Source organism: Hymenobacter defluvii (genome assembly GCF_017589435.1).
GTDB classification, from domain to species: Bacteria; Bacteroidota; Bacteroidia; order Cytophagales; family Hymenobacteraceae; genus Hymenobacter; species Hymenobacter profundi.
This window is the reverse complement of sequence record NZ_JAGETX010000010.1, coordinates 55,599-113,269: the sequence shown is the minus strand read 5'-3', so window position 1 is coordinate 113,269 and position 57,671 is coordinate 55,599. Positions and strand designations below refer to the sequence as shown.

The window sequence follows — 57,671 nt, the reverse complement described above, 5'->3', positions numbered from 1 at the left end:
GTACCAGCGGGGGCTGCTCGTAGAGCTCACGTTCCTTGCCCAGGTGAATCCGCAGGTGCGTAGCCATAGAGGAGGCAAAAACCGATGGACTTAACGACCGTTATCCCTACCCGCCAATGATAGCGTTAACGTGCGTGTAAAGGTATCGAAACCCGGTACCTTTACGAAGCGCATTTACCTTATCGCTACCCTGCCCGTTTTGCCCATGCTATTTGGCTACGTCCGCGTCTCCACGAGCGCCCAATCGGCCGAGAGCCAGAAGAGCCTCATCGCCCGCTATCTGGTCGAGCACCGCTGGACCCTCGACGAGTGGATTGAAGTAGAAATGTCTTCCCGCCGCACCGCCGGGCAGCGCCGCCTGCCCGAGCTGCTGGCCAAGGTTGCTGCCGGCGATACGGTCATCGTCTCCGAGCTCTCCCGGCTGGGCCGCTCGCTGCGCGAAGTGCTGGGCCTGATTGAAGAGTTGATTCACCAGAAGCGGTGCCGGCTGATTCTGGTCAAGCAGGGCCTGGACCTGGACCCGCAGAATCACCGCGACATGACCCATAAAATCCTGCTCACCATTTTCGCCATGCTGGCCGAGCTGGAGCGGGACTTCGTTTCCGAGCGCACGAAGGAAGGCTTGCGGGCGCGGCGCGAGCAGGGCATCGTGCTGGGCAAGCCCAAGGGCGTGGTGCAGCCCTCCATGTACGACGCCGACCGCGAGCGGATTCTGCACCTGCACACGCTGGGCGTACCGCTCACCACCATCGTGGACGTGCACCTGAAGTACGGCAAGTACCTCTCCCTGAAAAACTACCTGGCCAAACTGCAGCGGTAACCGAGCCGAAATGCCGCCCCCTAACCGGACGACTCGGAGGTTTTACCCTATTTGTTTAACACCACCTAAATTACCTATATAATTATAATTTTTTTATATACTATGCGCCGTATGGGGTCTCTTTGGGAGCCAGCAGCCTATAGAAGAAAGCCCGCGGTCTGGTTGAGAAAAACGACTTCTCCAGCCAAACGCTAGCAGCTCAACAGCGCTAGCTTTCTTCTGCTTTTGCGAACCCAACTGATTCACGAAAAAACTGCGGCGATACGGCCGTATTTTTCTTGAAGAAGCGGCTGAAATAGTATTCATCCCCGAAGCCCAGCGCGAAGGCGATAGCCTTGACGGATTGACTGGTTAGGTACAGTTCGCGCTTGGCCTCCATAATGATTCGCTCCGTGATGAGTTGGCTGAGCGTCTTCTGATAATGGGACTTGACTAGGCGCGTTAGGCTTCGGGCGGGAACTCGTAACAGGTCGGCATACTCCCCGGCCGTGTGCAGGTGGCGGTAGTGCGTATTAATGGCATCTTGAAGTTGCTGCAGGAGCCAGGGCTCCCGGCCAGACGGGTTCTGCTCGGTGCCTAACGCGGGCTGTGCCGTACGAATACGGATAGCTTTCAGCAAAAAGAGCTTCAGATATAATACGATGGACTCTTGTTGTGCTACCTCTTGACGCCGTACTTCCTCTTGCATCACAGCTGCCAGGGCGGCAAATTCACGCACCGCCTCTGTTGTAACCGGGAAGAAGGGCGGCTCAAAAATTGTGTTGAACAAGATGCCATTGCTAGCTACCTCCTGCTGATGCCGGTAGATGCAGAAAAAGTCGGCATGAAAATCCAGGACCAGGCCCGCTACAGCGGTGCTGGCTTGGATAGTGTAAGGTTGGTAAGGGCCAAAACAACACAGCGTACTGCCAGCAAACAGGTAGGTGGCAAAGTTGGCGCGTAGCTCGCCGCTGCCCTGCGTAAGCAGAATGAGGGAGTAATAATTATTGCGTTGTAAGTAATTAAACGGGGTGTCGTCGCTAAAGGAGTAGCTTCGAAACGCTAATTCACCCGTGTGCGGATGAGTTAGCAGGAGACAGTCAATCGCCATCGCGTGAGAAGAATAGCAGCTAGCCAACCGGACGAACTGCCCGCCAGCCCCTAAAGCGACCTATGCCCAGGCATAGGTCGCTTTAGGGGCTGGTAATTATTTGGCAGCCAAGATAGCTACTTGTTCAATGACAGGCGGCACGGCCAGCAAGTCGGCCGCATGGGCCATCAACGCAGCGGCAATAGGGCCGTTAAGATGCGCCTGCCGGCCTGCTTCATCCGGAAAGGTATCAAAGATACCGAAGGTGGCCGGCGCCAGCTGAATAGCATACCAGGTTATGGTAGCCGGCTCTTGCTGAGCCAGGGGCAGAGCGCCCGTCAAAAAATCGAGTACTGCCTGCTCTTTACCGGGCTTCGCTTCGAGCCGGACCAGCAATCCTACATTCTTCATGGAAGTGGGGGTTAGGTGAATTGATATAACAAAGGTGCTGCCTCTCTGAAAGGATTAACATGGACGGACGCAACTAGTGGCTGGACAAAAAGACCATGGCCGCTTCAAACCAGTATATGAGCTCGTGTATCATGGTTTAACTGGCCCCGAATGGTGCAGTGGCTGTTGCAGAACTCGGCACGATGCAAAACGTGAAGGGCTGGAGGCTTCGAGCCAGGCTAGAAAAGAACATGAGCAGGCCGTTTAGCTAGGCTCAGTAACTATTCTACGTAGTTGCTGAGCTGCCTTGAGAATTCTGTAACAGCCACTGCACCTCGCTGAGGCCCCCTCTGTTGGTGCTGCACTACGAGTCGCAACGCAGCCTGGCCGCCGGCGGAAGGCTCCAAGTAATCTCAGCTTCCTGCCGTTAGGAAGAACTCATGCACCGCGCCGGCCGCCAGTAGTAGCAGGCGTTGGAGTTCGGTCATGACGAAGGCAGGAGGCAGAAATATATCTTCATCCCCTCTCCTGCTCAGCGGACGCCAGCTGAGCAGGAGAGGTTACAGTAATTTATCCAAGCTCACCGGCAGGTCGCGCACGCGCTTGCCGGTGGCGTGAAACACGGCGTTGGCGACGGCGGCGGCCACGCCGAGGAAGCCAATCTCCCCGATGCCTTTGACACCCAGCGGATTCACGATGTCGTCCTCTTCCTCGACCAGCACCACATCGATGGTGTCAATGTCGGCCATGACGGGAATGTGGTACTCGGCGAGGTTGTGGTTCATATAGCGGCCGAAGCCGTGGTCCATGATGGATTCTTCCATCAGGGCCATGCCAATGCCCCAGACCACCGAGCCCAGCACCTGACTGCGGGCGGTTTTGGGGTTGAGGATGCGGCCGGCGGCCACGGCGTTTACCACGCGCGTTACGTGCACCGTGCCCAGGTCCTCGTCCACTCTTACCTCCACGAACACGGCGTTGTGTGAGTGCATGGAGTAGGGCTGCTGTTTGAGCATATTGGGCCCCGTGGTGGCTTCGGCTTCCACTTTTTCCTCGCCGCTGGCGTCGAGAAGGTCAGCAATGACGACGCGGCGGCTGATGTCCTCATTGAGCCGGATTACCCCGTCCACAAACTGCACGTCCTCAAAAGCGGCGCCTTGCAGCGGCGAATCGGCCAGTTGCTGCGCCAGCTTGAGCAGCTTGTTGCCCAGCGCCTGGCAGGCGGCCTGCACGGCGGTGCCCACGGAGGCGGCCGTCCAGGAGCCGCCCTGCACGGGCGCTTCGGGCAGTTCGGTGTCGCCGAGGCGGAAGGTGACGGCTTCCAGCGGCAAGCCCAGGGTTTGGGCGGCAATCTGAGTCATGATGGTGTAGGTGCCGGTGCCGATGTCGTTGCTGGCGCTGCTCACCATCAGGTGGCCGGCGGCGGTGAGGCTGGCTTTGGCGGCGGCCTTCTGCTGCGTAGCGTCCCAGCAGCCGGTCGCCATGCCGTAGCCAATCAGCCAGTTGCCGTCGCGCATCGAGCGGGGGGTAGGGTTACGCTTTTCCCAGCCAAACCGGGCGGCGCCCTGGTGGTAGCACTCGCGCAGCTTCTTGCTCGAAAACTCCTTTTTCATGTTCTGGTCGCGCTCAGCATAGTTGAGCAACCGGAAATCGAGCGGGTCCACGCCAGCTTTGTAGGCCAGCTCGTCCATCGCCGATTCGAGGGCGAACGAGCCCGTGGCCGCGCCCGGCGCCCGCATGTCGATGGGCGAGTTGGCGTCAATCTTAGTCAACTGGTAGTCCAGCTTCACGTTCTCGCACTGGTAGAGCAGCCCCGACCAGTTCACGACGACTTCGGTGAAGTCTTCGAACTGCGAGGTTTCGGCCAGGGCGGCGTGGTGCACGGCTTCGAGGCCGCCGTTTTCGTTGGCGCCCAACTTGAGGTATTGCAGCGTGTGGGGGCGGTGGCCGAGGCTGAACATCTGCTGCCGCGTCAGCGACACGCGCACCGAGCGCTCCAGCGCCAGCGCCGCCAACACGGCCAGAAACACCTGATATTGGGGCCGCAGCCCGGCGCCGAAGGCACCGCCGGTGAACTTGGAAATCACCCGCGCCTCCTCCTTGCTGAGCCCGAAAATCTTCGTCAGGTACTGCTGCACGTTCATCGCGCCCTGCGTTTTGTCGAAGATGTTCAGCTTCTTGCCCTCACCCAGCCACTCGACGGTGGTGGCGAAGTTCTCCAGCGGGTTGTTGTGCTGGGCCAGGTGGATGTACTCGGCCTCGTGCTGATGGGCGGCGTTCTTATACGCCTCGTTGGGGTTGCCGCGGGGCTTGGGCGGCGGCATGAAGCCGGTTTTGCCGCGGCCGGGCTCGTAGCCGTCGTCGCGCTTTTTCTCAATATCGGTCTCGTGCGCCTCGGCCGCGTACTCAACGCGCAGCAGGGAGGCGGCGTAGCGGGCCAGTTCAAACGTTTCGGCTACAACCAGGGCTACGGGCTGCTGGCTGAACAGGATTTCGGCCGCGTGCAGGGGCCGGAACGGCGAGCCGCCGGGCGCCAAATCGTCTTTGTAGCTGCGGTCGAACCAAGCCAGTGAGGGCACGTTTTCGTGCGAGAACACCTGCAGCACGCCGGGTAGCGCCAGCACCTCGTCGGCGTGAATTTTGGTGATTTTGCCCTTGGCAATCGGGCTGCTCACGACGTAGCCGTAGAGCAGGTCGGGCACGTTGAACTCGGCGGCGTACTTGGCCGCGCCGGTTACTTTGGCCAAGCCCTCTACGCGGCTAACGGGCTTCCCAATATAGTCCGTGCCCAGGCGGATAACGGGCGGAGCGGCAATCGTCTGCTTCATGGTAGTAAGGGGGGGGGAGGGACGGGGCTGGCCCCGCCGTGGTATAAACAAGGCAGGGTGAAGGGTGCCGGTCAACGGCTGCGGCCAGCGCGGGCAGCCGGGCGGGGGCAAGGCCGCCCCTACGGATTGGAATTGAGGAAGGCGTTTTCGTCCAGCTCGTAATTCATCTCGGTCGCCTGCTTGAGGGCCCGCACCACGGCGCGCCGGGCCAACTCAATCTTGAAGTCGTTGGAGCCTTGGCCCACGGCTCCGTTCACAACCTGGTCGGCTGCTTGGCGAAAGGTCTCAACCGTAGCGGGCCGTCCTACCAGCAGCGCTTCGGCTTCTTTGCTACGCCAGGGCTTGTGGGCCACACCGCCCAGCGCCAGCCGCGCCTCCCGGATGGTGTTGCCGTCCAACTCCAGCGCCGCGGCTACCGACACCGCGGCGAAGGCATAGCTCGTGCGGTCGCGCAGCTTGAGATACGTAAAGTGCTTGGCAAACCCTTTTTCGGGCAGGTCCACGGCCGTTATCAACTCGCCGGGTTGCAGCGTGTTGTCCAGTTCCGGCCTCTCGCCGGGCAGGCGGTGAAAATCCTCAAACTTGATGCGGCGCTCGCCGTCCGGGCCACTCACCTGCACCACGGCTTCGAGGGCGGCCAGGGCCACGCACATGTCGGAAGGATGGGTCGCGATACACTGCTCACTGGCCCCCAGAATAGCGTGAATGCGGTTATAGCCGCCGATGGCGGAGCAGCCTGTGCCGGGTTCGCGCTTGTTGCAGGGCGTGGCCAGGTCGTAGAAGTAGTAGCAGCGGGTGCGCTGCATGAGGTTGCCGCCGTCGGTGGCCATGTTGCGCAGTTGCGGCGTGGCCCCGGCCAGGATGGTTTGGCTCAGCAGCGGGTAGTGCTTTTCCACTTCGGGGTGGTAGGCCGTTTCGGCGTTGGTGGCCAGCGCGCCCAGGCGCAGGCCGCCATCGGGCGCCCGCTCAATCTGGCTTAGCGGCAGCTTGTGCAGGCTGGTGAGGTGGGTAGGGCGGGCCACGTTTTCCTTCATCAAGTCGATGAGGTTGGTGCCGCCGCCCAGGTAGGCCGAGTTGTCGTGGCTGGCCTTGTCGCGCAGGGCCTCGTCAATGGCCGTGGCCTGGGTGAGGGTAAAGCTGTTCATATGCTGGGGCAGAAGAAGATTAGGCGGGAATAGTAGTCAGCGTGCCATTATTTACTACCGCCTGACGGTCAATAACCTCCATCACGGCCGATAGGATGTTGGTGTAGGCGCCGCAGCGGCAGAGGTTGCCGCTCATCAGTTCGCGTACTTCGTCCACGGTCTTGGCGCGGCCCTCGTTAATCAACCCCTGGGCCGAGCAAATCTGGCCGGGGGTGCAGTAGCCGCACTGGAAGGCATCGTGGTCAATGAAGGCCTGCTGCAACGGGTTCAGCTCCTCCTCGGTACCCAGCCCCTCGATAGTCTGAATGTCGCTGCCCTGGTACACGGTGGCCAGCGCCAGGCACGAGTTGATGCGCTTGCCGTTCACGAGCACCGTGCAGGCGCCGCACTGGCCGTGGTCGCAGCCTTTCTTGGTGCCAGTCAGGTCCAGGTACTCACGCAGCGCGTCGAGCAGGGAGGTCCAGGGCGCCAGCTGGAGGGTGTGGTCTTCGCCGTTCACGTGCAGCGTCACGGCTTGGGTGGGCACGATGGCCGCGGGCGAGCTATCAAGCGGTTTTTGGAGGACAGGGGTTGTAGGCATCGGGAAAGTAGGGGTAAGAGAGTGAGGGTAGGCAAGGAACGCAACACGAAGAGTGCGTTCGGAAATGTACTTATTGACACGCAGCTTGTTGGCGTGGCGTAAATTCAGAAACCGCTGTTTTAGGTTGCTTATCAACTGCCTTGCTGACGGGGAGGACCCGTGCCGGCCCAGCAAGAATATTTTCCGTTTTCTAATTTCCGAACATCCCCCAAGCTGATTCGCTAGTGGCAAAACGCGGCAGGTGGTCGTCGAAGCGGACAGCGAATCAAGGCGCGGGCTACCGCGTAGTACCAGCGCTACTTGTCCTGGTGAATATTGCCTAGGACTTACGCACTCTGCTAAGCAAGTACTTGAATGACTGGTTTTTGAAGTAACTGTCGCAAGTAGGGTGCCCATTGCTGTTGGTGAGCCTGATACATCGTCTGCCCCAAGCGCCGCGCATGTTGAGCAAGCGAAACCCAAGCCAAGTAACAACAGGTCAGGTGATTGCGCTGCGCGTTAGCTTTCCGGCACTGGCATTTCTCGGCCCCCGTCAACTGCTTGAAGCTCCGATGAAACTCCTCCACCTGCCAGCGCACCTGCACGGCATCGAGGACCATCTCCCGCGTCATATGAGCCGCTAAGTGGTTGGTAACGACCCATTCAATGTCGCCGTTTGTGGCCACCAGCTTGAAGAGTTTTACCGCAAAGGGTACTTCCTGCAACCGCACCTCGACGCCCTTGCTCCAGCCCTGCGCGGGCGGCTCCAGGGTGTCCAGGGCTTGATAGCCGGTTTCCTTCGCTACGCTCACCTGACGGTTGCTTTTCAAGGTCGTAAAAAAGGTCCAGCCCGCGCGGTGAATCTTTTTTAAATTCGTGCTCCCAGCATACCAGCTGTCAAATAAGAGTGTGCGCGCCAGTAGCTTATCTTCTTTTACCACTTGGTCGAACATATCCACAAAGTGGTCATTTTTCGTTTTCCGGTCCTGGTCCGGGGCGTACACGCGATAGTCCAGCGGCAGGAAATCCCCGGCTTGCCCGCTGCTGTGGACCAGATTAACCAGGCCAATGCCCCGCACCATGCCGTGGACATTACCCGAATATTGACGTTTGGTCAATTCGATGAAGCGACTGTAGCGTTTGTCCTGCACGCTGTCGTCGACCAGCAAAAAGGCCTCGGGCGAGTCGTGCAACAGGGGCTGCACTAGCTGCCGTAATTGGCTGACCGGCAGGGTGCTGGTGCGTAAAAAGCGGTTCACCTGGTCGTGGCTGATGTCAGGCAGATGGTCGGCCAGGTTGGTACAGGTGTAGTTTTTAGGCGTACTGAGCAAATACTCGATGTAGTGGGTTTGGGTCAACATAGCAGCAACGTTTTACCTAAAATAACCCCATTTTGCGTAAGTCCTATTGCCTTCTGGTTTCGCCGGCGCTGGTACAACAAGGAGCCGGCGGTGGGCCCATTTCCCGACGCCCATCAACGCCTCAAGAGTACCCTGTAGCCGCCAGTTGCGTAGCCCGCTGTCCGCCCTAGCGGGAATTTCTGTTCCTGCTTTAGCGCGCCCCCTATCAGAAGGCCGGCTTGCAAGCGGCCGGTTTGCGGTGGGCGTGAACGACGACGTTGTGGCGGACGCCGTGAGCAAGGTGGCGTCAGCACGGCGCGTCCACCCGTTTGGGTTGGTTCAAGCTACCACTGAAACGACGGACCGCAACAGGATGAGCCTGCTACGGTCCGTCGTTTCAAAACCGCGCCCGGCTCCGGTTTCCGGGCTTGCCGCTTATTTCTTGTTGCTGCTCGTTTTGCCGGGTTTCAGCACCACCTTCGTCCAGCCCTTGTCACGGGCGTTAAAGTGCTTGTAGGCATCGGGGGCCTCGTCTAGGGAAAGCTCGTGGGAGACGATGGCGGACGGCTTCGCTTTACCGGAAGATATCAGCGCACAAAGCTCCCGGTTGTACGATTTGACGTTGGCTTGGCCCGTGGCGATGCTTTGCCCCTTCATCCAGAAGCTGCCAAAGTCGAAGTCCATGTGGCCTTTTTTCTGCAGTTCCTCTTTGGACTTCGGGTCTTCCTGCACAAAAACGCCCACCACGCCAATGGAGCCGGTCGCTTTCACCGCCTGGACCAGTTCGTTCATCGTGACGTTCGACTGTTCCTGACCGTGTTTGTTGCAGCACTGGTAGCCCACGCATTCGCAGCCCCGGTCGGCCCCCTGCCCGTCCGTCAAGTCCAGCACCTGGTCCACGGCCGAGCCTTTCGACATGTCGATGGGGATGCCCCCCAATTCCTCCGCTAGCCGCAACCGGTCGGGGTGGCTGTCCACCACCATGATTTTGTCGGCACCTCTTATGCGGGCCGACAGCGTGGCCATGAGCCCAACCGGCCCGGCACCGTAAATGACCACCGATTCGCCCGGTTTTACCCCCGCCAGTTCCGTGGCGTGGTAGCCCGTCGGGAAGATGTCGGAAAGCATAGCGTAGTCGTTTTCCTTCTCGCTGGCATCCTCGGGCAATATCAGGCAGTTGAAATCCCCGTATGGCACGCGCAAGTATTCAGCCTGCCCGCCCTCATACGGTCCCATGCCGGCGAAGCCATAGGCCGCCCCGGCAAAACCGGGGTTCATCGTCAGACAAAACGCAGTGAGTTTGCGCTCACAATTTTTACAGTGGCCACAACCAATATTAAACGGCATGCACACCATGTCACCCACTTTGACCTTCATCACTGCCTTACCGACCTCAACAACCCGGCCCATGTTCTCGTGGCCAAAAATCCGGCCGGCTTCGATGTTGGTGCGGCCATCGTACATATGCAGGTCGGAGCCACAAATGTTGGTGGTAGTTATCTGAACCAGCACGTCAGTGGGTTGCTCAATTTCAGGGTCGGGCATTTCGGACACGCGCACGTCCAAGGGGCCGTAATAAACAAGTGCTTTCATGAGATTGAGCTTAAATGGTTGACTTACTCCTCACAGCAACGGCATTATCGGCAGAAGGTTAACTTTTTCTTTTTTGCGGATGAACAACTCCTCCCGTTGGTATGGTTGAGGTTGTCGATTCAGCCAGTAAAGCCCGGGGTGGTCCAGCTAAGCTGGACCACCCCGGGCAGTGGTGTACAGAGATTTATGGAGAGCATCAAACGTGGGGGGCAGTCGGGCAATATCCAAGGTAGGAGGACAAGGGGCGGCTGAACGGCACCTCGCTTTCACCAGGAAGTACGACTTCCCACGTTAAGCCAGGAGGCGGGTGAGCACCACTGCCCCCCACTTCTTGATGCTCTCCAACGCTATGATGAACTGCACGAAGTCTGCGCCGGCCTCTGGAGTGTTCACCTAACACCTTACTTGCTCCATCGCAACACATCTACTATAGAGCGGAGGTACGGAGGAGTACGTACTAACGGATAGTGGGGCTGACATGCCGAGCTATGCTCGGATTTTACCCGTGCAGCCCCGCCCACTAAGACGTGTAACTTGGCCGAACGCAAAGCAGCCGGACCACCTCAAGAGCAATCCGGCTGCAAGGCTTACGGCAGATGGCTAGGCCACTACTGATTTTCTACGGCGTGCATACCCGCTTCGGCCACCGCATGGTCGTTCTCCACAGTGCTGCCCGAAACCCCGATGGCCCCAATCACGCGGCCGTTGGCGTCGAGAATAGGAATGCCACCCGGGAAGGTAATCAGGCCGCCATTGGAGTGCTCAATGTTGTAAAGCGAGCCGCCGGGTTGAGAAGCCTGACCCAGGTCGCCGGTGGGCATATTAAAATAGCGCGCCGTTTTAGCTTTTCGAATGGCAATGTCAATGGAGCCCAGCCAGGCATCATCCATCCGGATGAAGGCCGTGAGGTTGGCGCCAGCATCCACCACGGCAATATTCATTTTCACGCCCAGGTCCAGGGCCTTCTGGTGGGCGGCATGGACGGCTTGTTGGGCTAATTCAAGGGAGATATCCATAAAATTGAATGATGAGAGGCGAAAACGAGAAAGGCTTCTGCCGATAAACAGTATTTCAGTTAGAGTTGTTGCGATTGAGAGCGGTTTTTTTGGGCATGAAACTCTTGATTACAGAACTGCGCACCGTGTGGCAATGGCGGGCAGCGACCGGCCTGGATGCGGTGCGCTTTGACGCGTTGGTGCCGGGGTTCTTTTGCCAAAAGGGCGGATTTACACGCTAAGCCCGGTTATCAAAGAAGGTTATAGTACTGCCTGAGAAAGACTGATGCTACGCTGTAGAGCGGGTGCGTGATGCCTATCAACAAGGAACTCCTTTTTGATAACCTCCGATGCCCGCCAACCCGACCGACCAGCCCACCCGCGTGGCGCTCTATGCCCGCGTCTCCACCCTCGACAAAGGGCAGGCCCCGGAAACGCAGCTGCGGCCGCTGCGCGAGTACGCCCAGCGCCGCGGCTTTGCCGTTGTCGATGAATACGTGGACTAGGCCTCGGGTACCAGCGAGGAATGAACTCAGTACAAACGGATGATGGCGGCGGCCAAGAACCGGTAGCTCGACGCGGTGCTGGTCCGGCGCTACGACCGCTTTGCCCGCTCGACCCAGGCGCTGGTCAACGCGCCGAAGGAATTCCAGAGCCTAGGGGTGGACTTCGTCTCCTACCAGGAAAACATCGACACGACCACGCCCATGGGCGAGTTGGTGTTCCACGTCATGGCCTCGCTGGCCCTGTTTGAGAGCGCGCTCATCAGCCAGCGCGTGCGCGCCGGCATGGCCCGGGCCAAAGCCCAGGGCAAGCATGTGGCCCGTCCGCCACTGGCCCAGTCTTAGCAGGAGGCCATTGCGCAGCTTCTGCACAATGGCTTATCTATGAATCAAGTCATCAAGCAGTTAGACCTGGCCTATGGCACCGTCTACAATTACGCCCAGAAGCTAAAAAGTGCTTAGCGTGTAAATCCGCTCTTTGGGAAGAAGAACCCCTTTTAGCCATGGACTCGGAGGTTTTACCCTATTTGTTTAACAACACCCTGTGCTCTTCGGCCGACGTACCCAGCGCAGAAAAGCTGCCTTGATTGCCTACCACGTACACGCGCTGGCCGCTCACGTTGAACGCGTACCACACCAGAAAGCCTGCCGCCACGACGACCACAGTGCTCAGCACGGCCGAAGCCAGCGCGACGATCTGCATGGTGGAGAAGGCTTTGTTTAAGTCTTTTACAGGAGCTACTGAAGTTTCCATCCGCAAACTGAGTAAGGAGTGAAAGAACAAACGGTGGTAGAGAGCAGCATGAAGCGAGCAGCCTCACTCTACCGCAAAGGCTTCACTAGCAGCGTAATCTTACCTGCCGCGCTTGGGTAGTAGGGATAGCTAAAGACCACCGTGGGCGATGTGCTGGCGTAACAGTAGAAAAAGCCGCTGACGGTGAAGGTGCGATTAGGCGCAATCAGCTGGGGCGCCCCATACCGCCGAACCATAGCAGAGTCAGTGCTGAGTGATTCGACGATGAACGGCGTGAGTGTATCTCTTCTAGCAGCAACGTAGCAAGAGAGCAGGATGGGATCACCGCCCATCTTAGCCACGTTGCGCACTACGGCCGTAAAGGGTACCCGATAGCCAGCCAGCTTTACTGGTTCAGCTGCGCTAGTACGTGGCCATTGGGAGGGGCGGTTGAGCAGCATAGGCTTGGCTGCGCCCTGCTCCAAACTCACTAACTCCACGCGCTTTTGGCTGGCAACGCTGGGTAGATCCAAGGTAGCTACCCACGACTCCAGCACAGGCCGGATGTCAACGCTCACGGCTGGAGGCAGAGAGGGTAGTGTACGTTGCTGTGACAAGGCGGAGAGCGGAAAGCAGCTCATTGCAAAAGCAACTGAAAATGCATGGGGAAACGGGAGCTTTTTCATAGACCTATCGGCAATAGTGAAAAAGTAAAATACGTATTAGCGCGTCCAGATGCCAGAGCTACGTTGCTGATAAGTAGGGTTTAACGCTTCCGCCATCGTGACGCGCGGGAGCGAAGCCGCCGCTGAATTCTCAGCTGCTGGGGTCGTAGCAATGTGCTCAGCATTACTATGGCCTTCTGCTGCTCCGCTATTGCCACCTCCACCGGATCCTGCACTGCGGCCGTTGCCCATTATTCGCCCGAGCGCGCTCGACAGGCCGCCCCCACCAGGGGCTGCAACACCTGCCGCCGCTGTGGCAGCTCCTGCCACCATGCCACCAAATGATGCCAAAAATCCTTGCACGGCCGAGCCACCGATGACAAGACTGGTCAGGTAGGGAACCATGAAGTAGAGCACCACAAACGCTACAGACATAATCAGGAAGCTAGTGTCTTGGTCGGCTTGTTGAGTACCGGGTAACATAGGCCCTACCTGCGTCTGCTGCTGGGCGTAGAAGCTGTAGAGCAGATCTAAAACTGCAAAGGTCAATGACCATAAGTGGACGGAGACGAAGTTTTGCAGCCAGTGTTTTGCTAACTGTGCAAAAGCAGGAATAACAGATAAGGACAATGTGATGGGACCCGAAACGTATAGGAACCCGAGTACGAACTGCCGGATATACAGCATCACATTGCGCACTACTAGTACTGTTGTGGCAGTAAAAAAGCGCGTGAGCAGGCCCACAAAGCTGAATGATTGCCAAGCGTCGTTCAAATTGCTTAGCAACGAGCCAGCTCGATCAATAAATTCGGCCATACTGACTGTCTGCCCAGCCGAATTTTGCGTCAGGGCCCCCGGCGTGAGTATCTGATAAATAGCCTGCCCGGCTGAGTCACCAGCTGTAGGTAGGCGCAACAACCCTACGAAGCCTCCAATAGCATCGCCAATAAGCGTTGCCCACTCACTGTAAAAGCCGATTAACAGGTAAAGCCACAGCCCTTTCAATAGAGGACCAAAGTCCATGGAAAGCGAATTGCTTTGCAGATATCCCCGTCCGATAGTTGCAATCAGCGCAATACCCAGAAAGCTGGGCATGAGCACGCCCTGACAAAGATGCTGTACCGTAATAAGCGACTTTTCGCAAGCCGTGAAAAACTTGGGGTCAACATCAACGAACAGGAGCAGGGTAGGGGAGATCATACCGCCAGCGCCCCCCGTTGCGCCATCTTATCTTCCACAAACTGATCAACCGCCGGCGCCAGACGCTTCTGCACAAAGGTGGTCATGACGGGCTCATTTGTTTCCGGATTCAGTACCACTCGACCTTCTTTATCACGCACAGGCACCGCTATTTCCCGCTTGTAGTGCTCTACCAAACGATTCAAATAGTTGCGCTCGGTTGGCTTTGAAGAAAGAATGGCATCGAGCTGGGGTGATACTTCTAAAGCGTAAATCTGTCCTTTGGAACCCTGCTTGATGAAGAATTCCCGGAAGCCGTCCCCGCTCTGCACGGAGCGGCACAAGTCCATTTCGTGAGCCGTGAAACCAAGCGGCACCTGTATCCGGTCTAGCGAATCCTTGTTGGAGTGCCGCAGGATGATCTTGGTGGAGCTGTTATCAATCAGGGTGTAGCCAATCCTAGAATCTGTAATTTCCTTGATTCCCTGCGTGATGATGGTGATGCTGCCATTCGTTTTGCGAATGGTGCGGTACATACTGACAATGAACTCTTCCAGCACGCCGGCCAGCAGCGCCCACGCCTCATCAAGGGCAATGTATTTGACGTCGTCCGGAAATTGGCGAAATAAATCCAGCGCCAATTCCGTAATCAGCATCCCCACGACCGGATACAGAGTAGGGTCGGTCTTTACCTTCGCCAAGTCGAAGCAGATGAGGTGGTATTGACTTAAGTCCTTGTCGCGACGGGCGTTGAGCACTTTCTCGTAGCGCCCACCCGCCACGAACTCCGACAGGATCAGGAAAAGCTGCGGAAAATCGATGTAACGGGAATCAATACCGTGCTGCACGCGCAGCTGATGATCCGCATCCACGACTCCCGTTGGGGCGGGCTGCGACATGCGGTAATGGTAGCTAGTCAGGTAGTCAAAGAAGCCCTGCATGCCCGGAAATTCTTCATCCACCTGCCCCAGCCGCTCGTGCTGGTTGAGGTGCGTCTTGTAGTACTCCTTCAGAAAGCGGCCGATAATGGCCCGCTCCGACTTGTCCAGCTCGATCTTCTGATTGCCGCTGGTCGTGCCCTTCCACAGCGCCGAGATGAGTGTCAAGTGGAAGTTCAGCTTGTCATCGTTGTAGAGCCATGGCCCATTTTCTCCCTTGTGGGGAATCAGAAAGGGGTTGAACTCAATGGGGTTTTCCGGGTCGTACTCGAAGTAGGTATTCTCGAAATCTGCACCGTTTAGTGACTGCACCACGTTGCGGTAGGATCCCAGGCCCGCTCCCAGCCCAATATCAATGATGATCTGACGGGCTCCCTTTTCAAAACGCTGCACAACCAGATTGCCAAAGAAGTATGACTTTCCGGAGCCAGAAGGCCCAATTATCACAGCGTTCTGGTTATCCAGGTTTGTATTGAAGAGATTGACCTTAAGCAAATTGCGAAACCGGTCACACAGGTACTCTCCCTTCTTATCGGAGCGGTAGGAGGTAATCCAGTGCAGGTAGCACAGGGCGCGGTCGGTGGAAGTGGTCAGCCACCGATCCGGAATCTGGTAGGCGTTGCCGGGCAGTAGGCCAAAGTAAAGGTAGAGCGCCAGGAAGCTTTCTACGACCGATTCTGTCCCGAATACCTGCCGGTAGGAGCTGGTGACTTTCTCCACGTTTTCGCGCAGGGCGCGTGCGTCGCTCTCCCACAGCAGCACGGAGGTGTGCAGGCCCACGATGGACTTGTTCTCGGCGCGCACCTCCGCCGTAAATAACTCAATTTCCTCAGAGCGGAGGATATTATCCTGCGTGGCCAGGCGGGCCAGGGATTTGTTCAGCTTTCGGTCATTATCCAGAGATTTAAGAGCTGTGCGCGTGTCATTTACCAGAAAAGCCTGCGTCAGAATATGGGGGCACTGCAGGTAGTGGGTGAGTGGGTAGATCATGGGCTGCGTTACGTTGTAGCCCTTACCACCCGCTACTGCCGGAAAAGAATCGGTTCCCTGCCCAATCATGGAAACCACACTGATCTGATGCTCTCCGAGGCGCAAGCCAGTAGCCCCGCCGTTAGACAGTTCCCGAGCCGGTTGGGTGGGCTGGTGCTCAAAGTCCAGATTGAAGTACTGCGCGTACACCCGCCGGATTTCCTTCTCGCTTAGTCGGGTGAGCGTTACCCCCTTCAGTACCCGCAGTGATTGCAGCAGCTCCGCTGAGTTGCGCTCGGCCAGTTCCAGTGTGAGCGGGAGGCTGGCAAACGGATTTTTCTGAATGGCTTCGCCACCGCGCGCAATCAGCGCATTCAAGGCATTGGTGCGCGTCGGTGTTTGCTCTGCCGTTGGGGCAAAGCTGACGAACAGGTAAGAATTATGGTAGAGAACCGGCCGCGGCGCAAAGTGCGCATTCATCTTACTCTCGAAGTAAGTAGCTGCTGTATTCTGGTAGCCTGCTACCCGATCGTAGTAGATATCCGTTTTCTGGACAATGGTTTGGGCGGGAAAAATGCGCAGCAGGTTCATTAATGCCTGCTGCGCGCTTTCGTAGTCGTTCTTCTCCCAGCTCTCCATTTCAGCGGGTTCCACCAGAAAACCGATGCCTACCCGCCCGTCTCGGAAAATGACTTTATCCTGCTCAAAGCTAAAGACTGGGTCGGCCTGCCGGAAGGACGTGGTTCTGATCTGTTTCATGTTGCACGGATTCTAAGCCCAGCGCAATTCGTCGGGGTTGCACCAACTGAAAAGCCAGCCACCCCAGCAAGAAGCCGGGCGGTTTGTGCTTTGCCAGATACCGCAGCCCCATCAGAAGGCCCAGGGTGAGCAGAAAAATGATCAGGTAGAGAAGCGTGGGCACATGCACGACCAACGAAGCAACTCCCAGCCCCAGAATAGATCCAATGAAGAGCCCCACGACCAAGCCCAAGTCCTGTAGATTCATTCCCAAAACTTGGGCTGGTCGTTCAATGCTTTTGTAGGATTGCATACCGGTAGGTGCTACTGCGCTTGCCTACTGTGAAACCCCGCCCGTGCCGCCGATAGCCGAAGCCAGGTCGTTCTTGAAAAACTGGAAGCCAAACCACAGCACCACACCGCCCACCAGCCACCCCAGCGACGAAAGCGCATCCGGGGCGCCGTTGGCAAACTTCATCACCACCCGCACCAAGCCAATGCTGATCAGGATGATGAAGACCACCTGCACAATAGTGAAAATAGTCGTTTGCACCTTGTTCAGGGCGGCAGCCGTGCCTCCCTGGGCCAGCGCGGCCTGCTGCGTTGCCAGTAAGGCAAGCAGCAACGCCTGGGCGCGGGCTTCCCAGCGGCTTTTGGGCCGGAAGTAGAGCGTGTGATTGGCCAATTGCAGGCAACTGGTCAGGGTGCGGCCAACCATTGCCTGAGCCGCTGCTTGCAGGGTAACAAGACGTTTACGCATGAGTAGAAGAAATAAAGTGGAAGAATAAACGAGGGGGTATAAACCCCATGAAATCAATCCAGCAGTTCTACTAGGCGGTTTCTACCATCACAGGAGCCGTTTCGTCGGGGCTAGTGCAACTGACCGTCGTTTGAAAATCGATAGTAGCGATACCACGCTTCAGGCGCCGCTTCTCTTTGGCTGACATCACTTCCGTAGCAGCGCCAACAACATTATCCAGCAGTGCTGGCGGAAGGGGTGTAACAGTAGCAGCTACCGCAGTATTGGAATTAGATGCGGCCACCTTGGTAGCTAGGTTTGCATTAGCTACGGGTGCCTTTTCAGCAGGAGCAGTAGGCTTTGCGTCTTTTGTTGTCGGAGCGGGTGCGGCAGCTGGGCTCGCGGTAGGCTGAGTGAGGCGATGAACTGCCGCGTGTTCCGAGATTGGGTAGAAAGTAGTGTTTGGAGTGGTGGGAGAATCAGTTGAGGGTGGGAACGGAGTGGGTAGGTAGTCGGAAAGGGCGTAGGTGAACTGTTTAATAGAGGCGTGATTGGCAGGGATACACATTTCATTTGCCTCTTCTTCTGCTAGCGTACGAGCGGAACTGCTGTAGTATCGCCACCAGATGATGAGCCCAATCAGGAGGGCACTACTGCCAACCGCGCAAATCGGTAAAGCCCAGCTAGTCATAAGAGTATGAGCAAGTATAGAGGATATAATTAGTTCATCCAAAAGTTTAACAAAGTTTTTTAAAAGTTTGTCCAAAGTGTATATTTGATGTAGAGTTCAGCACAAGCTGCGTAGCGGCCAAGGAGTTGACTCGGGATTAATTTGCATGGGCAGGAATGACCTTGAAATTTTGCCACTACTTTCAAGGTACCCACACCTGAATTCTATCCCGATTCTACCTCGCCCCATTCGTCGCTATGCAGCTGTCCTCCTTTCATCGAGCTTTTCCTAGCCCGCACCTACTCGTTCCCTATTCTGAAGGTCTGCGCTTCGTGCAGATTGCGCTACGCTCCTTCCCGCACGGAGGGCTGAAAGAATGGGCCGCTACCCGTAAGCCGGCTATCAACTACTCGATGCTCGTCACGCTCAAGAACAATAAGCTTCGCAAGCCGGCGCCGCTTTTGGTTCAGCGGATTTTGAAGGAGTTCGACTTTCCCGCCGAGTTGATTGGAACAGACAGCGCGGACAATGAGCGACACTACAAATTCGTGTTCCCGAATCAAGAGCTGCTGGACTTGTTCAACGCCCAGCTAGCTCAGCATGACAACTCAACCAACAACCCCGAGGGAGCATGATCCCGACGAACTCACCCGGTTCAAACAGTCGATAGACTTGGTATCCTACGCGCAGCACCGCTACGGCTACCACATCGACAAAGAGCGCAGCAGTTCCGTCGAACTATCGCGGCAGGAGGAGAAGCTCGTCGTTACCCGCAAGGGTGACCACCAAGTGTACCTCAATCCGCACGACGAGCGGGACCAAGGAAGCATCATCGATTTTGTGAAGGCCCGGGGTGGGGGAGGGGCGGGGCTGAACCTAGGCCAGGTACGGCAAGAATTGCGCGACTACTTAGGCCAGCCCCAACCCGAACGACAATCGCCTATTTCCGGTCCACCGCGCTCAATAGCTCTAGCACCGAACGAGAGTGAGGCGGAACGCCGGGCACGGTTGGTACTGGAGGTGCTGGGCGTGCAGCCCCAACTGACCGACCGCAGCTATTTGCATAAGCGTGGCCTCACCGACGAGACGATTGATAATCCGGCCTTTCAGGGTAGGGTCTTCACGGCGCAGCAGAACGGGCATCGTAATGTAGCTTTCCCGTTGTATAACGAACGGGGTATTGCCAGCGTCGAGCAGAAAAACGAAGGGTTCCGGCAATTGCTGGCGGTGCCCAAAGATGGCATTTTTGCCACGAGCCCCACGGAAGGCAAAGGCACCAAGGTAGAGCGCGTCGTCATTAGTGAGTCGGCGTTGGACAGCATGAGCTATCATCAGCTTAAACAGGACACTGACCGTCGCAATACCATCTACGTGGCCACCACGGGTACGCCTACCGAGCGCCAGATGGAGTTGATTCAACGCGTGATTGACAAGCATCAGCCCCACGAAGCAGTGCTGGCCAATGATAAAGATGCGGGCGGCAGGCGCTTCAATATCAACTACCTCAATGAGTTGCAGCCCCCGCGTACGGCCAAGGAACTAGAGGGCCATTCAACCTACGAGGATGCAACCCGCTCCGTGCAGTGGCACGCCACGGCAGTAGGAAAATATCACTCGGCTCTACGGGTATCGTTTCAGCACGAAAAAGCGCACGAGGGCGCCACGCACGTCCGGGAGTTGACGGAACGAGTTGGTCGGATCAACGCTACTCAGGATGGCGAAAACTCCATGAGCATGCAGGTGCAACGCACCGGCAGCAAAGAGACGGTGGTGCGCCTAGTGGTGCCAAATGCCGATACGGGCCAGTTGGAAGTTATTGCGCAGGAGCTATACCGTCAGCGGGAAGCCCAACGTGCCGCTGGCCAGGAGAAAGTAGTAGCCAACTTCCTGCGCGTGGAATATCCGCTCAGCAAAGATTATAATCAAGATATAGAGCTGAAAAACAAAGGGCTGAGTGCTGCCGAAATCAGCCGACAAGGGCAGTTTGAGGCCGAGCAGAAGCAGGCGCAGCAAGCCCAAAAACAGCAGGCAGAAGCACTTCAGCAACAGCAGCGACAAGAAGCACAACGCCGGGAAGCTGAGCGCCAACAAGCCGAGAACAGCCCCGAAGTACTTAAGGCTCGCCAGCAGCAGGAGCGTACTACCGTGCGCGTATTGGTAGGGTCACCGGTAGCGACCAGCAACGAACCACCGGTAGCGGTGCGCGCTACACCTACCCTGGAGGAGGTCCACCAGCAATTCAAAACAGCCGCCACTGTTGTGGCCAGGGAATTAGAGGAGGGCGGTCAGGGGGTAGTAGCCGCTCGGCTACGGGAAGTCGTGCGGGTAATTGATCAAGAACCCCACCTCACCGGCGCTTCGCGAGTAGTAGTAGGTCACGCACTGGATAGTACGGAAAAAGTGCGTGGGCTGGCTGACAGTCCGCAAACGGAGGCACTACGAGCGGCTGTACGCATTCTGGAAAACCCAGGGCTTCAAGGCGAAAAAACCATGACGAGCACCGCTACGGCTGCCTCCGTACATGTTTCTGAACAGCCAGCGGCCGATGTAGCAGCTGTCCGGCAAAGAAGGCAAGAAGACAAAGCTTTTGATGCTGCGGTGCAGTCAATCGTTGCGGGCAACAGCCAGCAAAAAGCGATGTTGCTGATCGATGAAGAACGGCCGGCTGAAGGCAAAACCACGCAGGCGCAGCAGATTGCCAAGCTTCTGCAACAAACAGGAGCCTTCGTAGGGGAGTTGCAGGCTACGCTTGCCAGCGGCCGCATCCGAACAGAAGTAGCCGTAACCTACGATCTGCGTCAAGAACAGGCACCGGTTATCAGTCAAACCCTAGATGCCCTGGAAAAAACAGCCCGTGTAATCGTTACGGAGCGGGAGCAGGATAAAACCTTACGCCGGGATCCGCAGCTCTACACGGCTCTGCGTGAGGCGGGGGTGGTCTTGCTCAAAGAATTTGAGGCTGCTCAGCCAGCGCCAGCCCGACGGGTAGCGCCAGAGCAAGAGAGTAGTAACGCTGGAAAATCACCTAGTAGAAGCGTTGAGGTAGAAGCCAGCAAAAGCTCTACAAATGACGCACACACTGTCGAAAAGGTAGCGACCATCCACGTGCAAGAATTAACTCCCACACCAACTAATCGGGCTGAACGACTACAAGCGGTTTTGGAGAAGGCGGGCATTGTGCAAACAGGGGAGATAACCAGCATAACCGATGCACAGGGTATTCGTCACAGTTCCTTTCTGGTGCACTACCGCACCGACCAGCCTACTATCGCCCAAGTACATCAGACACTTACAAACGCCGCGCACAACTACCCGGGCATTCGCGTCGAAGAACGGGAACAGGATACAGTAGACCGGCAGCGCGCAGCTGCTCAGGCACCATTACAACCTGTTCCTGTTACGCGAAAGAAGGAAGAGAGTATAGTACCCGAGTTGAGTCGAGTACCAATGATTGTAATTGAGGCACCACAATTCGCAAAGGAGTCTGCCTCTTTACCAACACGTGAGGCTACTTCAACTACAACAGGTCAGGCAGTAGGACGTGAAATTGCGGGCTATGTAGTCGTGCAGGAGCCAGCTATGCACCCCTTAGCGCCCAGCAACACCGTGTATGCGGCAGCCATTCAGGAAACATTAGCAGGACGTGGAGCGCTGGCGTCGCTACCACCTGGTGAGCGGCCGTACGCAACCAATGAGGGTGTACAAGAAAACCGGGTGCACTTCTCCTTCCGTCAAGACCAACCCGAAGCGGCCGCACTTAGTAAGACGCTGGATCAGTTAGCTCGTCAGCCCGGAATTCGTGTAGTTGACTACGAGGTAGACCAGGCAGCCCGGCGGCAGCAGCTCTATGAGGCGCAGGCGGTACCGGTTGCGCTGCTGACAATACCGGAGCGTATGCAGCCATTGGGCCAGCGCCAAGCATTGGTAGAAGTGAGAGGTGATCAGTCGCTAGAAACTGCCCTGCAAATCCAATTGTCCTTGTCCCAAAAGGGTGCACAGGTGAGTGACATAGCCACGGTCGCCCAGCCGTTCACGCAGGAGCCTCTGCGCCACTTAGAAGTAGTGTACCGAGTAGATCATCCTCACGTAGTAGCTATTAGTCAAACCTTAGATGAGCTATCTACTCGCGGCGATACGACTCAAGTGCATGAGTTCAATGGGGTTATTCACAGCCGTCAGCATGCTACACAGGTAGTGCAGCAAGCACACTTTGAACAGCTAACCGACAAGCAGCTCACACCTGATAAGTACCACGACAGTACCGCACGGGAAGAAAGAACACTACCTGCTACTAAACAAACTAACAGTGAAGACGTTACGCAATCAGCGGAAAAGATTGCACTAGTGCGCGTAGCGGAGCCTTTAGAACGGGCAGAATCTGAAACCTCGAAGGTGACACGTATCCAGCAGGATTTGCAGCAGGCAGGTGCAACTGTAGGCGAAATAAGAAGTAGTGAGAAAGGAAGCCAACGCTACAGCGAAATTCCTATCCTGTATAATACTGGACAGCCACAAATTGAGCGGGTTAGTCAGACATTAGATAAAGTCGGACAGCAGATGGGAGTCACAGTAGAAGAATCGCCGTCAGATCGCGCTGAACGGCGGCAAGCTGCCCAATTCGCTACAGTACCTAGTAGAGTTAAGGAAGCTGAAATTGAACGCTGATTATGTTCAACTTTGTGCACTTACTCATAAACAATTAATAATCAACAGATTGAATGAAAAGAGCTACATGTATTATGTAGCATGTTTCGTCTTCGAGCGCTTATAAAAGCTATTAGTTGGAATAGTCTTGCTCTTGAGAGAGGATAGGACAATTCGCTAACTAATAGCTTTTATAAGTCTAAAGGTACCTTGCTTACTCCTTTTGAGTCTTATCAATGCCTTTAGCGGCTTTTTAGTACATGATTGAGTCGTGGCAACAGTTGAATACCGTAACCAAGCGGATGCCTTTAATCAGGAATTAGATGATTTTCTAACATTCTATTGTATAGTTATCAGCACTGTATCAATGTGGTAATGTGTACCTGCACAACTAACTGTTAGTTTTGACGAATCCTACTGAAAAGACTTATAAAACCTATTAATTAGACTAAATAGCTTGCATGCTATAACCTCAAATATGAGTGATACAAGCACTTCGCAGTAGAAAAAAGCAAAAAAATCTTTAAAAAGTGCAATCACGTTTTTTACTACTTTGTGCCTCCTTTTTTGTTGTTTTTTCTCGTCTTATCCTCAACCACACACCTTTTATAAGCTTTTGTACCCCACTTTCAACAAGCTTGTGAGTATTTATGATTTTACTAGTATTTGCAGAGGCCATAAAATACATATTATCAGTTATTTACAAGCAAAATATAATAGGTTTTATAAGTGAAATAATAGAGTTTATAAGCTTAGTAATAGGTTTCATAAGCTTAGTAATAGATTTCATAAGTCTAAAGAATAGCTTTCATAAGTTAACTAATAGGTAAGATATGCACATCTATTAATTACATCATTTAATTGATTTTCATGAGTCATAAGTATCAAGTCAGTAAGGATGCCATCACATCATTCCATTTCAAACTAATAGAATTTATAAGTCTTGACAAAAGATGCGGATGGCTAACTAATAGGTTTCATAAGTCGAACTAATAGTTTTTATAAGTGAGAGGCGACTTATAAAAACTATTACTAATAGATCAATATTATGTGTCTATTATTTCCCGGTTAAAAGTGTATGTTTGCTTACTCTATGCTCTAGAATTATTACCTATGGCTGCGTCTGAGACTCTATCGCCAATTGAAATTCGTCAGCACAATGCGCTAACGACCGCACGCTACGAAATGAGCGCCTGCGAGATGGATATTGTCTTTTCCCTGCTCTCCAAGCTCACGAAACACGACCAGGCCGGCACGATCTACGAGATTCGCGTACAGGAACTAATGGAGCTCACCGGCCGCACCTGGAACTACAAGCAACTACTCGAATCCACCGAGAACCTCAATAGCAGGGTCTACCATATTGACACTGGCAAGACCCTGTTGCAAGTCAGCCTACTTGCTTCTGCCCTGTACCGCAAGGGGGAAGGTACCATTGAACTAGAGATTTCCGAGCGCATGCGCCCGTATTTGATTGACCTGAAAAGCAACTTCACTAGCTACCGCTTGCAGGCTGCTTTTAATCTTTCCAGCAAGTATGCGAAGCGCATCTACCAGCTTGCCTCCCAGTGGAAGGACATCGGCGAGACGAAAACATACTCTTTAGATGAGTTCAAGGCCATGCTCAAGCTCAAGGACCCGACCGGCAAGGAGCCCGAGCAGTATGCGCAGATTTCTGCCTTACAGAAATACGTGCTGGACATCGCCACCACCCAGATCAATGAACACACGGATCTGAGTATTAAGTATGAACTGCTGAAAAAAGGCCGTTCCTATCAGAGCATCAAGTTTTACGTGAGTCAGGTAAGACCTCAGCAGTTGCCCATTCCCTTTGAGTTGGCTGCCGAGGACGCAAAAGCTCAAGCCGCCCGCAAGCACCTGGAAAATCTGGGCATTGAGGAGCCGGGCCTCGTGCAGCAGATACTACAATCCATTACGCACACTGAGGCCTTGTTTTCTTTTATCTTTAAGCTCAAGACCGACAAGATCAAAGCTACGAAGAACCCTGGCGGCTTGTTCCTTAAGATGCAAGGGCTTCGATAGTTAGCTTGATAATACGCTGCGCTTTTTTCGAGGCCGACCTACTAGATGGCCAACGATTGGGTTTAGCTCAGCCTGAAGGATGAAACTACACTCTCCCGATAGGCAGTGTTGTAGCTGCGCTGCGCCTGCCTGTTTCAAGGACACAACGTAGCAGGCGCCAGTGCGTATCTGCTGAGATTACTCACGTAGAACGATTCCGATGGGGCGACCCCTACTCCAAGCTGTGCAAACCGGTGACCTCGCGCCGGACGGTGTGTTACCCAGTGGCTCACCGTTATCCTCGTTGCGCGGTCAGCCCGTCATCTTGGCGTTTGCCCCCGACGAGTGGAACCCGATGCTGGCCCACCAGAGCACTATTTTTGCGCGTTTGGCGCAGGAATTCGGCGGCGGAGCGGCCTTTGTCGACACGGCAACAGACGACTGGCATTCGCTGGACTGCCGCAGCACGCTGGCTGCGCACTTTGGCGTGACCGGGCAGCGCGCCCTGTTTCTGCTGGATGAGCAGGGCGTGGTACGCTGGAAAACGGTGGTGCCCCCCGGCCAAGACCTGCAGTCAGGTCAGGTACTGGCCGCCCTGGAAGCGTTGTACACATCACCTGCAACAGCCGAGAATGAGAAGCCAGAGGGAGGAAGGCTCTCGCGACGCACCTTTGTGACGGCTACGCTGGCCGCCACCGCTTTGCTGCTACTACCCAGCTGCGGCAACAGTTCAACCGATAAGCCCACCGCGGCAACGGCCGCCGCGGGAGCGAGCGGCGACCAAGTTTCCGTGGTGCTCACCATTAACGGCCAGTCCCACCACCTGCAGCTCGACCCACGCGTGGCCCTACTCGATGCGCTGCGCGAAAACCTGCACCTGACGGGCACCAAAAAAGGCTGCGACCATGGCCAGTGCGGGGCCTGCACCGTACACCTCGACGGGCAAAGCGCCCTCTCGTGCCTGACGTTGGCCGTCATGAGCCAGGGTAAGCGCATCACGACCATCGAGGGCTTAGCCCGGGGGGAGGAGCTGCACCCGGTGCAAGCAGCGTTTCTGGCACATGACGCCTTTCAGTGCGGCTACTGCACGCCGGGGCAGATTATGGCGGCCGCGGCCCTGCTGCAAGACCCCCACACCCCCACGGGCTCGGCCGTGGAGCTTCGCGAAGCCATGAGCGGCAACCTGTGCCGTTGCGCGGCCTACCCCAACATCATCGCCGCCATCCAGGCCGTCCAGCGGGCGTAACGCCGACCTAGCCTATGCATCCTTTTCAGTATCAGCGCGCCGAAAGCACCAACCAAGCCGTGGCCGCCGTGGCCCAGAATCCGGGCGCGACCTTCATTGCCGGCGGCACCTCGCACGTCGATTTGCTAAAGGAAGGCGTGCACCGGCCTACGCTGCTGGTCGATGTGTCGGCCCTGCCGCTCCAGCAGATTACCCCGTTGGCAGGCGGGCTGCGTATCGGCGCGGGCGTTTCCAACACGGCGGCGGCCTACCATCCCGCTATCCAGCAGCAGTATACGGCCGTGAGTGAAGCGCTGCTGGCGGGTGCCTCGGTGCAGATTCGCAACGTGGCCTCCATGGCGGGCAACCCGTTGCAGCGTACCCGCTGCCCGTATTTTCGCGACCCGACCCAGGCCTGCAACAAGCGTGAACCCGGCAGCGGCTGCGCGGCCATGGACGGCTACAACCACGTGCATGCTCTGTTCGGGGCTTCTGCTGCCTGCATCGCTACCCATCCCAGCGATGTCGCCGTCGCCCTGGCCGCGCTGGATGCCCAGGTGCAAACCAGTGGCCCCAATGGCCCGCGTACCATTGCCTTTCCCGAGCTGCACCGCCTGCCGGGCACTATCCCCCACCTCGACACGGTGCTGACGCACGGGGAGCTGATTACCAGCCTTGACCTGCCGGCTTTTGCCGGCAGGTCGCACTACCTGAAAGTGCGGGAGCGTGCCTCCTACGCCTACGCGCTGGTCTCGTGCGCCGTCGCGCTGGAACTAGACGGCCCTACCATTCGCCGGGTGCGCGTGGCGCTGGGTGGGGTGGCGCACAAACCCTGGCGCCTGCCCCAGCTCGAAGCAATGCTCGCGGGACAAGTACCCACGGAAAAACTGTTCCGCACGGCCGCCGACGCGGCCTTTGCCGACGCCAAGCCGCTGGCGCATAACGCCTACAAGATTCCGATGGGCCGCAACCTACTGGTGCGGGCCTTACTGGAAACCAGCGGCCTGCGCCCCCTGGCCGGACCGGCCGGCACGGCCTTCGCGGCCAGCGTGGGCGGCATGGCCGGCCAGGTGGCCGGACCTCGCTAGCTCCTCCTTTTGATCATTACAACCCCATCCCGATGCAAGCCACTGGACAACCCCTTCCCCGCGTAGACGGACGCCTGAAAGTCACCGGTGCGGCGCGCTACACGGCCGAGTGGGAGGTGCCGGGCCTGGTATACGGCGCCGTAGTAGATAGCGCCCGGGCGCACGGCACGGTGCGCACGCTGGATATAGACGCGGCCCGCAAAGCCCCCGGCGTGCTGGCCGTGCTGACCCACGACAATGCCCCCCGCCTGCACCCCATCCCCGAGAAGGTCGGGGGCACCTTGTTTCGGGGCGAAGGGGGTATCACGGAGACCCGTCAGCCGTTGCAGAACGCCACCGTGGAATACGCCGGCCAGCCGCTGGCCGTGGTGGTGGCCGATACCCACGAGCGGGCCCGGTATGCGGCCACGCTCGTGCGCGTCACCTACGACGAGCAGCCGCCCGAACTGAAGATGGCTGCCGCCAGCCGCACCACCCGGCCCGAAACCTTTTTGGGTAACGACGAGGAGAAGCTGCAGGTCACCGTTGGGGACCCCGATGCCGCGTTGGCGGCCGCGCCGGTGAAGCTGCGGCACGTCTACGAATCGGCCATTACCCACCACAACCCCATCGAGCAGCTGGCCACGATTGCCCGCTGGGAGAAGCGCAACGGCACCGACTTTCTTACCCTCTACGACACCACCCGCGGCCTGGAAGTATTGCAGGAGGTGATGGCGACGTCGCTGGGCCTACCTCAGGAAAGCGTGCACATCATCTGCCCCTTCATTGGGGGCGCGTTTGGGTCTAAGGGCTGGCTGTATGCGCCGCCGCTGCTCACGGCCATGGCGGCGCGGCTGGTGGGCCGGCCAGTGAAAATAGAGTGGCGCCGGCAGGACATGTTTGCCGTGGCCGGGCAGCGCGCCGCTACCCAGCAGACTGTATCGTTGGGGGCGACGCGGGACGGCAAGATTACGGCCCTGCGCCACGACACGCTCACGCACTCATCGCAGTCCAGCGGCTACATTGAGCCCTGCGCCCGGGTGTCGCGGATGATGTACGCCGTGCCCAACATGGGCTTTACCCACCAACTTGCTCACTTGCATTTGCCCTCTCCCTGCCCCATGCGTGGGCCAGGCGAAACCGTGGGCGGCTGGGCGCTGGAGTGCGCCCTGGACGAGTTGGCCGCCGAGCTGCAGCTGGACCCCATAGAGCTGCGCCTGCGCAACTACGCGGAGCAGAACCCCGAAACCGGCAAGCCCTGGTCGAGCAAGCACCTGCGCGAATGCTACGCGCAGGGCCGGCAGCTCATCGGCTGGGATGCGCGTACCCCGCAGCCGCGCTCCATGCGCGACGGCAGCCAGCTGCTGGGCTACGGTATGGCCACGACCATGTACCCGGCGGGCCGGAAAGAGGCCCAGGCCCGCGCCACTATTTTCGCCAACGGGCGGGCGCTAGTGCAGAGCGCCACCCACGAACTGGGCAACGGTGCCTACACCATCTTCCGGCAAATCAGTGCCGATGCCTTGGCCCTACCCGTCGAGCAGGTGCGCTTTGCATTAGGCGATTCCTCGCTGCCCTCGGCCCCCACGACGGGAGGCTCCACCACTACGGCGACGGTCGGCCCGGCCGCGCAGGCGGCTGCCCGGGCGGTGCTGGAGGCACTCACACGCATCGCTGTGCGCGATGCGCAGTCGCCGCTGTTTGGTGCGGCGGCCGAGGCCATTGAAGCCCGGCAAGGGCGCCTGGTGCTGCGGGCAGATCCCCGCAAAGGCGAAGCGTACGGCGAAATCCTGCGTCGGGCTAAGCTACCTTCTGTCGTTGCGACGGACGGGGCGAAGCCGGGCGACGAGCGGGAGAAGTACTCGTTCTACTCCTTTGGGGCCGTATTTGCCCAGGTGCGGGTCGACGAGGCCAGCGGTTCCATTCGGGTGGCCCGGCTGTGTGGGGTGTACGATGTAGGCCGGCTAATGAACCCGCAGACGGCGCGTTCACAAATTCTGGGGGGCATGTCCATGGGGGTAGGGGCGGCCCTGCTGGAAGCCACCCACTACGACTCCCGGAACGGGCGAGCCGTGGTGCGCAACCTAGCCGACTACCACGTACCCAGCATGGCCGACACACCCGACATTCAGGTCGAATGGCTCCACATCCCTGACCCCCATATCAGCGAACTGGGGGCACGCGGCATTGGGGAAATTGGTTGCGTCGGCACCGCCGCGGCCATCACCAACGCGGTCTATCACGCCACGGGCCGACGCTACCGCTCCCTACCGCTTACCCCCAATAAAGTATTGAAAACGTAACCCCAGGTATTACGGCTTCCTGGCTTCTGGCGTAGCACCCCATCACCAGCGAATCAAGTGTTAGCTATATCCCTACGCTAAGCGCTTGGTAGTGTGGCTACCCTCCCGCCCGTGGGCACGCCTAGGAGGAGAAGGTAACGGTAAATGGTGGCGCGGCCTACGCCCAGCAACTGCCCAATTTCGGCCACCGTTTTGTCCTGCTGCAGATACAATGTTTTCGCCGCCTGCGCTTTCGACAGCGCTTCTTTCGACAGCCCCTTGGGCCGGCCGCCCTGTCGACCGCGGGCCCGCGCAGCCGTTAAGCCCGCTTTGGTGCGTTCCCGAATTATATCGCGCTCGAATTCCGCTAGGGAAGCAAACAGATTAAACATAAGCCTGCCCTGGGCAGTGGTCGTATCCAGGTGGTCCTGAAGACTGATGAACTGCACCCCGCGCTCCTGAAAACCGGTCACCAAGGTCACCAGGTCTTTGAGCGAGCGCCCGAGTCGGTCGAGTTTCCACACCACGAGGGTATCCCCCGCGCGAAGCCGCGTGAGTAAGTGTTGTAGCGCCGGCCGCTCTTTCACTGAAGATACTTTTTCCTGGGCTATCTCATCGCAGCCATAGGCTTGCAAGGCATCGGTCTGTAGGTGCAACTGCTGGTCAGCGGTGCTCACGCGGGCGTAGCCAAAAATCATCGGTGTGTTCTCAGAAAGTCAAAGGGCACGAAGATACTGAGCTGTTGATTGCTGAGAACAGGAAGCGAGACAAAACCAAGCAGACAGACCGCTACCGGATCGGCGGCGGCGTGCGTCTTGGAAAAACGTCCGTTTAGCGGGACGTATAAGACACGCCTACCAGGCACTACAGCATCTCCAGCGGCCTGCGTTTACCGGGGCGGGGAAAGGCAGCATCCAACGCGGCCCAGTCGCTGGCCGACAAGGGCAGCTAGGCGGCCGCCCGGTTTTCCTGCACATGGGCGACGCTGCCTGCTTTGGGGATGGCCAGCACCTGCTCCTGCCGCAGAACTCAGGCCAGAGCCACCTGCGCCGGCGTCGCGCCTAAGCCCGCCGCGATTTCTTGAAGCCGAGCGTTTTGGAGCAGCCGTCCTTATTCGATCGGGCTGTAGGCCATCATTGGCATGCCCCGGCTCGCGAGCCACGGCAACAGGTCGTACTCCGGGCTGCGCCGCCAATCGGTGTACCTGCTATTGTTGGATGTGCAGATGCCCGCAATAATGGGCCTGACGTTGCTGCGCCTGCTGCCCCGCAAACCCATGGTCACCCTGACTACGGCCTACTCCGAGTACGCGCTGGAGAGCTACGACCTGGATATGGTGGATTACCTACTCAAGCCTATCACATTCGACCGGTTTTTGCGGGCCATCCACAAAGCCTACGCCCGGCAGGAGCGCGCCCCGGTAGCGGGCCTAACCGCCCCGCCGTCGACGACACTGAAGTCCGACGAGCCGGCCTATCTGTTCGTCAACGATGGCGCAACAGCTGCGCAAGGTGTGGTGGGCCGATGTGCTGTATGTGGAGGGCCTGCGCGACTACGTGACGTTGTACACCCGGCAGCGCAAAATCGTGACGTTGCAGCTGCTCAAAACCTTGCAGCAGCTCCCCGCCAACATCCACCATTCCTGCATCGTGGCCCTGGACGCCATTGGCATAACCCACAAAGACAACGTGCAAATCGGCGAGCGGCAGCTGTCCATCAGTGGCCCCTACAGCAAAAGCTTCCAGGAAGCCGTCGAGCGGTACCGGATATGAGTGCCCAGCCGGACAGCAGAAAAGGGGCAAAACTACGGCTACTGGTACACACGGTGGTAACGCGTAAGGAGGGAGTTTTAGGAGAAACAGGACCCATTATGTCATAGGTATCCGACCACCTCAACTCTCTGTTCGTTAGTGGCGCAACAAATGACGGAGTATATAGCTTCGACCACCATCATATTGTTCAAAATTATTGCGTTTTAAGCGCCAAACTCGGGACTATATTCTCCTACGCTGCTTGGCAGTACAGCACGCATTTATCCTGTAAATAATTGACTTATTGATAGTTGACAGATGAATATTGGCGATTTGAACGCGTTCTAAAAAGAAGTGCTAAAACTGTTTAGCAAGCTGTTACGCGGCATTAACCTAGTAAACTTAACACCCTATTTTCTATATTCGGCTACACTGCGGTGTAGCTGGCAACCCACTAAAAGACAATCCATTATCAACCTAACCTTACGCTTATGCTTCCTTCATTCAGAATCCAGAGTATGGTGCTTTTGTGCCTACTCCAGTTGCTTATCGTTCCTACAAAGGCCCAAGTAAAATGGCCGGCTGGTCAGCTGCTTCCTTCCTTTCCGGCACCCGCCCAAACGCAGGATCTTATCTATTTACGCGAAGTTACTTCCCGTTGGGAAGCCGAAGGCTCGTCGCTTGGACATGGTACGGGACGCCTGGAAAGCGATGGGTGGCTGTGCCAGACGGGCATTGACGAGCCTAACCGGCACATGGTCTACGGCCCCTATGTCACCACTGTGCCGGCTGGGGCCCAGGTAGCCGAGTTTCGCTTGAAGGTTGATAACAATACCGCCAACAACGATTCAATTGTAGACCTTGATGTGCGCAATGCCACCACGGGACAAACGCTGGCCGCGCGCACGCTCACCCGGCGGCAATTCCCGGTCGCCTCCGACTACACCACCTTTACGCTGCCGTTTACACTGCCGGTGGCTAATCAGTCGTTGGAATTGCGCGTGTTTTGGCGCGGCACTTCCTATACAAAAGTGGACTGGGTTGGCCTGCAGCAAAATCAATCGGCTGCCGAACTGTATTTGTTTGCGTCGCTGAAAGGCATCGTCAATAAGAAACAGCCGCGCATCTTCTCTTACGAAGGCGACGCCTTCGCGGAAGGCCCTTACACCTGGCTGGAGTCGTTGGGGTTAAGTTGGTCGGAACCTGCGGATAAGTGGGACCTGATTACGAAGTATCGGAGCGAGGTAAATGGGCTGATCGTCTACGATCCGGCTCAAATTCACACCGTGAATCTGGCAACGTTGTTGGCCAACGATAAAAAGGCCCTGATTGCCTCGCCAGACTTGGTATCTCGGCTTACGGCTGCGCCCTACAATTTGCCGGTCTTGCTGGATTTGCGCGGCCAGTTTAGCAGCAAACTGCAAGTGTATCAGACTATCTACAGTACATATTGGCCGAAACTTGACCATCGGCTGCTGATTGGGTTGAGTCCGGAGGCTCACAAAGCTTCCCTGCGGGAGTACGCCACGGCGCTTGGGGCCGCCGTAATCTGGCTGGATCCAAAAATGGCTGGGGAAAGTGAACTCCTCGATAGCTTTCTAGCCTCCATGCCGGCTGGCTCGAACGTGATGGGGTGGTGGCCAGAGGAACAACCCGGCGTGGAGCGCGCCTCTCGCTACGGCATCGCCACCATCGCCAGCGACTACGCCACCAATCTGACGATGCATAGCGGAATGCCCCGGAAGGTAACTCTGCAGCCCATCCCGCCGAAACCTGCCCTGCAAAACAAGATCTACGTGGCCTTCATCCTGAGTGACGGCGACAACCTGCAATACGTGGAGCACCTGATGCGCAAGCTCTGGAACAATCCTGACCGGGGAGCGGTGCCGATGGGCTGGACGCTCTCCCCGGCCATGCTGGATGCCATGCCGGGCGCCCTAAATTACTACTGGCAAACCGCAACGGCCAACGACAACCTGATTTCGGGCCCTTCGGGCTACGGGTACGCCTACCCGAACAGCTTTCCCAATCAAACTTCCTTGAACCAGTTCGTGGCAAAAACCGAAGACTATAATCGGCGAGCGGGTTTCCGGGTGGTCACGGTGTGGAACACCATCAGCGGCGGCATCAACGAGAATGTGGGCCAGAGCTTCGCCGAGCAAGCCCCCTCTTTGCTGGGGTTGACCGCCCAAAACACGGGCGGCGGCCTGACCATCTACCAGCAGCGGTTGCCCGGTATGGCCCTTGCCTGCAACTACTGCACGAATGAGCAAGCCATGCAAGACCATATTGCCACGGCCTCGGCCGGGTGGGATGGCAACGCGCCGCGCTTCGTCATCATCCAGGCGCAGCCCTGGACTGATGTGAAACCTACCAATTTCAAAAATGTGGCCGCCTCCCTCACCACGGATTATGTGGTGGTGCGGCCCGACCACCTTTTTCAACTGATTCGGGAGGTAAACGGCCTCGCCATTGATCCAGGCAGTACGCCCTTAAAGACGCAGCCGAAGGGAGTAGGAAGACCAGGAGAAATGGCGCTCTATCCCAATCCGGCCACGAATGAATTGACGATTACCGGACTAGTGAAAACGGCGGAAGTGACCATCTACGATCTGACGGGCAAAGTGCGGGTCCGCACGACGCGCGTTGGCCCCACCCAGCCGGTGCTGAATGTAAAAAACCTGAACCCCGGCGTCTATTTGCTTCGCGTGGCCGGAAAAGGCAGCGTGTATAAATTTATAAAAGAGTAATAACACCTTCGCGCACCTTCTGCGCGCGCAGGCTTCTTCGGGATGACGTGGTACCCCGTGCCGCAGTAAAACAGCACGGGATACCACCGAAAGCATGGCCACTTTCTACCTAGGGCTGTGTAGCGCAGCAGCCAAACACTCAGACGGAAAAACACCAATCATTCTATTGCGTATCTGCCGCATCAAAAGCGTTACCGTCGGCCTCGGAATATTAGTGGAGGGGGCGTCTTTTCAACATACCGCCCACGGCATCATCGACACTATGCTGCACGATAAACGCGTGGGGGTCTAGTCGTTTCACTTCCTCCCGCAGGCCCGGTAATTCCAACCGCGTCACGACCGTGAAAATAATGTTGCGTTCCTCGCGCTGTTGCCCCCGCTTTCCGTAGCCACTCTGCCCCTTGTAAATGGTAACCCCTCGCCCCAGGTGGGCGGTAATCGTCTCCCGAATGGCTTCATTGTTTTCCGAGATGATTGTGACGCCCGTATATTGCTCAATCCCGGTCAGGATAAAGTCCAGGGTTTTGGAGGCGGCAACGTAGGTTAAAATGGAGTACAGGGCTTCTGTTAACCCCAGTATGAAGGCTGCTACTCCGAAGATAAATACGTTCACCACCAAAATAATATCACTTACTTTCAGTAGCGGGGTACTGCGGTTAATAAGTAGCGCCAAAATCTCTGTGCCATCCAAGACGGCCCCGCCTCGCATGGCTAAACCAATACCGGCCCCAATAAAAACGCCCCCGAATACGGATGTAAGCAACAAATCGGGGGTGAGGTCGGGGTAGGGGATGACGACGAGGCAGAGCGCTAGGCCAGCAATAGCGGCGGCGCTTTTCAGGGCGAAGCGCAGCCCCATTTGCCGGTAGCCCAGCAGCAAAAAGGGCAAATTAATGAGCAATAGTCCCCAGGAAAGTGGCAGGCCGAGCCCCGCCGATAAAAGCATGGAGATACCCGTGGCGCCTCCATCAATGAAGTGACTTGAGAGCAGAAAACCCTTGAGTCCCATCCCCGCGGAGAGTATGCCCAGTAGGATGAATCCCAGGCTTTTCAGGCGGGTGAAAATACTTGTAGGAGATGGCGCAGGCGCAGGAGTGGAGACGCCCGTTAGGGGAGGAGTGGTGGAATGTTGAGACATGAGCAAAAGAATGACTTGTGGGGGTAAAGACGAGTGGGATGACCATTCCTGCGTAAGCGAAATCGGTCATTGCTAGTCTGCCGTGTGCAGGTTAAGTGTGTCCTGTTGGTTACTGCTGGAGAAGAAGGGTTCTACCGCTGCACCGTGGCTTGGGCTAGCCAGTTGTGCCGACTCCCTGCGCAGATTATTTACTTCGACCAGTAAACCGAATATTAAGAAGGCGCCCATCGCGAGGGCACTGTAGAGCAAGGTAGAAGTCCAGCGAGTGGCCAGTTGCGGGGCCCAGAACATGCTGGTCCGCGGGCTGATGAGCCCAGTGAGTAAGAGAGTAAGGCTCAGCAGGACGATCAGGCCGAACAACGTTTCCATATAAAACAGAATGAGGGTGAAATCCGGTCCTGCCGCGGCATGGATTGCCTGTGCGCCAAAGCAGCGCGTCACTAATGCATCGACTTCGTGTCGAAGCCCATTTATCGCGCAAGGACAGCACTACCAAGCCGTCGAGGCAGGTACTGGAGCGAATTGGTTGAAGGGTAAGCAGCAGTTCCCCGGTAATAGGGGAGAGTAGCCGCTAAGAGCAGGGTACTGTTAGAATCTACCGCAGCCGCAAGCCAGCAGTTGCACTGCTGACATAAGAAGGCAGACAATTACCGAGAGAGGGTATCGGCAATTGTTGTGAAGGGGTACAGGAGCCAGTACGGCACTGCGTAGAGTGTCTACAGTACTATCACGCCCCCTTGTAAAGCCGCGAGTTGCTTCGTCGCAACTGGGTTTGTGGTGGTGTTACGCGCACTAAGTATTCGTGCTACGTCGTGCTAGTGGGGGGACATGGGTTTGCGCAAGCAAAAGACTCACCTGTACGCCGATAGAACAGGCCAGCTTCGTACGTTGCCATTCGCGACAATGCGGCAGAGTAGAGATGAAACGACAGGATAGCATTTCGGCTACGAGCAGCCATTCGTGCTATGCACACAGCTAGAGCCACCGCCTAAAAAGTACGGCACCATGGGTAGCCGGGAGTGGGACGTTGCCGAATATGATTGAAGCAGCAGCTTATATGCAGTGCAGAAATAAGGCGAACGAGGGCTGCGAGCCTACAGACAGCCTCTACTCGTTACGCAGCTGTCGTGTCCGGTGCTAGGCATATTTAAGGAGCATTAGGCTGCAAGATGGCGCGTAGTAGCCGGTGGCACGTACGGGTTGGTACCGCCAGCAGGGCATTGTCCAACACGGGTAAGGCCGGATACAAACAAAAACGCTGTAGCTCGTTCGGGCCTGCAAGCGTAGCCCACAGGTGGTCACTCAGGAGTACTATCACGCGCGGGGCCAGTACCATGGAGTCCTTGCACACGCGTTCTTGCTCATCCAGTGCAAGCGTCTTACCTTTCTGCTGATAAGGACGAATCACGCCATGATGGGCAGGATGATCCTGGTGTACGACAGCGGGTTGACTGCTTGTAGAAACAACAGGCCCAATCAACCCTAACCATCCCAGTAGTAGCCCTACAGGAAGCAGAAGATAAATGGTAAGGGCGAGTCGTTTCAAAAGGGCTGGAATGGATACGAGGCGTACGCACTAATCCGGGGTAGCTGATACCCGTATTAGCGGTTAGCGGAATGCAACTACTTCAAAAAGAACTGTAGTAGAAACAAAAAGTTCTCTATCGGTTGATCCTGCAATTTTGTTGTCCGTTTCGAAGAGTATTGGACTACTTAATAGCAGCGAGGGCGTAAAATTACGGTAAGCGACTCCGAGAAAGGCCCAGAAATTCACAACTTATTGATTTATTGCACAATGTAGGCTTTCGTAACACAGAAAGGCTTCAAAGAAGGCTCAGGAAGACAGTCCAAAAACAAAACGGTTGTCAGGTTATTGAACCTAACTTATTGAGCTAAACCAAACGTCTTTTCAAGATACCTCCCTATTTTGAGATGCCTGCTTACATAGATTTTCTGCCGATCCCTTCTGTTCCCACGTTTTAGTATCTGCGCCACCGCGGCGTCATGATCTATAGCTGTCGAAAAGGACCCACATCACTAGCCACATCAGAGGGATGGTGATGTTACCATATCCTTCCTAGCTTTTTTCGGTCGGATCTATCTTGGCAGGAGCCTGTAAGGCCGCTGTCACCGCATCCAGACGGCGGACCAGTTCTTCGTTGCTCGGAAAAAAAGGGCGCAACTCGGTGGGCAGCGTATCGGTGAGCGTGTACGTGGCCACACCAATGGGTTTACTCACATCACGTAAGGCAAACTCCACAATCGTGCGCTGCTTGCTGCGACAGATGATGATGCCGATACTGGGCTGCTCATGCGGTTTGCGTACCTGTTCGTTGAGTAGCGACAGATAGAAGTTCATCTTGCCTGCGTACTCGGGTCGGAACTCCGTTATCTTAAGTTCCAAGGCCACTAAGCATTGCAAGCCCCGATGGTAGAAAAGCAGATCAATGAAATACTCGTTGCCTTCCAGCTCCAGCCGATACTGATTGCCGACAAAGGTGAAGTCCCCCCCCATCTCCTGCAAAAAGCGACGTACGTTACTGAGCAACTGCTGCTCCAGTTCATATTCTGAGTACTCTTCCGTGAGAGCTAGAAAATCAAACGTATACTCGTCTTTGATGGCCAACGTAGCAGTAGGTAGCTGCTCTGGGGGCAAGGTTGTCGCAAAGTTGTGCTGGGCCTGCAGCGTCTTCTGGTACGCCCGGGTGCTGATCTGGTGACTCAGCACGTGTCGGCTCCAGCTATGGCGCCGCGCTTGGACAGCATAGAACAAGCGTTCCGCGGGGTCGGCACACTGTTCGAGCAGCGTGATGTTGTGTCCCCACCCCAATTCTCGCACAGCCTGTGCGAGTTTTTCCTCCGGCTGCGGGTAAGCCAAGTAAAAGCTGCGCATGCGCCAGAGATTCGTCGCCGAAAAGCCACGCAGACCCGCTAACTCCCGCTGCAGGTCCCGAGCCAGCGTTTCAACTACCTGCTTGCCCCAGCCATACTGTTGCTGTCGCTCGACGATGAGGCGGCCGAGCTCCCAGTAGAGCTCCAACTGCTGCCGATTGACGAGACGTAGCGCTTGATACTGAGCCTGGCGCACACGTGCCGTCATGTCCAGCAACAGTTGTTGATAATCGGGCGCTAGGGGAGAGGTCATGAACAAGAAGGAAAAGAATAGGATCCCAAACATACACGATCCCTGGGACGTGCACCGCGATGCGCCAGCCGATCCAAAACCATTCGAGTCTGCACGGTCCGATTGAAGGCACCCGGCAGGCCAGTAGAATAGGCCGTATCAAGTGCTATTCCTCATGTTTCGTATCTTGTGGAAATAAGTTGTCGCATCAATAAGTGCCGGTTCGACCCCGGCTCTGGGTACTTTTAGCTGTTAAATCAGCACCTATTGGCCAGAAAACGGCCTTTCCAGCTTACTGGAAAGGCCGTTTTCTGGCCTTTTCTGTTTTCATCGCTTAGCAAACGCTTAGCACGCGTTTTTATCATGAGTTATTCAGCCTCTATCAAGCTACGCCGCCCCGCTCGTACGGACGGCACCTGCCAGATTCTTCTACTGGCCGTTATTCACCGCAAGCCCCACCCTCTCGGCCTTGGCATCGGGTGGTTTCCGGAATTGTTCGACGAGAAGGATGGGCGCTGCCTGGCCAGTGTACCGAAGCGGGCACGGCCGGAAGGCTACGATGCGGCTCTGCGCACGGCCACGGCGTGGGCTGGAGGCACAGCTGAGGCCTTGGAGAAGAAAGCGGCTGACTATAATCTGATTATTGGCAAAGCACTGAGCAAGGCCAACGATGTATTCGTAGATTTTCGGCTCAGTGGCCAGCCTGTTACCAGCGAAGGGTTTCTCTACGCCTATAATACTGAGGGCAGCAAGAAGGACTTCATTGTCTACATGGAGCGCAAGATTGCCGAGCGCTACCGCAAGGGCAAAGGCCACCGCGACGGCATCAGCGAAATCACGAAGAAGAATCACACCAGCTCGCTGAACGCGCTGAAGGAGTTTCGCCCCACGCTACCCTTCTTTGGCCTGCACGCCAAGTTTGCCGATGACTTCGATGCCTTCCTGCGCAAGCGTATCAAGTCAGTGAATACGATTTGGGGGCGGCATAAGGACGTGAAAGCCTACCTCAGTCTAGCCCGCAAGGACCGCATCAAGTTTGAAGACCCCTACCAGGACTCGGCACCAGGGCAGTGGAAACCGCTAAAGCCCGGTGAGCAGCTGCTACTGGATGCCTACTACCAGCAATGCGCGCCCCGCACGCCGCAGCGCCGCATCCTGGCAAAGTTTCTCTTTAGCTGCTGCTCCAGCTTGCGGCTGAGTGACTTGAAAGGACTGCGCCACGCCCGGCTGGAAGGCCAGGAACTACACTTCCGCATTTATAAGACCTACGATAAGAAGCTGCGCGAAATGATGCTGCCGCTCACCAAGAAGGCACTGAGCTATCTGGAGGATGCTGAGCAAGAGGAAGGCATGCCGGGCTTCTACCACTACACCGACCAATACTCAAACCGGGCGCTGAAAATTATTGCCCAGCATGTGGGCGTTGAAACACGCCTGCATCACCACGTGGGCCGCGAGACTTTTGCTACCGAGTTTATTCGGCGGGGCGGAAAGGTCGAAGTGCTTCAGAAGCTAATGGACCATGAGAAGATAGCCACCACGATGAAATACGTGCACGTCGATAACGATATGAAACGGGATGCTATCAAGATGCTCGATGCACTGGATGATATACCGCTGATGAAAGTGGGATAAAGAAAAAGGGCCCGGTTGCATTTGCAGCCGGGCCCTTTTTTGTAGCAGATACTACGCGATAGGTAGCTGTAGATCATACGGCACTCGAACGATTACTCGGCCGCTGAAGTAGCGGTTGTGCCGAATCATCCAGCTGCGCACGTGGTAGCGGCGAATAGCGCGACGAGTGCGGTGAAACTTTGGCAGGATGCTATCAGTGATGCCTAACGTAGTGCCCAGGGCGCGGGGCGATAGGTCACCAGCACCAATAATGGGCGTACGGTCATTCACGAATTTGACCGTGGAGATGAGGTCATTGTAGTAAGCCCTCTCAAGGCCAATGAATATTGGTAGGGGCCGTTCCGGTCTCTCGACAGGTGCCGCTACTATAGCATGGTCGCAGCACAATAGGTTACCCAGGGCGAGCAACAGAATCCCTTTCGTAGTTGTGAAGTAGTGAATCGTTGAAGTTGACCCACCAAACTTCCACACTATGTATCTGCACGCGAAGGACAGAAAAAAAGTATATAACCTCTATTTCTTAATCAATTCCTTGATAGAGTCAAATAGCTTTTTCAATGAATCAATATCATTGGAACTAACTACAGAATCTGAATCATTATGCGAAAATTGTTTTTGATCGAAAGAAGCATTAGAGAATAGCTTCCCAAGTATATCTACCTTGTCTTTATTATCTTCAATAGCATCTACTTTGCTTATTAAATATAAATTAGTTCTAGCCTGTCGTACAATTGAATCATAATATTTGAAATCATTCATATTGATTCTGTACTGTTTCAGTATAAAGAATGCTATCAATTCTATAAACACCAATCCTCCTAATCTTGAAAAAAATCCATAAACCAACTTAGGAGAAAATACAAGTTCTGGCTTATCATAAACATTTGTCAATTTCAGAGGCTTATCAGGAGCATTTACACTAGTACGATATGCTCTGATAATATCACTTTTTTCTTCAAGCAGTTCATTAGACTTGTCAACCGGCCCCATTGCAACGCCGTAAGCTTTATTATACCTTTCAAATAAAGGTCTATGCTTTTCTAGCTTTGTGAAAATATAATCCAGCTGCTGTTGGCCATCTTTTGCAGCAGCAGAAGATTTTACGATTGAATTATATAACTCAGCATACGATGCAATTGTCTCTTTATTAAGTTTTGCAAGTGAATTTATAATTTTTGCATCAATAGAATCCATTTTTAATTTTTTATCATACGCAGTTGCTAACAATTTATTATTCTTTGTTAAATTGTTTTTATCTGCCTGTAAAACATTAATATTATCTTCATAAAAAGCTCTATCTAAAAATAAAGCATCGTTGGAGAAATAAAAATATAGAACTCCACCACCTGCTATAAGCAACCCAAGGCCAAGAAACACAATCGCAGTCGTATATATTTTCTTAGATGTAATCTCAGCCTCGTTTAACAAATCTTGTATAGCGTTCTTTTCCATGTTGTAAAATCAATTTGTTTTAATAATTAACAAGGCATTACATACTTGGCAACTGTGCTCGGCGAAATCTGCATAGCCCGCGCAATAGCTTGGTTTGAAATACCGGTTGCCTTAAGTCGGCGCACCTGCTCTACTATCTGTGCATCCTTGGCTGGCGCCCCAATCACCTTGCCTTTCTCTCTGGCCCGGGCCATACCGGACTTTGTTCGCTCACTGAGGCGAACCCGCTCCTGCTTGGCAATCGTGGCTAGCACCGAGATAATGGCATCCTTAAAAATGCCAGTCGAATCCATGTACTGTTCGGTGTAGGATTTATAGCCTACCCCGAATGACTCCAGTTCATTCAGGTATTGGCGCACCTTCGCGGCTGAAGCGGTCGAGGCTCCAGAACAGCACCATATCGAAGCGACGGCGGTGGGCATCTTCAAACAGCTGCCTGAACTCGGCCCGGTTGCCGGTGCCGCCTGACTCCTCCTCGACATACTCCTTCTGAATACTCCACTCGCGCACTTCAGCATAACGGCGTAGGTCGCGCAGCTAGTTGTCGGTATGCTGGCCCTTGTCTTTGGTCGATACCCGGGCGTAGATGGCTACTCTCATTCTTCAGATTTTAGAATGATATGCTTGTTATCTGCTGCCCAAAGCCCTATTGCCCGACTTACTCCACTATTAAAAGTGCTAACTCCGTGTTGGTAAACAAGGGATTCAAAGGCGCTAAGTGCTGCAAACCTTAATATTTCTATATGTCTAAAGAATGTTTTATTGGAGGTGACACTTTGCCTCATAGATCCATTAACGTAGTCCTGAACTTTAGCTCTTACTTTTTCGATATCATCTTCTGTACCCATTGGTATACTTTCTAAAATAGGTGCTGAAGTAACTGATGGGTCTTTCTCCCTATATCGATCTAGCTCTGTCTGAAGCTGAGAAATCCTTATATCAGCAGTTCTTTGAATAACCTGTACATATTCTTCTAGGCGGGAAATCTGAAAAACATCGATAAATGCCTTCATCTGACTAGCTACATCCTTTTGAAGCTCCAGTTCTGCCTTGAGTTTAGAAATATGGCTGCCCTGTATTGCGGTTACCACTCCGTATATCACTAGCTGTATAACCGAAAGCCAAAAAGCGGGGTTATTGATTATTGGATTGTCCATGTAGCAATAGCTGATTTATTGTATGCTATAAAGCTACTGAAACCCCTCCAGAAATGGGGTGGCTTTTGGAGCATCTTTGGCCTCCAAAAAGGGTAGTAAAAAACGCCCCCGAAAACACGGTTTTTTAATGTCGTTTTTTACATCGGTTCTTGGATGGTTTTAGGTGAGAGTTATCGATCCTTACTGCTAGTTTGTTCTATCCTTCTTACTTGAAAACAAGACACAGTATGAGCTACAATTTGGTAAAAGCTCACGAACCTGTTATTGTACTCCTACTCATTGGACACAGCCTGTGCGATGCCAACGACTACGGGATCATGCGGTATTTGGAACGTCATTTTGGCTGGCTGCACTGGAGCGAAATTAGACAACAGCTGCTGACCAACGGGTATCTGGTTTAGGTAGACTATAGCCAAGTACCAGCCTATGCTATCACCCCTGCCGGTGAGGCCCACAGTACAGATTTTCGCGAGTCTGCTTTGTCCCAGATGCGACAAGACTTCGTCACGCATACCGACCACACCCGCTGGTTGGTTGATCACCTGTGAGCGGACTCTTCGTCCCAGAGCAAATGAGTAAGATTACCATCCCTGAACTAAATGAATAACTCACTTAGGGTTACAGACTGCAGTTACGCGTCTGGGCAACGGGTTCTACCAGGACTACGGTAGGTGGTTGGACATTTTCCAAACGGTGAATCAGAAGGTGTCCAAGGCGCCTCTCCTTCTTCCCCACTGCCCCACGGTCGACTTTTCCTAACGCTGGTCGTACCCGACTGCCGCTAATCCGTCGCGCGCCAGACGGTAGGCGGGCCGTGTTGGTCTAGAAGCAACCGCTCCTGAAACGTCCAGAAGGGCGCCAGCCGATGGCAAGAATGATCCTGTTGTCGTCTTGGCCTGCTTGGCGCAGGGTGGGGGTAGAAGTACGGTGAATTGTTTTTAGACAGCGCCAGCCGGAAGTTGATCTGCTTTTGCACCGGCTGCAGGTAGGGGAGAAAGCGAGTAGGTAAAGCGACTAGTACCAAGTGCTCCAACGAAATCTCAAGTGCGTTGCCTATATTTGTAGTCGTGACTACTAACTAATCATCATCTGCATGTCGACCCCTACCCAACTCGGCTTTGTTTCGCTCCAAGTAAGCGACCTGGAGGCCTCGCGCCAGTTTTACACCGAAGTCTTCGGCTTCCAAGCGCTGCCGCAGTCGCCCCCGGACGCCTGCCTGTTCGCCACCCAGAGCGGCGCCCTGTTTGCCATCCGCAAACCGCTGGTGGACCTGCAGGCCACCAGTCAGCTCGGGTGGGGGGTGAGTCTCTGGTTTGGTGTGCCCGAGCTGGCGGCCTTTTTGGAGCGCCTGGAAGGCCAAGCCCGCCTGCTTCGCGGCCTGCAGGCCACACCCTTTGGCAACACGGCCATTATTGCCGACCCGGACGGCTACTGGCTGACCCTGCAAGAAACGCCCGCCCCCTAGACGAACCTTACCACGGATTCAGACGATCTGACCGCTGACGAGCATGAACGAGAAACCCATCTTCTCTTACGAGCAGCCCGAGGAAAGCACCGGCTACCTGCTCTGGCAGGTCACGATGGGCTGGCATTTGCGCATGAACCAGCAGCTGCGGCCGGTCGGCCTCACACTGACGCAGTTCTCCTTGCTGGCCGGCTTGTACTGGCTGAGTCGGCAGGGAGAAGCCGTGACCCAGCAGCGGCTGGCTGATTACGCCCATACCGACCGGATGATGACCTCCAAAGTGCTACAGACGCTGGAGGGCAAAGGCGTGGTCGAGCGCCACAGCCACCCGCAGGACGGGCGGGCCAAGCAACTGCGCCTGACCGATGTGGGTGAGCGCTTGCTGGGGCAAGCCCACGCGGTGATGGCGCAGGCCGACGCCCAGTTCTTTGGCCCCCTGCAGGCGGAGGCGGGGCTGTTCAACCAGTTGCTGTCCCGCCTAATGGACTAGGATCAGGAAGGGCCTTGAGGGGGAAGCCCACGCTGCCTTCTGTCGAAAAGCGAGCGCTATTCTATTCTGTTAGCTGTGGACCAACCGGTTAACTACGACCAAGCAATACCCGCCTGTTGTCGTCGTGTATCAATACGTAAACGCAGCTGAAGAAAGGGTCCACTCGCCGAGCATTCAGCTTGAAAAGCGCTAGCGTCGAGCTTGTATCATTACTTAAACGCAGGATCATGTGTGGTACTACTTGTGTTCGAAAGCATTTCACATTAAGTGCTGCGGACCATCCGCGGGCGATGACAGCGTGGTAGCCACTGATCGTTTGCTTGTCTGCCCCCCAGCGTAGAAAGGGTGTGCCAGGCGTGGTCGCTCCGGCAAGAGCTACCTGCCGGGGGCTGGATCACCCGTGCCAGAGCAGCCGTTAAAAGGCCTCCGCCACGTTGAAATAAAAGGTGCCGCCCGCGTCGCCAAAGGCCGCGTCGAGGCGCACGTTCAGGTTTTCGGCCTTCACTAGCTTGAAGCGTAGGCCCGCGCCCGCCGCCGGATGCAGGCCCTGGAAATCGAAATCACGCAGGCGCGCGGCTACCCGCCCGGCGCTGACAAAGCCCACCACCCCCAAGCGGGTGGTGAGCGGCTGGCGATATTCGACCTGAGCAGCGGCGTAGTGGCGGTCGAGGTAGCGCCCTTCGTAGTAGCCGCGCATCAACTCATTGCCCCCCAATGCCCCTTGTTCCAGCAGCGGCACGTTGCCAGAAGACAGGTAGCCAAACACCTGATAGGCTAGCACGGGCCGGCGCGGGCCCGCCAACTGAAAATACTGCCGCACGTCGATTCGGGTCAGCTCGTAGCGAAACTGCCCCCCGAGTTTCTGACCGTACCAGCCGTGGGTGATGTCGGCCAGCATGCCCCGTTGGGCGTTGAGTACGTTGTCGCGTGTGTCGTAGGTAAGCGCCGTTTCCAGGCCCGTGCTCACGGCGCCGCGCGCGCCGGCTGCGCGCGGCTGGCCGGTGTCATCGAGTAACAGGCTTTGTGGGGCCAACTGCACGTCGCTCACCCGCACGTGGCGCACGCCGCCGCCCACAAACAGTTTGCCCACCAGCCGCCGCAGCAGCAGCGGCTCCAGCACCGTGTAGCGGTAGTCATATAACTCCTCGTTGGCGCTGGGCGTGTGGTTGCCCACGCCGTAGAACAACCGTGGAAAGCTCGAATGCCGCAGGTTGCCGCGCAGTAGGTAGTTTTCGTGGTTGAAAAACACCGTGTAGCCCGAATACAAAATGTACTGCTGGTTGAGCGTGTACTGAAACGAGACCGGAATATTGGAGGTCCGGGTATCGGTGCCGGCTGCCTGGGGCTTGAAGAGGAATTTAGCGCCTACTCCCGCGCCCCAGCTGGTTTCGGGGGCATACGAGAGGATAGGGGCCAGCACCAGCCGGGTCGGATAGGCGCCGCGCTGCGCCACGGCGGGCCGGTTGAGGTCGAACTCGAATACATCCAGGACGCGGTCCAGCAACGAGCGGCTGGTATCGGCCGGCGCCACTGGCCTGTCCGCCGTAGGGCCGCGGAGCGAGTCGGCGGGTAGTTGCTGGGCTGCTGCCGGGAAAGTGGCTAGTATGCTTCCGGCAGCCAGCAAAACCGTTCGGAGCGCGCCTACAGATATGTTCATACACCTACTGGAGCTGATTTGCCCCGAAGGTAGGGCGAAAAGGAACTTCCGAACCGAACGTGGTGGGCAACACCGACCACGTTCGGGGGCCGTGGTCAAGGCGGAGGTAGTCTAGTAAAACAGACAGCAAGGACGCTTCCTGCCTAAGGGAACCGGTTAGTAGTAGCGAAAATACCCGTGTATCATTTTATAAACGTCCCTTTAATAAATGTTATGGAGTCTAAGAGGTGAAGCGTTTCCGTGGATTCATGAAGGCACTCAACCCCAACTAGAGCAGGAGGCACAGCGCCAAGTGGGCCAACAAAGTGAGAGCCAAGCCGTGCAGCAGCAATGCCACGGTAGTATAGGGAGATAAGCTACCAGGATAATACGGTCTCGTCCCTTAGTTCATACGCCTTGAGTTGTTCTTTCTCCGCGCCGCAACGAGCTAACCCTTCTAACACTAGGCTTTTCACTTCCTGCCGGTTGGGTTGTGAGTGAGCAAGGGCTGTATAATGCGATGAGACCATCATAGAAGTCAACTCACCCAGCGTAGCAGCTGGCAAAGCCATTTTTACAAAAGAATAGCTACTTGCTACACACGCTATCCCTAGTCCCCCAGCAATCGCCATCCACCATTGAGGAAATAATAGCCGCAGACACGTGGTAGCTCCAGCCCATAGTAGTCCAAACATCGTCGCCGAAACGTGCAATGCTGGTAATGGCAGCGCGCTTTCTTCTCGCAACTGCTTCCACTGCTGCTGTCGTGCTTTGAGCGGAAACAAGCTAGGCAAGTCTAAACTTGGAGTGATATCAGCACGAGCTTGCCCTAGAGACGTCATGGCTTGGCGCAAGCGGTAAAATGTCCGTTGTGACGTACAAGGTGTAGTTAGAGCTAGTGGCCCACGTTCTAACAGTCGTTTCTCCACCACGGCCCACACATCTCCAACAGTTGCAACCTGAGCAAAATCATCGGTAGCAAAGCAAATAGAAAAGCTGCGTTCCCAGTCCGGAATTACATCCCAGCAAAATTCTTCGGCATCAAGTAATACACAGAGACGTGCCATTGCGGAGTAGCTAAATGGTAGGAGATCCAAATAATGTAAGGTACTTTTAGAAGAGCTTGCCTCGGCAAAATACTACAATTCTAGAGTAGCGGTGGTAAGGCGAAAGCAGTAACTATTCCGTGGTAGCGCTTATAACTAATGTTATGTAAAGGGATGAAAACTAGAGAGGCCCCACACCATTTGTAGTTTCCCACTACAGCTATAATCCTGTTTACTCACTGTGTGAACTCGTGCCATAAGAGGAGCAGCTTCATCAAACTCCTGTGAGCTAACTCCCTCAGTTCGGGCAACTACTTTCTTTGCAATGCCTTATAGGGTGTTTCTAAGCTTACCAGATCTAGCTGAGCAACAGATAGTGAAACCTGATACGTTGCACACGCTAGATTTGACCGCACCCCAGGCAACCGACCGGCCAGAAACCTATTACAATTAAATAAGCATATGCTCACCATGGTCCTTCAACTCCTGCTCCCCTCCGGTAATGAGACGTTGGAGGACTGGATATTAACAGTTATATGGTGGATTCCTCAGGTAATATGGATAGCCATAGCCACCGCGTTGCTTGTCGGGGTGATGCGCGGCTTGCGCCGCTATTGGATCCGCTGGGTGTTCATGTGGGTGCCCTATGCAATGCTTGGCGGGGCAGTGTATCAGGCATTGGGTTCTGCTTACTGGAATTATAAGCTTGATAATCCATTTACCCTAATTGCACATAATTCGCTTCTTCGCGCATACTGGGCTCCTACTTTCCTGGCAGTACCTTTTCTACTTGTGCTGCATGTCATCCTGTTCAGAAAGCAGGCGCAGCGTGAGGCACCAATCCGCAACTAATACGATTCTGGGTAGAATGACTAGGCGAATTGTTGTCCCATAAGTAAAGGTGGCTGTTGCAAAAGTCTCTGTAGTGGATTCAACTAGCAGATCTGGTGCCTAGGAGAGCTTAAAAGGTAGCTTAGCGCCTCCGTTTTCACTAGGTGAAGGCTCGGTTCTTGTCGTCTTAAACTATAGGTTGCGTTTTGCAACAGCCACCGGACTTATCGGATACGTCAAATCAACACTTATTCAACCAATCTTGATCACTCATTGGTGCAAGCTGTTATTCCTGAGTACTGGTCTGTTGTGCTGCACTAGCTGCCAAGACGGCCAACAGATCTCTGTTAAGAAGCTGTTTTATCCCGACGGAAAGCTCAAAGTGGCCGCCACGCTACAAGGCCAGCAATTACATGGTCGGACTACTCGGTATTATCCTTCTGGCGCCATCGAATCTATCGCGGAATGGTCAAAGGGCAAGCGTACTGGCCTGACGCGTTTTTATTATCCGAATGGCCGCCTACGAGACAGCAGCCTGTTCACCCATGATACTCTCACTGGTGCGTGGCGTTATTACCGCAATGGGATCCTGCAAGAAGTGCAACAACACGCGAAGGACCGACCCTTTGTGTGCACGGTGCTCTTCGATTCCACGGGCAAACGGACGGAAAGCCATACCTACGATCTGCATGGTGAGCACCTCTACATGCAGACGTATGATTCGGAGGGCCACGCGGACGCTGGCCACTTGAGTCCTATACTGGAAGTGAGGGATACGATTGCTTGGGGAGAGAAATACCAAGGGTCGATTCGCTTTGGCTACTCCTTGACCAATAAGGCGACCCTGCTGGTTGGCCGGCGATTAGGCTTGGATAGGAAAGCGGCTGATCGCTATCCCTTGCTGGATACTGTTCTGGTGGTACCACAGAGTCCAGACGGCCGGTTTTACTTTGCCTACCTGCCCACTCGTAGTGGGATCAACACCTTCGCCTACAAGTTTCTTCAGCCGGGTAGTCCCTGGGATGCCCTCCCAAAAGATTCATTATCCGTTGATCAACTCTCTAGTTCGCACCGCTTCTTGGTGCGCAAACCGATACACGAGTAGTACTGACAATCTGTAGATGGAGCGAAATAGAACTTTGGAAGAAATTAGCTAGGTAAACGATCAACCTGCATTCTTAGAAAAGTTGCTTTACATAAGATTGCTTCTCGGACCCGTCTTGGAATAAAAGCATTTAATTTCTACCGCCACCACTGGCCGTTCTTGGTACTTTTGCAAGAAATCAGATTTCAATCTGGATGCTTACAAAACGTATCTCCGCGGGCTATTTCGTAAACTTTAAATCGTAGCCGGGTTTCTTACCCCCTACCTCTCTGGCAGCTAGTTGGGTACTTATTACTAGACACTATGAGACTTATAATCTGTTCGCTTTCTGTGATTGTGCTCAGTGGTATCAGTGGTATGGGCCTGACGTGGCGAATAAGTCCCGTGCGCCACGTGCTCATCGGCAAGTACCGCTACGACATTACCCTTAAAACATCATATGCGCATGACGACGATGCTGATAACACCTACTTTATGGTCACACGCACCAATTCTGGTGCAAAACAGCCGTGTAGTGGTTTTTTAAAAAGCATTACCCGTCAGGGAGAAATTCAGATAACAGGAGCATACGCCATCAACGGTCCTTACTTGCTGTTTAAAAAGCGGAATCATGGTCCACGAGGAGTTGTAGAGTGGGGAGGTAAACAGTGGGTGATTCCTGATTCGACGGTAACCACGTTTTCGCCAGACCACAACGGCCAATTAAAATCGGTTGACCATCGGGAATACATTAATGGAGAAAGCAGAAAGGTGGTTTTTTAGTGCTTTTGCTTCTGCTTCAATTGATCTAGAAAGGCGGTGGTTTAAATCAGGTAATCCTCTCTACATTCTGTAAACGCCCCTGTACAACATATAAGTTGGTCTATAACATTTAGTAAAGGGATGTGGCTGTTGCAGAACTCGGCCCGACACTTTCACGGGAGGTCGGTGCGGGTCAAATCGAGCTAAGAAGTCCACCAAATGCACCATTTACCATTGCTTAGCCGGGGCTTAGTGCGGCTGCCGCGCTTATTTACGGGTTCTGCAACAGCCACGTCCGTTTTATGAGGGGGGGGTCGAACGCACCTGTTGGGTCAGAAAGTACCGGTGTTCTACTAATGATTCAGAACCTACTTCCTGAGCTGCTGGGGCACCCCACAGGGTAGCTTTTAGCACTCATCAGAGAGGGCTTCAGAAAGGTGCACCTTTCTGGCCGCTTGTACTTAGGTTTACTTTGCGCTAGCGCTTGCAACCTCCTCATTACCCACATGAATCGGATTGACCGGCTTTTTGGCCTCGTAACCTTATTGCAAGCCCGTCGGTACACACCGGCTGAGCACATCGCCACGCATTTCGGCATTAGTGTACGCACGGTGTACCGCGATATTAGCGCGTTGGGCGAGCAGGGCATTCCCGTGAGCTTTGAGACAGGGCGAGGCTATTTTCTCGTGCAAGGCTACTTTCTGCCCCCGATTAACTTCACCGCCGACGAGGCCCACGCGCTGCTGCTGCTGGAAGCGTTGGGCACAACCCTCACGGACCACTCCGTACAGCCGCACATGGCAGCGGCTCTACACAAAGTACGCGCTGTCCTGCGCGGACCAGCGCAAGCGCCCTTAGACCATCTGGCTACGGGCATCCGACTGAGTGTGCCCGAGTACCAGGAACGACACCTCGCCTACCTAGCGCCTGTGCAGCTAGCCCTAGCGAATCGCCGGGTGCTGGCGCTAGACTACTGTGATAAGCAAGGTCGCAGCACCCAGCGTCACGTAGAGCCCATCGGGCTGGTGTTCTACAACTTTACTTGGCAACTGGTGGGCTGGTGCCAACTGCGCCAAGCATACCGCGAGTTTCGGCTAGCGCGGGTGCAGCACCTAGCGGTAACGGAGCGGCCGTTTACCAACCAAGCGCCCCTCTCGCTGGCCGACTACCTAGCTAGCCTCAACCTGCCCCCTGCGGCGTAATTTTTTTACACCTTGCCAAAACGGACTGCCATAGGGTTGTCAGTGGGGCCGGCGTGCTTTGCGGCCACAACCATTTTTCTATTTTCGCATGAACTTCACGTCCGTTCGCCTCATTACCGCCGACTTCGAGCGCCTGGCCAGCTTTTACGAAACCGTGAGCGGCCAGCAGCTAGTCCGCGCCACGCCTAGCTTTGGCGAGTTACGCACGCTGGGGGGCACCCTGGCTATCGGCGACACGAGCACCCTGGCCCCCTTTGGCGGCGGACTGGTGGCGAGCCCCGCCGCTAACCGCACGGCTATCATCGAGTTTCGGGTAGCCGACGTGGATGCCGACTACGGGCGCCTGGCCACGTATTTGGGCGACGCGCTCGTGCAGGCTCCGACCACCATGCCCTGGGGCAACCGCTCGTTGCTTTTCCGTGACCCCGATGGCAACCTGGTTAACTTTTTCATGCCCCTCACCCCTGCGGCCCTTGAAAAGTTTGCCCATCAGCCAGCGTAGCCCTGTAAACGTGGGTGGTGTGGAATAGCTCCTGGCGAGCCCTGCTACCCCACATTGACTAGCGTAAAGCGGCGTTACCGGCAAAGGCAGCAATAAAATAAAGCACAGACCGTCTGCTAAATTAGCCTTAGCAGACGGTCTGTGCTTTATCCCTTCACATAATTCTTCTTATAAGGGAGACCTTGGGAATAGCATATTTATGCTTAGCAGATACTGGTATATAAAAACAGTATTTCTTCGTTATTCGCGAGCCTACTTGCTTTCTTGGTGCCGATGCGTCCTTTCTTCTGTGTTCTGCTAGTGTTCTGTTCTGCTTGCGGGTCAAACGACTTTCGGCTATGCCCCACTACGCATACGGATCCTACCAAGCAGCTGTACAATGACGTGGTCATTGAATTGATCGAACAGCGCTTACATGATGCGTTTCTACCGCGGGAAGACCGGCAGGTAATCTGGCAACACTTTGCTACTATCGATCATCTGGAGCCCACCGCTACCGATTCACTGTGGTACCAGGCGCAAAAAGTCCACTTCCAGCATCAGCTCTATCAGGATACCGCCCGCTTTCAGACCTTCTATCTGCGTACCACAGACGCTTATAAAACGCAGTTAGCCGATTTGCCGACCCAATTTACTTCCTTACAAGCTGGACCGAAAGTATTAGCACGTTTGGCGGCACTGATCACGGCGCTGGCGCCGCAGTCGCCGCAAGCAGCGTTAGATAGTCTCAACACGATCCAGCGGCATATGCAGGCGCAGGAGTTCCAGCTTTGCACAGCTAAGCTGCTACCGTCGCCTGCTGCTCAGCAGGCCCATGAGGCAGCGGGGACGGTCACCCTCTCTTCCATAGTGTTCAATGCTCACCAAGACCAGGCGCTGCTCGCCTATGGCTGGCAGTGTGGAGCGCGTTGTGGGTTTGGGGAGGTGTTGTGGATAGAAAAAGTAAATGGTCGCTGGCACATCAAGCAGGCGGAAGGACTTTGGATCGCCTAAACCGTTGCTAGGCAATTCAAGAGAAGTACCTAGGCATACCTATTGACGCCAATTGACGCCAAGCAGTATTGTTAAGTTTATAACGTTTAGTACACGCAGGATTGTCAGGTGTTATAAGGCATAGCAAGGAAGCGTAATACCTGATAACCCTGCGTTTGTAAAACGTTACAGTTCGATCTGACTGGTCACCCCGCTACAGCATGTGGTGTGATCACGCAAGAAGAGCAAGCTCCCCTTCTCGCTTACTTCTTCGTCGTAACCAGGACCGCCCCATGCCGCGCACGCGGACCATAGGAGGCCAGTGCGAGACTATCTTTGATGATGCTGATTGCCTGAATCTGCGCTGGGGCGATGGTCAGCAGGTGCTCGCGGGTAACGGGTGTTCCGTCCAGCAGGTAGAAGGCAAGATTGTTCGAGGGAGCGAACGTTCTGCCACCATCGGCTTTTTTGCCCTGCAGGTACTGGTAAGGGAGCTTCGTCGATAAGGAGGGCACCCCTTGGGCATTACTGGCAATCGTCACTCCCCCCACGAGGAGAGCGGTGAGCAGCGAGCGGCGTAGCGTCAGCGTAGGCATAGCAGGAAAAATGGGAGTGGAAGAAAGACACTTCTCTTACGGAGTTTTGGTTAAGATAGCTCAAACACACTGCAACCTTCCTCCCAGGTGCAGCTAGCAATAGAGAGCGAAGAAGCCCCAAGAGTGGCATCTCTAGTAGTACACTCCAAAGTAGCCTGCTGACAATTGCAAACAAGTGAACCAGAAACCACTACTTTTTCAAGACTCGTCCGAGAAGCAATGTTATGTAAATCAACTTTTCTGCGATGCTGCTGCGCTAAATTCAAAAGTGCAATCAAAGAAAATATACAAAATCACTACGATTCATAATCTAAGTTGTCTGGCTCCATCCGTTGCGTGACAAAGGCATTCCAATTCTCGAACAAATCAGTTCGTGGGTATGTACTATCGCCTCGGCTGGTCCAGACTAAATGAACAACGGCAAAGTGCTGGTCAGGTAATTGGTACAGCACATCATCTGTACCACTGTTTTTACCGATTGGTAAGGCCGGAATTCCATAAAGCGGATGTAGAGGCGTTAGTTCTTGCTGAAGTTGATGTCGAAACGTACTTTTTGACCCTTCCGGTAAGGCAGTCCAAGGCTCTAACCATGAATAGACCATTGTATTCTTGTGTCTGATAAGTCCGCTTATAAAAAGTATGGCAGGGTAACTACAAGCATTTACAGAATACGCTGCCCATCCAGTACTGTACAACCAAGTACTACATCCGGTAGGCGAGTGCGCGAAACCACGTTTGCAATAGCATGTGGCAATTCCTGCAACAAGAGCGCTTGGTGGGGAGAAGCAACTAAATGATAGTGCTGGTCTAGGCGCGTTGCCGCCGTTTTATCGAAGGCAAATAGTCCCCGTTGGGCAGAGCTTGCGAAGCTTTCCGTGTACCTTCTCCAATCCGTTACGCCTGCTACTAGCTGTTCAAGCGTTGGGTTGAGGTGTACGAGTACAGACCGTATCGGTAAGGCGCGGAAGTAGGCCTGCACTTGTGCTAGCGCTTCGTGGGAAGCCGCTACTGACGGTGGCAGCACCCCTCCAGCAGAGGTAAAGTGAACCAGATGGCCCTGGGGGTCTACCCCATACCAATCATAATCCGTTATCTCTTGGTCAATCTCGCGTATCTGCATGTTGAAGGGGTATTCTCTAATAATACTAGTCATGACAATCTCTCCAATATTCGACCGTATTTTGAAGACGATTTTCAGCTGCTTTACATAAGCGGACTTCTAGGACAAGTAAGTAGCTGCTACATTCTCCAAGCTTTTATTTTAATAAGCAGGGTCATTCGGTCCAAGTGATGGCAGCAGGCTTGGAGCAAACAGTTGCAACAAGAGGATTGTGGCGGCGAAGGAAAAGCCTGCTAATTCTAGGAGTTTGGCCCCATACAGGGTCCACCAGGAATCCACTTCGGCTCGGCCTGGGTTGGCAGGGTCATATAGGATCGGAAAGACACGCGGGATCTTGTCGGAAGGAGTATAGCGCAGGATAGCAACTAAAGAATAGGACTGCCCGGCAACCACATACTTGATCTGAGGATTGTACAGCGACTCCTGTGCATCGAATAGCGGTAGCGCCACTACATAGCCCGTGGTTCGGAGCCCGTTACGCTGGAGTTGATACCGCTTTCGCAGTAAGACACAGCTCTTATACAGATAGAGTAGGTATACGAAGAGGAGAAAGAGCGCTGCAGCGTAGCGCGACCAAGGCTCGAACAAAGGCTATGTAGGTAAATAGGAAGTCATTCTTGAACCGAACTGCAAGCAGGTTCGACGGGAGAAGAGTAGCAAGAATGATGCAGGTAAAATGATACGAAAGGTATATTTGTCTAAAGAGGGCAAGGCACTTGATTTCACAAAATAGTTGCTTATCATAATATTTAGTTATACGCGACGTCACGGAATCGTGGTAGTTTTGAGCTTATTTAACTACTAGATTCAGGTTGGTACTTTGCCAAGAAAGAAGCGTGAGAAGGGTTATCATCTTGCCATTAAATGAAAATAAAAAACTGGGTAGTAGATAGCCCACCAAAGCAGAAAGAGGTAGTTCTTCGAGCTATGTATCCACTCTCTGCCTCGGCGCTAGCAGTCAAGAGGGCTGTATATGTTGGCCTTGTGTTGCTAGTGATCGCTCGTCCTACAAAGATTGAAAACTGGCTGGATCAGTATACCAACTCGTGGCCCGCTGTAGTTCTGTTCTTAGGCGTATTGTTGCTGTTAGTGGCTGTCCTGCTGAATTACAATTACTTGTTCTCCCACAAAACAGTCCTTCAAATTGGCGCCTCCCTCTACTGGGAGGACCAGCAGAGAACCCAATGGACTGTTCCAGTAAAGGACGTGAAAGCGTTGGCTATTCAACACAGCGAGAAAAGCAAGGAGGTAGTACTTGACCTGCGTAGCCCGCAAGTCAGTACGCGACTTGTACTCTGTGAGCACTGGCCATTCTATACCCTCACGCGTCGAGGGTACCGGGACACGATGCGAAAAGTGCAGGAGGCCTTTCAATACTATCCCGTATGGCAAGAAAAGGCTACTATTCACGAGGTGCTTTACATCAATCAGTCCTCCACTATGCTCTAGGCAACGTTTCGCAGCATATGAACTGGCCTATAACCTTTATTAAAGGGACATCAGCAAACGTTAAGCGATTAGGAGTTTCCCTTCCTAAAGACCTATTTACACGCTAGGTCCTCTAGGAATAGGCTTACTGTTAACCTCTGCTACAATTATGTTGACCCTGTTGCTGTCTGAAACTACAGCGTTGAGCATGTTCTTCTCCTTGCTGCTGGTCTTGTTCGCCTTGATTCTAGTGGTTGCTACCGTATTCCTCTCTCGGCCAACCGCATCTGCTACAGCGAAGGTGGTGGCCTTTGGTCTAGCCATCGTGCCAATTTGGCTCGGCAGTGGACTCAACGACGATTTTGCCTATATGGCGTATGCTTGGCTAGTGCCCTTTTCATCTTACTTACCTCTAGCAGGTGTGCTTATAAATCTGGTGCGTAGTATTCCGAAAACATAAGTAGGCCGACGAGGCCCATAATATTTAGTAAAGGGGCTATTGTCAGATGTTATAAACGCTTTACGCTATTGCTGACTGGTTCCCTTATAAGAAAGCGTACTTTCCTAGTTCCATAGCGTAGAACTTTCATAAGACGAAGTCAGATGCTGCTATCAGAATTAGAGCTCTCACGATTGCTTGTTGCTTATGGAGAGGACGTTCGGCTCGTTATCCAGCTGTTCCAGGAGCGACTTGCGGCGACATCCCCTGTGTATGCCTGGCGGAGCGGACGACTAGACCGAACAGGCTTCTTAGATACAGAACAGACCATGGAGTATGCGCTGCATGGTGCTGGCTGCACGGTTGAATTCAACGCGCGAAAGCTCGTGTCTTTTGACTGGGATGAAACGGGTAACTACTCTTTTGATGCGTGGAAATTCAAGCTCTATACGGACAGTATCGGTGTGAACTGTGATGTACTAGAGGACCAGTATGTAAGAACATTGGCCCAGAGCTACTTCTATTGCCGATAAACTGCTCAGTTGATTGTATAGACTATAGCTCTTGCATAAACATCTGCTTCATAGGCTGGTCACATTTTTTAAACCAGTCGTCAAGAGGCGTGACAAACTGTTTATTCTATTACTACCGTCGCTTTGCCCAGCCGCATGATCGGGCGTCATCCGGCGTGTCTGGTGCTCTGCTTGCCTTCGCTTATGGAATACAGTCCGGCCTATCGAACCGCGTTCGGGGCACTCGCCCACCGTATGCGTTTTACGCACCTGCCCACGCCGGCAGTCGCGCTCACGCGTTGGCAAGAGACGCTCGACACATTACAGGCGAATGCGTTTTATGATCCCAGTGAGTTAGTGGCGGCACTCGAGCAAGTCCGAGAACCGATTGCTACTTTCTTGGTGGCGGAGGACTTGCTCGCTTTACCGGAGCACGCCTTCTTTGTAGAGCAAATAGCGGCGCTCGATGCCGCGTTTAGAGACCTCACGGTAGACTATCCTGCGCAATCAGGCCCGCGCCGTGACTTTCGCTGGTGGTGCGATCGAGTCCCGAAGCGGTGGGTGAATGAGCACGGAGAATATAGCTGACCGATGAGGTGGTCCCGTCGGGCTGGACAGTGTAGGCAAGTTTGTTGGGAAACGTAAGCAGGAGTTGGGCGCCCGACGGGTGCGGTAGGAGCCTGCTCCGCCCTGTGAACAGATGCGAGAATATAAGTTATGATAATGTTTACTTATCATAACTTATATTTACAGAGCAAAACGAGCGCATTTTTACCCGTTTCACTCCTATAATAATAGGTGCAAAAACTGGTGGTCTGCTTCGCGCTCCCTTCACCTTGCCTGATCCGCTCTCAAAATCTTGTCCATGCCCGAAGATCTGTCTCTCGTTCCGTCGTCCAATGCCAACCAAACGGTCAGTGCCCAGTTGGCCCGAGCCTCGGCCAAGGTGGCGGGCTTTCTGGAAGCCGGCCTGCAGGGCGCGGCCAACACCGAGCGCGCCTACACCTCGGACCTGAAAAGCTACGTGGGCTTTTGTGAGCGACACGGCCTGCAAGCCGTGCCCGCCGACGTGGACACCTTGACCGAGTACGTGGCCTACCTGGCTACCGAGAAGCCAGTCCCGGAACCCGGCGCCGGGGGCGGTGGGGAGAAAAAGAAACAGAAGGGCCAGCAGCCGCTCACCCGGCCCCACGCGCTGGCCACCATCCAGCGCCATCTGGCCGCCATCCGCAAAGCCCACCAGCTCGCGGGCTACCGGCTGCCCGCCACGCTCGATGCCTTGAACGTGGTGATGGACGGCATTGCCCGCACCCTGGGCAAGCGCCAGGATCAGGCGCCAGCGTTCACCGTCGAGGAGCTCAAGCTGGCCATTCGCCGCATCGATCTGGAAACATCGGCCGGTATCCGCGACCGGGCCCTGCTGCTGCTGGGCTTCGCGGGGGCTTTTCGCCGCTCGGAGTTGGTGA

Annotated in this window: 51 protein-coding genes and 3 pseudogenes (2 of these 54 cut by a window edge); 25 read left to right on the top strand and 29 right to left on the bottom strand. The window is 55.0% G+C overall.

The window, feature by feature from the left end; genetic code table 11:
* Positions 1-67: the beginning of a Tn3 family transposase gene (locus tag J4D97_RS16595; protein ID WP_208308540.1), read on the bottom strand. 3,023 nt of this gene lie to the left of the window's left edge; the window shows 67 of its 3,090 coding nt (coding positions 1-67); the start codon lies at positions 65-67; its stop codon lies beyond the left edge, outside the window.
* 63 nt (positions 68-130) lie between these two features.
* On the opposite strand from J4D97_RS16595, the gene J4D97_RS16590 reads away from it, so the two are divergent.
* A complete protein-coding gene (locus J4D97_RS16590; RefSeq protein WP_347879359.1) occupies positions 131-820 on the top strand; it encodes a recombinase family protein in 690 nt (229 codons plus the stop codon).
* A 208-nt stretch (positions 821-1,028) separates the two neighbouring features.
* Here J4D97_RS16590 and J4D97_RS16585 read toward each other — a convergent pair whose 3' ends face one another.
* The 8 genes from J4D97_RS16585 to J4D97_RS16550 form a co-directional block, all read right to left on the bottom strand.
* Entirely contained in the window at positions 1,029-1,910 is an 882-nt protein-coding gene (locus J4D97_RS16585) for a helix-turn-helix domain-containing protein (protein ID WP_019949547.1), read from the bottom strand.
* A 96-nt stretch (positions 1,911-2,006) separates the two neighbouring features.
* Entirely contained in the window at positions 2,007-2,300 is a 294-nt protein-coding gene (locus J4D97_RS16580) for a putative quinol monooxygenase (protein WP_019949546.1), read from the bottom strand.
* A 539-nt stretch (positions 2,301-2,839) separates the two neighbouring features.
* Complete coding sequence (locus J4D97_RS16575) at positions 2,840-5,107, bottom strand: xanthine dehydrogenase family protein molybdopterin-binding subunit (protein WP_208308539.1); 2,268 nt, start codon at positions 5,105-5,107, stop codon at positions 2,840-2,842.
* Positions 5,108-5,226: 119 nt separating this feature from the next.
* The gene (locus J4D97_RS16570) at positions 5,227-6,252 is read right to left on the bottom strand and encodes an FAD binding domain-containing protein (RefSeq protein WP_208308538.1); all 1,026 of its coding nucleotides are present in this window, start codon (positions 6,250-6,252) and stop codon (positions 5,227-5,229) included.
* A gap of 19 nt (positions 6,253-6,271) precedes the next feature.
* Entirely contained in the window at positions 6,272-6,832 is a 561-nt protein-coding gene (locus tag J4D97_RS16565) for a (2Fe-2S)-binding protein (protein WP_208308537.1), read from the bottom strand.
* A gap of 338 nt (positions 6,833-7,170) precedes the next feature.
* Positions 7,171-8,172 (bottom strand): IS701 family transposase, encoded by a 1,002-nt coding sequence (locus J4D97_RS16560; RefSeq protein ID WP_208308536.1) that lies wholly within the window; start codon positions 8,170-8,172, stop codon positions 7,171-7,173.
* Between the two features lie 414 nt (positions 8,173-8,586).
* On the bottom strand, positions 8,587-9,744 hold the full coding sequence (locus J4D97_RS16555) for a glutathione-independent formaldehyde dehydrogenase (RefSeq protein WP_208308535.1): 1,158 nt from the start codon (positions 9,742-9,744) through the stop codon (positions 8,587-8,589).
* A 608-nt stretch (positions 9,745-10,352) separates the two neighbouring features.
* Complete coding sequence (locus J4D97_RS16550; protein WP_208308534.1) at positions 10,353-10,760, bottom strand: GlcG/HbpS family heme-binding protein; 408 nt, start codon at positions 10,758-10,760, stop codon at positions 10,353-10,355.
* Between the two features lie 95 nt (positions 10,761-10,855).
* Here J4D97_RS16550 and J4D97_RS23770 point away from each other — a divergent pair, with 95 nt between their 5' ends.
* The gene (locus J4D97_RS23770; protein WP_279592452.1) at positions 10,856-10,981 is read left to right on the top strand and encodes a hypothetical protein; all 126 of its coding nucleotides are present in this window, start codon (positions 10,856-10,858) and stop codon (positions 10,979-10,981) included.
* A gap of 108 nt (positions 10,982-11,089) precedes the next feature.
* Positions 11,090-11,587, top strand: a pseudogene (locus J4D97_RS16545) (recombinase family protein).
* 178 nt (positions 11,588-11,765) lie between these two features.
* Here J4D97_RS16545 and J4D97_RS16540 read toward each other — a convergent pair.
* The 7 genes from J4D97_RS16540 to J4D97_RS16510 form a co-directional block, all read right to left on the bottom strand.
* The gene (locus J4D97_RS16540; protein WP_208308533.1) at positions 11,766-11,996 is read right to left on the bottom strand and encodes a hypothetical protein; all 231 of its coding nucleotides are present in this window, start codon (positions 11,994-11,996) and stop codon (positions 11,766-11,768) included.
* 68 nt (positions 11,997-12,064) lie between these two features.
* Positions 12,065-12,553, bottom strand: coding sequence for a hypothetical protein (locus J4D97_RS16535; protein ID WP_208308532.1), 489 nt, complete (start codon positions 12,551-12,553; stop codon positions 12,065-12,067).
* Positions 12,554-12,697: 144 nt separating this feature from the next.
* On the bottom strand, positions 12,698-13,840 hold the full coding sequence (locus J4D97_RS16530) for a hypothetical protein (protein ID WP_208308531.1): 1,143 nt from the start codon (positions 13,838-13,840) through the stop codon (positions 12,698-12,700).
* The gene (locus J4D97_RS16525; RefSeq protein ID WP_208308530.1) at positions 13,837-16,485 is read right to left on the bottom strand and encodes a VirB4 family type IV secretion system protein; all 2,649 of its coding nucleotides are present in this window, start codon (positions 16,483-16,485) and stop codon (positions 13,837-13,839) included. Before J4D97_RS16525 ends, J4D97_RS16530 begins: the two co-directional genes overlap by 4 nt.
* On the bottom strand, positions 16,436-16,732 hold the full coding sequence (locus J4D97_RS16520; RefSeq protein WP_208308529.1) for a hypothetical protein: 297 nt from the start codon (positions 16,730-16,732) through the stop codon (positions 16,436-16,438). Before J4D97_RS16520 ends, J4D97_RS16525 begins: the two co-directional genes overlap by 50 nt.
* 69 nt (positions 16,733-16,801) lie before the next feature.
* Positions 16,802-17,224, bottom strand: coding sequence for a hypothetical protein (locus J4D97_RS16515; RefSeq protein ID WP_185284466.1), 423 nt, complete (start codon positions 17,222-17,224; stop codon positions 16,802-16,804).
* Positions 17,225-17,294: 70 nt separating this feature from the next.
* On the bottom strand, positions 17,295-17,969 hold the full coding sequence (locus J4D97_RS16510) for a hypothetical protein (protein WP_208308528.1): 675 nt from the start codon (positions 17,967-17,969) through the stop codon (positions 17,295-17,297).
* A gap of 161 nt (positions 17,970-18,130) precedes the next feature.
* Here J4D97_RS16510 and J4D97_RS16505 point away from each other — a divergent pair, with 161 nt between their 5' ends.
* From J4D97_RS16505 to J4D97_RS16480, 6 genes are all read left to right on the top strand, one after another.
* Positions 18,131-18,508, top strand: a complete 378-nt coding sequence (locus J4D97_RS16505; protein WP_185284464.1) for a hypothetical protein — start codon at positions 18,131-18,133, stop codon at positions 18,506-18,508.
* Positions 18,474-22,538: a toprim domain-containing protein gene (locus tag J4D97_RS16500; protein WP_208308527.1), complete on the top strand. Its 4,065-nt coding sequence runs from the start codon at positions 18,474-18,476 to the stop codon at positions 22,536-22,538. Before J4D97_RS16505 ends, J4D97_RS16500 begins: the two co-directional genes overlap by 35 nt.
* 1,092 nt (positions 22,539-23,630) lie before the next feature.
* Entirely contained in the window at positions 23,631-24,560 is a 930-nt protein-coding gene (locus J4D97_RS16495) for a replication initiation protein (protein WP_208308526.1), read from the top strand.
* A 223-nt stretch (positions 24,561-24,783) separates the two neighbouring features.
* Positions 24,784-25,785: a 2Fe-2S iron-sulfur cluster-binding protein gene (locus J4D97_RS23885; RefSeq protein WP_347879358.1), complete on the top strand. Its 1,002-nt coding sequence runs from the start codon at positions 24,784-24,786 to the stop codon at positions 25,783-25,785.
* Between the two features lie 14 nt (positions 25,786-25,799).
* Positions 25,800-26,852 (top strand): FAD binding domain-containing protein, encoded by a 1,053-nt coding sequence (locus tag J4D97_RS16485; RefSeq protein ID WP_208308525.1) that lies wholly within the window; start codon positions 25,800-25,802, stop codon positions 26,850-26,852.
* Between the two features lie 32 nt (positions 26,853-26,884).
* Complete coding sequence (locus tag J4D97_RS16480) at positions 26,885-29,134, top strand: xanthine dehydrogenase family protein molybdopterin-binding subunit (protein WP_208308524.1); 2,250 nt, start codon at positions 26,885-26,887, stop codon at positions 29,132-29,134.
* 77 nt (positions 29,135-29,211) lie between these two features.
* On the opposite strand, the gene J4D97_RS16475 is transcribed toward J4D97_RS16480, so the two are convergent.
* Positions 29,212-29,811 carry a recombinase family protein gene (locus J4D97_RS16475; RefSeq protein WP_208308523.1) on the bottom strand — a complete coding sequence of 200 codons (600 nt, stop codon included), beginning with the start codon at positions 29,809-29,811 and terminating at the stop codon, positions 29,212-29,214.
* 443 nt (positions 29,812-30,254) lie between these two features.
* On the opposite strand from J4D97_RS16475, the pseudogene J4D97_RS24010 reads away from it, so the two are divergent.
* The 3 genes and pseudogenes from J4D97_RS24010 to J4D97_RS16460 all read left to right on the top strand — a co-directional run.
* Positions 30,255-30,488 (top strand): annotated as a pseudogene (locus J4D97_RS24010) (LytR/AlgR family response regulator transcription factor); the annotation flags it as partial.
* A 115-nt stretch (positions 30,489-30,603) separates the two neighbouring features.
* Entirely contained in the window at positions 30,604-30,885 is a 282-nt protein-coding gene (locus tag J4D97_RS16465) for a LytTR family transcriptional regulator DNA-binding domain-containing protein (protein ID WP_208308522.1), read from the top strand.
* Positions 30,886-31,355: 470 nt separating this feature from the next.
* The gene (locus J4D97_RS16460; RefSeq protein ID WP_208308521.1) at positions 31,356-33,614 is read left to right on the top strand and encodes a T9SS type A sorting domain-containing protein; all 2,259 of its coding nucleotides are present in this window, start codon (positions 31,356-31,358) and stop codon (positions 33,612-33,614) included.
* A gap of 211 nt (positions 33,615-33,825) precedes the next feature.
* Here the strand turns inward: J4D97_RS16460 and J4D97_RS16455 are convergent, their stop codons facing one another.
* The 4 genes from J4D97_RS16455 to J4D97_RS16440 form a co-directional block, all read right to left on the bottom strand.
* Complete coding sequence (locus J4D97_RS16455) at positions 33,826-34,752, bottom strand: YitT family protein (RefSeq protein WP_187320690.1); 927 nt, start codon at positions 34,750-34,752, stop codon at positions 33,826-33,828.
* Between the two features lie 72 nt (positions 34,753-34,824).
* Entirely contained in the window at positions 34,825-35,121 is a 297-nt protein-coding gene (locus J4D97_RS16450; protein ID WP_208308520.1) for a hypothetical protein, read from the bottom strand.
* Between the two features lie 778 nt (positions 35,122-35,899).
* Positions 35,900-36,160 carry a hypothetical protein gene (locus J4D97_RS16445; RefSeq protein WP_208308519.1) on the bottom strand — a complete coding sequence of 87 codons (261 nt, stop codon included), beginning with the start codon at positions 36,158-36,160 and terminating at the stop codon, positions 35,900-35,902.
* A 669-nt stretch (positions 36,161-36,829) separates the two neighbouring features.
* Positions 36,830-37,897: a PDDEXK nuclease domain-containing protein gene (locus tag J4D97_RS16440; RefSeq protein WP_208308518.1), complete on the bottom strand. Its 1,068-nt coding sequence runs from the start codon at positions 37,895-37,897 to the stop codon at positions 36,830-36,832.
* Positions 37,898-38,239: 342 nt separating this feature from the next.
* Here J4D97_RS16440 and J4D97_RS16435 point away from each other — a divergent pair, with 342 nt between their 5' ends.
* The gene (locus tag J4D97_RS16435) at positions 38,240-39,511 is read left to right on the top strand and encodes a tyrosine-type recombinase/integrase (protein WP_208308517.1); all 1,272 of its coding nucleotides are present in this window, start codon (positions 38,240-38,242) and stop codon (positions 39,509-39,511) included.
* A 51-nt stretch (positions 39,512-39,562) separates the two neighbouring features.
* Here J4D97_RS16435 and J4D97_RS16430 read toward each other — a convergent pair whose 3' ends face one another.
* The 4 genes and pseudogenes from J4D97_RS16430 to J4D97_RS16410 form a co-directional block, all read right to left on the bottom strand.
* Positions 39,563-39,781: a hypothetical protein gene (locus J4D97_RS16430; protein WP_208308516.1), complete on the bottom strand. Its 219-nt coding sequence runs from the start codon at positions 39,779-39,781 to the stop codon at positions 39,563-39,565.
* 243 nt (positions 39,782-40,024) lie between these two features.
* Positions 40,025-40,963 carry a hypothetical protein gene (locus J4D97_RS16425; RefSeq protein ID WP_208308515.1) on the bottom strand — a complete coding sequence of 313 codons (939 nt, stop codon included), beginning with the start codon at positions 40,961-40,963 and terminating at the stop codon, positions 40,025-40,027.
* Between the two features lie 26 nt (positions 40,964-40,989).
* A pseudogene (locus tag J4D97_RS16420) lies at positions 40,990-41,473 on the bottom strand (recombinase family protein).
* A gap of 86 nt (positions 41,474-41,559) precedes the next feature.
* On the bottom strand, positions 41,560-42,120 hold the full coding sequence (locus tag J4D97_RS16410; protein WP_208308512.1) for a hypothetical protein: 561 nt from the start codon (positions 42,118-42,120) through the stop codon (positions 41,560-41,562).
* Positions 42,121-43,213: 1,093 nt separating this feature from the next.
* Between J4D97_RS16410 and J4D97_RS16405 the strand changes: the two genes are divergently transcribed.
* Positions 43,214-43,585 carry a VOC family protein gene (locus J4D97_RS16405; RefSeq protein ID WP_208308511.1) on the top strand — a complete coding sequence of 124 codons (372 nt, stop codon included), beginning with the start codon at positions 43,214-43,216 and terminating at the stop codon, positions 43,583-43,585.
* A 43-nt stretch (positions 43,586-43,628) separates the two neighbouring features.
* Positions 43,629-44,075, top strand: coding sequence for a MarR family winged helix-turn-helix transcriptional regulator (locus tag J4D97_RS16400; RefSeq protein ID WP_208308510.1), 447 nt, complete (start codon positions 43,629-43,631; stop codon positions 44,073-44,075).
* A 415-nt stretch (positions 44,076-44,490) separates the two neighbouring features.
* On the opposite strand, the gene J4D97_RS16395 is transcribed toward J4D97_RS16400, so the two are convergent.
* Complete coding sequence (locus J4D97_RS16395) at positions 44,491-45,732, bottom strand: BamA/TamA family outer membrane protein (RefSeq protein WP_208308509.1); 1,242 nt, start codon at positions 45,730-45,732, stop codon at positions 44,491-44,493.
* 356 nt (positions 45,733-46,088) lie between these two features.
* A complete protein-coding gene (locus J4D97_RS16390; protein ID WP_208308508.1) occupies positions 46,089-46,778 on the bottom strand; it encodes a hypothetical protein in 690 nt (229 codons plus the stop codon).
* A 441-nt stretch (positions 46,779-47,219) separates the two neighbouring features.
* On the opposite strand from J4D97_RS16390, the gene J4D97_RS16385 reads away from it, so the two are divergent.
* The 6 genes from J4D97_RS16385 (at position 47,220) to J4D97_RS16360 (ending at position 52,131) form a co-directional block, all read left to right on the top strand.
* Complete coding sequence (locus tag J4D97_RS16385) at positions 47,220-47,609, top strand: hypothetical protein (RefSeq protein ID WP_208308507.1); 390 nt, start codon at positions 47,220-47,222, stop codon at positions 47,607-47,609.
* Positions 47,610-47,850: 241 nt separating this feature from the next.
* Entirely contained in the window at positions 47,851-48,693 is an 843-nt protein-coding gene (locus tag J4D97_RS16380; protein WP_208308506.1) for a toxin-antitoxin system YwqK family antitoxin, read from the top strand.
* 303 nt (positions 48,694-48,996) lie between these two features.
* Positions 48,997-49,455 (top strand): hypothetical protein, encoded by a 459-nt coding sequence (locus J4D97_RS16375; RefSeq protein ID WP_208308505.1) that lies wholly within the window; start codon positions 48,997-48,999, stop codon positions 49,453-49,455.
* A 485-nt stretch (positions 49,456-49,940) separates the two neighbouring features.
* Positions 49,941-50,636: a helix-turn-helix transcriptional regulator gene (locus tag J4D97_RS16370; protein ID WP_208308504.1), complete on the top strand. Its 696-nt coding sequence runs from the start codon at positions 49,941-49,943 to the stop codon at positions 50,634-50,636.
* An 88-nt stretch (positions 50,637-50,724) separates the two neighbouring features.
* The gene (locus J4D97_RS16365; protein ID WP_208308503.1) at positions 50,725-51,138 is read left to right on the top strand and encodes a VOC family protein; all 414 of its coding nucleotides are present in this window, start codon (positions 50,725-50,727) and stop codon (positions 51,136-51,138) included.
* 273 nt (positions 51,139-51,411) lie between these two features.
* On the top strand, positions 51,412-52,131 hold the full coding sequence (locus J4D97_RS16360; protein ID WP_208308502.1) for a hypothetical protein: 720 nt from the start codon (positions 51,412-51,414) through the stop codon (positions 52,129-52,131).
* A gap of 242 nt (positions 52,132-52,373) precedes the next feature.
* On the opposite strand, the gene J4D97_RS16355 is transcribed toward J4D97_RS16360, so the two are convergent.
* Together J4D97_RS16355 and J4D97_RS16350 are read right to left on the bottom strand one after the other, a co-directional pair.
* On the bottom strand, positions 52,374-52,706 hold the full coding sequence (locus tag J4D97_RS16355) for a hypothetical protein (protein WP_208308501.1): 333 nt from the start codon (positions 52,704-52,706) through the stop codon (positions 52,374-52,376).
* Between the two features lie 1,261 nt (positions 52,707-53,967).
* Entirely contained in the window at positions 53,968-54,414 is a 447-nt protein-coding gene (locus tag J4D97_RS16350) for a DUF3592 domain-containing protein (protein ID WP_208308500.1), read from the bottom strand.
* Positions 54,415-55,423: 1,009 nt separating this feature from the next.
* On the opposite strand from J4D97_RS16350, the gene J4D97_RS16345 reads away from it, so the two are divergent.
* From J4D97_RS16345 to J4D97_RS16335, 4 genes are all read left to right on the top strand, one after another.
* Entirely contained in the window at positions 55,424-55,714 is a 291-nt protein-coding gene (locus J4D97_RS16345; RefSeq protein ID WP_208308499.1) for a hypothetical protein, read from the top strand.
* 143 nt (positions 55,715-55,857) lie between these two features.
* Positions 55,858-56,226, top strand: a complete 369-nt coding sequence (locus J4D97_RS24005) for a DUF6896 domain-containing protein (protein WP_432207215.1) — start codon at positions 55,858-55,860, stop codon at positions 56,224-56,226.
* Between the two features lie 183 nt (positions 56,227-56,409).
* Positions 56,410-56,793, top strand: a complete 384-nt coding sequence (locus J4D97_RS16340) for a hypothetical protein (RefSeq protein WP_208308498.1) — start codon at positions 56,410-56,412, stop codon at positions 56,791-56,793.
* A 277-nt stretch (positions 56,794-57,070) separates the two neighbouring features.
* A protein-coding gene (locus J4D97_RS16335) for a tyrosine-type recombinase/integrase (protein ID WP_208308497.1) crosses the window boundary here: on the top strand, positions 57,071-57,671 show its 5' portion. The gene runs 464 nt beyond the window's last position; the window shows 601 of its 1,065 coding nt (coding positions 1-601); it begins with the start codon at positions 57,071-57,073; its stop codon lies beyond the right edge, outside the window.

What these genes read in the sequence shown, in the direction of transcription:
- J4D97_RS16345 (WP_208308499.1), top strand. Translation starts at nt 55,424, where the DNA reads ATGTTGACCCTGTTGCTGTCTGAAACTACAGCGTTGAGCATGTTCTTC.
- J4D97_RS16355 (WP_208308501.1), bottom strand. Translation starts at nt 52,706, where the DNA reads ATGCCTACGCTGACGCTACGCCGCTCGCTGCTCACCGCTCTCCTCGTG.
- J4D97_RS16375 (WP_208308505.1), top strand. Translation starts at nt 48,997, where the DNA reads ATGAGACTTATAATCTGTTCGCTTTCTGTGATTGTGCTCAGTGGTATC.
- J4D97_RS24005 (WP_432207215.1), top strand. Translation starts at nt 55,858, where the DNA reads ATGCTGCTATCAGAATTAGAGCTCTCACGATTGCTTGTTGCTTATGGA.
- J4D97_RS16500 (WP_208308527.1), top strand. Translation starts at nt 18,474, where the DNA reads ATGACAACTCAACCAACAACCCCGAGGGAGCATGATCCCGACGAACTC.
- J4D97_RS16575 (WP_208308539.1), bottom strand. Translation starts at nt 5,107, where the DNA reads ATGAAGCAGACGATTGCCGCTCCGCCCGTTATCCGCCTGGGCACGGAC.
- J4D97_RS16440 (WP_208308518.1), bottom strand. Translation starts at nt 37,897, where the DNA reads ATGACCTCTCCCCTAGCGCCCGATTATCAACAACTGTTGCTGGACATG.
- J4D97_RS16475 (WP_208308523.1), bottom strand. Translation starts at nt 29,811, where the DNA reads ATGATTTTTGGCTACGCCCGCGTGAGCACCGCTGACCAGCAGTTGCAC.
- J4D97_RS16585 (WP_019949547.1), bottom strand. Translation starts at nt 1,910, where the DNA reads ATGGCGATTGACTGTCTCCTGCTAACTCATCCGCACACGGGTGAATTA.
- J4D97_RS16530 (WP_208308531.1), bottom strand. Translation starts at nt 13,840, where the DNA reads ATGATCTCCCCTACCCTGCTCCTGTTCGTTGATGTTGACCCCAAGTTT.
- J4D97_RS16455 (WP_187320690.1), bottom strand. Translation starts at nt 34,752, where the DNA reads ATGTCTCAACATTCCACCACTCCTCCCCTAACGGGCGTCTCCACTCCT.
- J4D97_RS16570 (WP_208308538.1), bottom strand. Translation starts at nt 6,252, where the DNA reads ATGAACAGCTTTACCCTCACCCAGGCCACGGCCATTGACGAGGCCCTG.
- J4D97_RS16560 (WP_208308536.1), bottom strand. Translation starts at nt 8,172, where the DNA reads ATGTTGACCCAAACCCACTACATCGAGTATTTGCTCAGTACGCCTAAA.
- J4D97_RS16550 (WP_208308534.1), bottom strand. Translation starts at nt 10,760, where the DNA reads ATGGATATCTCCCTTGAATTAGCCCAACAAGCCGTCCATGCCGCCCAC.
- J4D97_RS16435 (WP_208308517.1), top strand. Translation starts at nt 38,240, where the DNA reads ATGAGTTATTCAGCCTCTATCAAGCTACGCCGCCCCGCTCGTACGGAC.
- J4D97_RS16565 (WP_208308537.1), bottom strand. Translation starts at nt 6,832, where the DNA reads ATGCCTACAACCCCTGTCCTCCAAAAACCGCTTGATAGCTCGCCCGCG.
- J4D97_RS16520 (WP_208308529.1), bottom strand. Translation starts at nt 16,732, where the DNA reads ATGAATCTACAGGACTTGGGCTTGGTCGTGGGGCTCTTCATTGGATCT.
- J4D97_RS16485 (WP_208308525.1), top strand. Translation starts at nt 25,800, where the DNA reads ATGCATCCTTTTCAGTATCAGCGCGCCGAAAGCACCAACCAAGCCGTG.
- J4D97_RS16410 (WP_208308512.1), bottom strand. Translation starts at nt 42,120, where the DNA reads ATGGACAATCCAATAATCAATAACCCCGCTTTTTGGCTTTCGGTTATA.
- J4D97_RS16370 (WP_208308504.1), top strand. Translation starts at nt 49,941, where the DNA reads ATGAATCGGATTGACCGGCTTTTTGGCCTCGTAACCTTATTGCAAGCC.
- J4D97_RS16515 (WP_185284466.1), bottom strand. Translation starts at nt 17,224, where the DNA reads ATGCGTAAACGTCTTGTTACCCTGCAAGCAGCGGCTCAGGCAATGGTT.
- J4D97_RS16495 (WP_208308526.1), top strand. Translation starts at nt 23,631, where the DNA reads ATGGCTGCGTCTGAGACTCTATCGCCAATTGAAATTCGTCAGCACAAT.
- J4D97_RS16360 (WP_208308502.1), top strand. Translation starts at nt 51,412, where the DNA reads ATGCGTCCTTTCTTCTGTGTTCTGCTAGTGTTCTGTTCTGCTTGCGGG.
- J4D97_RS16460 (WP_208308521.1), top strand. Translation starts at nt 31,356, where the DNA reads ATGCTTCCTTCATTCAGAATCCAGAGTATGGTGCTTTTGTGCCTACTC.
- J4D97_RS16525 (WP_208308530.1), bottom strand. Translation starts at nt 16,485, where the DNA reads ATGAAACAGATCAGAACCACGTCCTTCCGGCAGGCCGACCCAGTCTTT.
- J4D97_RS16390 (WP_208308508.1), bottom strand. Translation starts at nt 46,778, where the DNA reads ATGGCACGTCTCTGTGTATTACTTGATGCCGAAGAATTTTGCTGGGAT.
- J4D97_RS16400 (WP_208308510.1), top strand. Translation starts at nt 43,629, where the DNA reads ATGAACGAGAAACCCATCTTCTCTTACGAGCAGCCCGAGGAAAGCACC.
- J4D97_RS16395 (WP_208308509.1), bottom strand. Translation starts at nt 45,732, where the DNA reads ATGAACATATCTGTAGGCGCGCTCCGAACGGTTTTGCTGGCTGCCGGA.
- J4D97_RS16365 (WP_208308503.1), top strand. Translation starts at nt 50,725, where the DNA reads ATGAACTTCACGTCCGTTCGCCTCATTACCGCCGACTTCGAGCGCCTG.
- J4D97_RS16340 (WP_208308498.1), top strand. Translation starts at nt 56,410, where the DNA reads ATGGAATACAGTCCGGCCTATCGAACCGCGTTCGGGGCACTCGCCCAC.
- J4D97_RS16465 (WP_208308522.1), top strand. Translation starts at nt 30,604, where the DNA reads ATGGCGCAACAGCTGCGCAAGGTGTGGTGGGCCGATGTGCTGTATGTG.
- J4D97_RS23770 (WP_279592452.1), top strand. Translation starts at nt 10,856, where the DNA reads ATGAAACTCTTGATTACAGAACTGCGCACCGTGTGGCAATGGCGGGCA.
- J4D97_RS16405 (WP_208308511.1), top strand. Translation starts at nt 43,214, where the DNA reads ATGTCGACCCCTACCCAACTCGGCTTTGTTTCGCTCCAAGTAAGCGAC.
- J4D97_RS16540 (WP_208308533.1), bottom strand. Translation starts at nt 11,996, where the DNA reads ATGGAAACTTCAGTAGCTCCTGTAAAAGACTTAAACAAAGCCTTCTCC.
- J4D97_RS16505 (WP_185284464.1), top strand. Translation starts at nt 18,131, where the DNA reads ATGCAGCTGTCCTCCTTTCATCGAGCTTTTCCTAGCCCGCACCTACTC.
- J4D97_RS16580 (WP_019949546.1), bottom strand. Translation starts at nt 2,300, where the DNA reads ATGAAGAATGTAGGATTGCTGGTCCGGCTCGAAGCGAAGCCCGGTAAA.
- J4D97_RS16450 (WP_208308520.1), bottom strand. Translation starts at nt 35,121, where the DNA reads ATGGAAACGTTGTTCGGCCTGATCGTCCTGCTGAGCCTTACTCTCTTA.
- J4D97_RS16425 (WP_208308515.1), bottom strand. Translation starts at nt 40,963, where the DNA reads ATGGAAAAGAACGCTATACAAGATTTGTTAAACGAGGCTGAGATTACA.
- J4D97_RS16555 (WP_208308535.1), bottom strand. Translation starts at nt 9,744, where the DNA reads ATGAAAGCACTTGTTTATTACGGCCCCTTGGACGTGCGCGTGTCCGAA.
- J4D97_RS16385 (WP_208308507.1), top strand. Translation starts at nt 47,220, where the DNA reads ATGCTCACCATGGTCCTTCAACTCCTGCTCCCCTCCGGTAATGAGACG.
- J4D97_RS16480 (WP_208308524.1), top strand. Translation starts at nt 26,885, where the DNA reads ATGCAAGCCACTGGACAACCCCTTCCCCGCGTAGACGGACGCCTGAAA.